The following is a 57,671-nucleotide window of genomic DNA, read 5'->3' on the forward strand; positions in this document are numbered from 1 at the left end:
TTTTTCAACACAATCGGCCATCTGCGGACATTCGCTGGCTTGTTACATCGGCGAAATGAGCGTCAGCCCCCCGCTGAAAACCGACGTTCGGAAAAGCAAGGTGAGCTTCCCGTTGATGGCGGCCGGCACCTCATAGCCTTTCCCCATGAGGACATTCGACAATATATTGCAGGAGACCCTAGTATCATCCACGGCGAGTATTTTGCCTTTGTTTGTCATTGCGTAATCCTTAGGGCTCGTCGGTAAATAACTTGTACACTTCTATTTGTCAAAATGACCATGCGACAGGGATAGAAAGGACTTAAATAAGTAAGTTATTACATAACTGACGCTTAGTCAGTCCTCAGCGCCTTCAGGATTGTAAGGTAATCAAAGTTTTCAGCAAGAGACATCAGAACTTTTTGAAGTTTTTGGTCATAGACTTCAACCTGATGAATGACAATTTCTATTCGCTCGCTTTCGAGGCTCTCAAGTGCATTCTTCAACTCGCTGCGCAATGCTTCCGGCAATGCTAACAGCATCTCGGGTGTCAACACACTAACATCCGTCGGTGGTTCGGCTGGGCCCGCGTAGACGAAACGAACGCCCAGCTGTTTGGCTAAACAATCGTAAATTTCATCGAAGTGATAAGGCTTGCGCACAAAATCGTCCATGCCAGCTTGGAGTAATTCGTCCCGCTGCTCTACAAAAACTGATGCCGTAACCGCGACGATTTTCACTGCCTCGCCGCCAGTTAACTTACGAATAATCCGTGTGGCCTCCTGTCCATCCATCACCGGCATCCGCCGGTCCATCAAGATGAGATGCGGCTGCCAGCTCTGAAACAGCTGCACCCCTTTCTCGCCATTTTCGGCCACCCTGTACTGTAGGCCGACATTCGCCATCAACTTGGATAGCAACAACTGATTTTCCAGTTGGTCTTCGACGATCAGAATCCGATAATCGGGCTGCCCCGGCTCCAGCCCCAGCACCTCGCCTTTCTCTATTGCTTGTGGCATGAGATTGTCGACCTCCTTTGCTTCCTTCAACGGTAAATCGACCGTAAACACCGAGCCCTCACCCAACGTGCTTTGTAGATTGATGTTTCCACCCATCAGACGCACAAATTGCCGGGTAATTGTCAGGCCCAGTCCCGTTCCTTTGCTGGCACCTTGCTCGCCCAATTGTTCGAAAGGCTCGAAGATGCGTTGTTGATCTTTAGGGTCGATGCCGGGACCGGAATCCTCAACTTCTATCAACAGGTGCGAAATGTGGTTCTCCTTGGTACCCAGCCGCAGGATAACTCCACCTTGTGCGGTAAACTTAACGGCATTGCCCACCAGATTGATCAGCACCTGGCGTAAACGGGCTTCGTCTCCGATGATGTAACGTGGGAATGCGGATGATTGGTCGATCAACAGGAGCAGACCTTTTTCCTTGGCGCGTATGCCCAACATCTCCGTCAAATCACGAATCATGCCGCCCAAGTCAAATGGAACATTTTCCAGCTGAGTGCGCCCGGCCTCGATCTTGGCCATTTCCAGAACATCGTTGATCAGGGTCAGCAGATGCCCGCCGCTGCGATTAATGATATCAAGGTTCTGGCGTTGGTCATCCGTCAACAACGAGTCTTTATGCATCATCCTGGAAAAACCCAGAATCGCATTCAGCGGTGTGCGTAATTCGTGGCTCATATTAGCCAGAAAGACGCTTTTTGCCTTATTGGCGGCTTCCGCGGCATTGCGTGCCAGCACCAGATCGGCGGTACGCTGTTGCACTTCTTCCTCCAGATGATCCTTATAGCGTCGCAGTTCTTCTTCGTTTTGCTTGCGTTCGGTGATATCGATGAAAATTTCCAGCAGGTCGTCACCCAGAACGACGCCGGCGACCTCCATGACACGAACATCGCCATTCTTGCAGGTCACTCGGTATTCGGTGGTCTGAATGTCTTGTCCTGTCTGAGTGGATGTTTGAAGAGCAGCCTCCCTCTTATCCAGTACCCAGCGGCGATAATCCGGGTCAGGATAGGCGAGCCGTTGCCAATTGTCCAGGGTCGGAATATCATCGTGCGTATAGCCGAAAACTCGCGCAAATCGGTAGTTAAACTCCTGGATAGTCCCGCCTTTTGTAACGTAGAGTATTGGGATTGGCTCGACCATGATAAGCCTGCGTAACCGCTCCTCGCTTTTCGATTTAGCCTTTTTTTCTGCCTCGATCGCATCCAACATTTGATACATATGGCGAGCCAGCACACCAATTTCATCCGAGCAGGCAATATCTTCGCGCTGGAATACACGCCCATGTTCGGCATCGATTGCAACGCTCACCAGATGATCCAAACCCTTTGCCAGTCGGCGCGCTAAACCTACAGCAGTCAAGCTAATAATAAATACCAAAGAAATGGCAATGCCGATACCGGCGATAGCTATCACTCGCAATTCCTTATTGGATGTGTCTCGAGTCAGTTCGACCCGCATCCAGCCAATCAAGAAATTGCCGGCCTTAATCGGGACGGCCACATCGATCACATTGGAACCATCCAGCAGGGTTTGCGGCTCAGGAGGAAGCCCAAGCAAGCGTTGGCTAATGGTGTCGCCAAAAAACTGACCGATATATTCGGGCTTGGTGGAAGCCAACACTTCACCTCTGGGTGAAAGCACGACGGCAAACTTGATGTCGGTGATATTCGTAGTACTTTTCAACACTTCCTGCAAGCCAGCGACATCATTGGCCAACACCCAGGACACACTGCTGAAGGAAAGTGCCCGCGCCAAATCAAATGCGTTCTTAGTACCTTCGGCGTACAGAAAATCACGCTGATAAGATATAAGCAAATAGCCAGTACCCAGCATGGTGACCAACGAAGCCAGGGAAAACGACCAGGCCAACTGGCGACGAATGGATTGTTCCCATAACTTGCGAAATCGCTCAGACAAATATCGGATTGGATTCATTAACGTATCCGGTTAATTACTCGATCGGACGCATCGTTTTGACAAATTTTTCCAAAAAATCGATGACCGGGCGATAGGTTTCATCATTTGCAGGCTCGAACCGAGAGACCGGCACCTGTGCCAGCATCATCCGACCTTGTTCGCTTTCCTGAAGGCTAAATAGCTGGTGCGCGAACTCATTGACGATCGGATCTGGAATATCCTTGTGCACGACCCAGCCATTGTTCAGCAATGGTTCGGTTTGCCATTTCACGACCAGTTCGCTGGCTAGCTCAGGGTTTTGGGCTGAAAAGGTTTTCCAAGGTACTGGCCAGGTGGCGCCGGCGGCCACATGCCCGCGCAATACGTTCATGATGGAGGATTCCTGCGACCCGACATAACGATTTTCGATGTCGCGGTTGATATCGATACCATGAGTGTGCAGGTAATACTGTGGCATCATAGTCGCCGCCAGCGCCGTTGCGGCCGGATAGGACACGGCTTTACCCTTGAGATCCGTTACTTCATTGATTCCGCTGTCCTTGCGTACCAGAATGATGCCGCGAAAATCGTCATCGTCACCCATCTTGCCAAAAACCCGGTAGCCATGCTTGAGAGACTGCACCGATTGATAGGGATTTGGCATCGCAAAGGCGAAGTGGCCGGCGTAGAGTTTTTTTTCATATTCCTCGTAATTGCGCGAGGCTTCCAATTTAAAACGGGCATCCGGAATATTTCCATTCATATACTCTATGATGGGCCCGTATACTTCCATAAGACGTTGCGGATTGTGCAAGGGATGGATGCCAACCACATACTCCGGTACCTTCTGAGTCTCCTGACCAGGACTAGGCTGGTAGGCGTTTTCGTCCGATTTGTCACAAGCACCTGCTAACAGCGACAGGCCCAGAATGACACCCCACCTCATGATTCTTTGAAAGATAGTATCCATAACGGTTTCCTGTCTCAATGTCGTTGAAGCGGCGAAGGAATCAAATCCGAATTATCCATAAAAAACTTGCGCGCTTTGTCATAGGATGCATCATCGGCCATCTTGAATTTTGTGGCGCTCATGGCTGATAGCAAAGCCTGCCCCGCGGCTGATGCGTGCAAATTGACCAGTAATTCCACAATGCGATCGCTCAAGTCCTTGGGAATATCATTACGCGCAATGATGGCATGATCCATGAGCGGCTCGGACCGCCATTTCAGCTCCAATGCCGATGCTTCCTGTGGGTGAGCTTTTTGAAAGGCGCTCCAGGAAAACTCTCGGGCTGTCCCGGCCGCCGTCTTGCCCAGATAGACATGCATGATCGATGATTCGTGGGAGCCAACATAAAGATTTTCGATGTCTTTAAAAACATCGATACCGTGTGATTTCAAAAACCACATCGGAAGGATAGTAGCTGCGACTCCATTGGGAGTCGGATAGCTGATTTTTTTACCCTTCAGGTCGCTCACATTGTTTATGCCGCTGTCTCGCCGCACTAAAATAATGCCATAGAACTGGTCGTCGTCCGCCTTTTTGGCGATCACATGGTAGCCATATTCGTTTGATTTGACAGTCTGGAAGGCATTTGTCATTGCGAACCCAAGCTCTCTACCAAGCAGGCCGGCTTCAAATTCCGCGTGATTTTTTGGCGCAACCAAGATTAGCTTGACACCTTCGATGTGGGCATTGAGATAGTCGACGACGGGGCCGTATACCTCCAAAACCCGCATCTGACTACCTTCTGGCACTGCGGAAAATTTGTATTCCCGCACCGAGGAAGGAGCGGGCTTAGCGGTAATTTCCGGCTGATAGGTTTCGGTAGGCGATGGGGAAGAGTCGCATCCGACAATCTGAAACAGCACGACGATGAATAATGCGAAACAATGTCTTGAAAACATGCGCTTACCCCCTGCTTTTGTTTAGCAATGATAGCCGCATGCTGCCAGTTTTTTGCTGGTTTAGCCAACAACATTTATGGGTGATAAGTGCCCTTCAACAATATGAGCTTGCACGTGACAAAGGCCTATACTGGGGGGAGAATTTTGTGTATATATTTATAAACGACAAACCCTGGCTGTCGGTTTTGCTGATATTGATGAAATATATTGACTGTTCGCTATAGACGTAGAACTGGACGGTCGACTATTGGGATGCCGAATGTCGCTTGTGGGTCGCTATGACCGATTCGCTATACCCCGAAGCCGACATTCATCTATGACAGAACTAAAATTTTATATCGCTTGGACCTTGGATAATATTTGATCTCACCACTTTGGCGGAAGATCGACAGGAGTCGCACGACCGGTGCGAACTTTAAAAATTGCCATCAGTGAAAAATCTCCGCACTAATTGCTAACGGTAAAAACAGAGAATCCAAAGCAAAACTGAATGGCAGGTCGGGAAACCCCGGGGTTAGGTTAGATACCGTACAGACCGATAGCTTTGAGGTGCATATGATTAAAAGCGGATGATTTGTATCGCAATTCGTGTTGCCGTTAATGACGGTCGGGTCGTAGCCAAACGAGAATTGTCATCAATATTCCAGAACATAAGTTTTTTGGAGATAGCCATGAAAAAATTAAGTCATTTAAAAGGTAAGGCTATGACTTTTAGCCACCAGGTAGAAGGAAGGGTACTACCACCGTTGATATTGTGGATGCTCGGAGTTCCAGGAGGGATTTGTGTGATTTTATGGTTTTTTTTCTTTAGAGATTAGTCAGCTTGTACCGTTTAAAAAGGGAATTAAAACGGGTATTGCGAGGCGTATCAGCAAAACCCGAACCGCCTGCTACGGTTGGATTGCAGGTGATCAAAATGGCGAACAATTCCTAGCGAATACTATTAATTCAGCCCATTTGCATGGATTCGTCGAACAATTCAGAAAAGGCGATTTTTCCGTGACTGAGCGCATGGATGGTTTTACCATGCATGGACTGACTCGATTAAAGTTGGCAAAACCGGACGAAATCAAATTGGAATATCGCGCTTTGGAAAATGGCGAGAGAATTCATTATTCCAGCGAATACCCTCAATTCGTTTCTGTGCTGCATGAATGGGTGGATACACAGGCGAACGAACACGGTAACGGCGACATTCCAGGCCATAAGCAGCACCATTTATCAAATTCGGAATAATATTGTCCAGCGACCGATCAAAATTGCCGACCCCGATTATTTTTGTTGCAAGCCCCGGCTTCTCAAGCGCCGATTTACCTGCCAATGGTAGATTTTCGCCAATAAAGGCCGGATCAACGGCAAACCGATCAGCCAAGCCAGCGGTTTTAGCGTCGGGACTTTATCCATCAGCAGAATGTAAGCATCTAGCTCTGAGACGATACGGCCATCCGCATCGCGCACGTGTAATTCCGATAAGGCTTTTTGGGGATCGATGCCGAGACCGCACAATTGGCTTTCCTGGCCAGTGATATCAAACCAGCATATTTGCTCTGCTGTAGTGCCGGACAGTTTTTCATAGGTATCTCTATCGCGGATGCATTTGGGACAGGCACCGTCGTAATAAACGGTCAATGTCGGGTGGTTTTGGAGTTCGGTATTGGCCGGCATGGCGATCTTCACGCTACGGACAAAAGCCGTTCGAATCCCGGCAGCCAGTCGGCGAAGTTAGCAATGTAGTTATAACCGCAGACTATTCGCAGAGATCTGGTGCTGACGATTTGGTAAATCCGTTGTGCTTGCTTTCGGGTTTCCGACTCCGGCCCGTACGGATTGAACTGCATGCCGGATGCGTTGAGAAACACGTAGTCGCAGATAAACAACACATCGCGATAGATGTAAAAGGTGAAGCCAGGGGTATGGCCGCCGATATGGTAGGCCTTGATGCCTTTATGACTGAAATCGTTTTCAAAGTGGCGGTCGATGTCAAATAAACTGACCAAGTGGTGTTTGGCGTCCTGCTCGTGCAGCCAGACCTCTGCGTGCCAAATTTGCCGATATTGGTTTGACGCGCCAAGGAAATGGTGGTGGGTAAACAGTATGCTTTGCACCGGCGCTAGATTGCGGTTGAATGCCGACGGCGAATCGATCCACACCGCTCCGTCCGCAGTTTCTATGCGGTAAGCGGCGTGCTCCAAGCCCAATTTGGGCACCGACAGTAATTGGCTGACCCCATCGGTTACAGTGCGTGTGGTCACGTGATAGGTCTTTTCGGCTGCATCCCAGGTCATGAATTGATCGTGCCGGGCGCCACAAAACGGGCACACGTCCGGCATCTCGCCGATCATGTTGTAACCGCATTGCAGGCACACCCATTGTTTAGAGTTTTCGGGGAAGTCTTGAGTCGTCATGTCGATCTCCTGCCGGTATAAAGCCCGAGCGCAGTGAGTATCAGGTCCGCCAGGGATGGGAAGGCAGATCGGACAGACCGATTACGTCGACCCCAGCCTTAGCCACTTGGTGGTCGTTTTCCACCGAACTGCCGCTGACGCCAATCGCACCGATCAACACCCCATCCTGATCGACAATGGGCACGCCACCGGGAAAGGTGATCAAGCCTTGATTGGAATGCTCGATCCCATACAAAGGCCCGCCAGGTTGCGACAGTTGGCCGATTTGTCCGGTATTCATGCCAAAAAACACGGCGGTCTTGGCTTTTTTGATGGCGATATCGATACTGCCAACCCAGGCGCCGTTCATCCGGGTAAAGGCTTTTAAATCGGCGCCGGAATCGACCACGGCAATACACATTTGCGTGCCCAGTTTTTGCGCTTCGGCAATGGCTGCGGCGATTGCGGTTTCGGCTTGTTCGGAATTAACGTGCATGGCGCGCTCCTTAGTGGTGTAATTATCGGGTTCAGATCATGCGCTCGGGACGAACAACGGCATCGAAGCCTTCGGCGCTGATTAAACCGCTGGCAATAGCCGCCTCGCGTAGCGTGCTGTGATTGGCCATCGCCGCTTTGGCGATGCACGCCGCATGGTCGTAGCCGATATGCGGCACCAACGCAGTCACCAACATCAGCGATTGCTGCATCAACTGCTCGATCCTTTCCGCGTTCGGCACAATGCCTACTAAACAATGATCGGTAAAGCTGGTCGTCGCGTCGGCGAGCAGCCTAACCGATTGCAACACGTTATAAATGATCACCGGCTTGAAGGCGTTAAGCTCCAGGTGCCCTTGCGCGCCGGCGAACGTCACCGTCGTGTGATTACCGATGACCTGCGCGCAGACCATGCTCAAGGCTTCGCATTGGGTAGGATTGACCTTGCCGGGCATCATCGACGAACCCGGCTCGTTTTCGGGGAGCATCAATTCGCCCAAGCCGCAACGCGGGCCGGATGCCAACAGGCGAATATCGTTGGCGATTTTATTCAGACTCACCGCGATGCAATTCAGTACCCCGGAGATTTCCACCAAGGCGTCGTGACTGGCCATCGCCTCAAACTTGTTTTCGGCAGAAACGAACGGCAATCCGGTAAAACTGGCCACCTGTTGGGCAAAGGCTGTGGCAAAACCCGGTTTGGCATTCAATCCGGTGCCGACTGCGGTACCGCCTTGGGCCAGCGGATACAAGCGTTTCAGACTGTCGTCGATGCGCTCGATACCCAGCCGGATTTGCGCGGCGTAACCGGAAAACTCCTGGCCCAAGCTCAGCGGCGTGGCATCCTGCAGATGCGTGCGTCCGATTTTGATGATGTTATCCCAAGCCTGGGACTTATCGAGCAAGACTTGATGCAGGTGATGTAGGGCCGATAGCAGCAGATGCTGCAATTGTTCGACGGTGGCGATGTGCATCGCGGTTGGAAACACATCGTTGGTCGATTGGCTGCGGTTGCAATGGTCGTTGGGATGCACCGGTATTTTCGAACCCAGCGCCCCACCAAGTCGCTCGCAAGCCAGATTGGCGATAACCTCGTTGGCATTCATATTGGACTGGGTGCCGGAACCGGTCTGCCAAATTACCAGCGGAAAGTGCTCGTCCAACTCGCCGTCTATAACTTTCTGCGCAGCCTCGGCAATGGCCTGGGCTATCGTCACGTCGAGATTGACGACTTCGACGTTAGCCAGCGCCGCGCAGCGCTTGACGATGCCTAGCGCTCGGATAAGCGGCCCGGGTAGTCGTTCGCCACCGATCTTGAAATGCTGCAACGACCGCTGGGTTTGTGCTCCCCAATATTTGTTGGCCGGTACGGCGATTTCGCCGAACGAGTCGGTCTCAATCCGTGTCTCGGAAGACTGATTGCTCATGTCTTGAACCGTCTATAAGTCGCCGGGCTTCAACAACATCTTCCGCACTTCGCCGAGGTGAGTTTCTTCCAATGCACACATGCGGCGCTCATATTCCTCCAACAGTACATTGCGACCATTCACCAAATCCAACAGACGGTGGTATTCGGCCAGGGCTTGAGTTTCGTGCTCCAGCGATTCGCACAGAATGTCGCCGATGTCGTGGCGGTGGGTTTCGAGTAGCGGGCCAATATCCAAAGACGGGTGGCCGCCCAAATGGGTAATCATCTCGCCGGCCTGGTTGGCATGTGCCAAGGACTCGGTCGCTTGAGCGCGCATCCACGAGACGATGGGAATCCGGTTATAGCCGAACACCATCAGGGCATAGTGTGTGTAGCGCACCACTCCCGCCAATTCGGCTTCCAGGATAGCATTCAACACACTTAAAACAGCATCTCGATTGATTTCGGTATTAGCCATAACGCCCCCTTTAAATTGTGGGATAAAGCCCTTCACACCGTTAAAATCATCGGACAACAGCGGCAACTATAAGTTTGATTTCATAAACAAACTTTTGGGTAGTAAGCGCGTTGCACGGTTAAATCGCCGGTCTACGCGAACTTAAAATACCTCGATGGGTCTTCCGCAATACAGCGTTATCGCGCCGGTGACGCTCCAAACCATGGGGGAAAAGATCATTGCAAATTTCGATCCTTTCGGTGTGATAAGGCCTTTAGGCCTGACATCGGTCACGCAGGCCAGCTATTTTTCCTTGCCCGATCTGCACATCGGCAACGGGATGGATATTCCCCGGCTGCCGTTCAGCATCAAGATTCTGCTGGAATCCGCGTTACGTAACTGCGACGGCTACCAAATCCGCGAGCAAGACGTAGCCAAAGTAGCCGGTTGGCACACGCATGGCCCGCGGCATGAGATACCCTTCAAACCGGCACGGGTAGTGTTACAGGATTTTACCGGCGTTCCCGCCTTGGTCGACTTGGCGGCAATGCGCGATGCGATCAGCGACTTGGGCGGCGACCCCGGCAAGGTCAACCCTTTGGTGCCCTGCGATCTGGTGATCGATCATTCGGTGCAGGTCGATTATTTCGGCAAAGCCAACGCTTTGGCGATGAACGAAACGCTGGAGTTTCAGCGAAACGCCGAACGCTACACCTTTCTGAAATGGGGCCAAGCCGCGTTTCGCAATCTGCGGGTCGTGCCGCCAGCCACCGGCATCGTGCATCAGGTCAATCTGGAATATCTGGCATCGGTCGTTTTCCATAATAAAGCAGCTAACGTCTGTTATCCCGATAGCTGTGTCGGCACCGATTCACATACCCCGATGGTCAACGGTCTGGGCGTGTTGGCCTGGGGCGTCGGCGGCATCGAAGCCGAGGCGGTGATGCTGGACCAACCGATCTATATGCTGCTCCCCGATGTGGTCGGCATAAAATTGACCGGCAGCCTGCCCCCTGGCGTTACCGCCACTGACTTGGTATTACGGCTCACCGAACTGTGCCGAGAGATTGGCGTGGTGGGAAAATTCGTCGAGTTTTTCGGCTCCGGCTTGTCGGCGTTAAGCGTCGCGGACCGGGCCACAATCGGCAATATGGCGCCGGAACAAGGCGCGACGGTGAGTTATTTTCCGATCGACACCGAAACCCTAAATTATTTACGCCTGACCGGCCGCAGTGACCAGCAAATCACGCTTGTCGAACATTACGCCAAACTGCAAGGCTTATTCCGCGACGACTCGACTTTGGAACCGGCGTTCAGCCAGATAGCCGAGGTCGATCTTGCCGACATCGAGCCGGCGGTCGCCGGCCCCAAACGCCCGCAAGACCGAATTGCGTTGAGCCAGTTGGGGCCTACTTACCGACACATGCTGAGCTCACCGGTTGGCAATCAGGGTATGGGGCTTACTGAAAGCGAACTGAATCGACATGCTGCGGTGACAATCCAAGGCAGTACCGAAACCATCAGCCACGGCGCCGTGGTGATTGCCGCCATCACCTCCTGCACCAATACCAGCAATCCGTCGGTCATGCTCGCCGCCGGCCTGTTGGCGAAAAAAGCGGTGGAAAAAGGCCTGAAAGTCAAAAATTACGTCAAAACCTCGTTGGCACCCGGCTCGCTGGTAGTAACGGACTATTTGCAAAAATCCGGCTTGCTGCCGTACTTGGAACGATTGGGGTTTTATCTGGTGGGATACGGCTGCACCACCTGCATCGGCAATTCCGGTCCATTGGACCCTGCCGTGGAAAAAGCCATCCTCGAGAAAAATTTGGTGGTTTCGGCGGTGTTGTCCGGCAACCGCAATTTCGAGGGCCGGGTACACCCGTTGACCAAGACTAATTACCTGGCCTCGCCGCCATTGGTGGTGGCTTATGCGTTGGCCGGGTCAACTGCGGTGGATATCAGTAGCGAGCCTATCGGTACCGGCAGCGATGGTCAGCCGGTCTATTTGCAAGACCTCTGGCCGAGCAACCGGGAAATCACCGACACCATTCGCCAATTCGTCACGCCGGCGATATTTAAACAACGATACGCCGACGTGTTTTCCGGCAGTCAGGCATGGCAACAAATTCCCATAGCCGCATCCGAACGCTACGCCTGGCAGATTGACTCCACCTACATTCGCAAACCGCCGTTCTTCAACGGTATGCCTGAGCAAACGCCAACGCCAGCACCGCTGGCCGGCTTGCGGGTATTGGCAATATTTGGCGACTCGGTGACGACCGATCATATTTCCCCTGCCGGACAAATAGCCGCCGACTCTCCGGCAGCGGCTTACCTGTCGGAACACGGCATAGCCCGTAACGACTGGAACAGTTACGGTTCGCGCCGCGGCAACGACGAAGTGATGAGCCGCGGCACTTTCGCCAATATCCGGGTGCGCAATCTGCTGGTGCAGGGCAGCGAAGGCAACTTGACCATCCACCATCCCAGCGGCGACCGGCTGAGCTTTTTCGACGCAGCGATGCGCTACAAACAAGCCGGTACGCCATTATGTATTCTGGCCGGCAAAGAGTACGGTTCCGGTTCGTCCCGCGACTGGGCGGCCAAAGGCCCATATTTGCTGGGGGTTAAAGTGGTGATCGCCCAAAGTTACGAAAGAATCCACCGCAGCAACCTGGTCGGTATGGGCATATTGCCGCTGCAGTTCCTGGCCGGCACGACGGTGGCCAGTCTTCAATTGAAGGGTAACGAAGAATTTTCTATCGCTTTAAGCAATGACGCCGACCAGCGCGAAGTGTCTGTCACGGCAACTGCGGCAGACGGCAGCGTCACTCACTTCATAACCCGAAGCCGTATTGATACGCCGGTTGAAGTCCAATATTTTTGGGACGGCGGCATTCTGCGCACGATTTTGAAAAAATTATTAGACAAGGCCTATATAGTTTCTGATTATCATCCCTGATCTCATATTTTGATTATTTTGGAGTTGAATCTACGTGGCTCATCGCATTCGTTAATTCTCAAAACCGGTGTACCAACGAAGGATGAAATTATGCAAAACTTACCAACCGCAAACATTCAGTGCCCGTACTGTTGGGAAACGATCGAAGTATTAGTAGATTGTTCGGTAGAGCATCAGGAGTATATTGAGGACTGTAGTGTGTGCTGCAGACCTATCACGATTATCGTTGAATCCTCTGATGGCGACGTAGTTAGCATTGAAAGCCGCGCCGAAGATGAGTAATTTCTAATTCAGAGCATGCCAATCCCCGATAATGTGGACGCTTTGAACTATCCATTGATATTAAAGATTGTCTGCGTCGCCCGTCCATTTCTCACCAAACTGGCCCAGAATATCGCCAACAATCACCGTGCCACGCAGTGCTGACCTGCGCTCTGAGCAACTGATGAGCGCACTGGACGACATTAACCGCAAGCATGGTAAGCGCAGTATGCAAGCGTTTAGCCGTTCCACCTGTGAAACATATTTTGCCGAAGGCATCCTGTAGTTTTTTGATCAGGAGTGGCTATGGCCGTTACAGCAAAATGGCGTCAGCATATTGAAGCATGGCAACGTAGTGGTTTATCGCAAGGCGACTATTGCATGCAACAGCAAATTAATGTTCGGACGTTCACGGCACGACTGAGCGACTATCGAAAATTGCCAGCGGCAGAGTCGGCTGCCTTGATACCGGCGCAGATTGAGCCACCGGCAACGGCGGCGATTGTTTTCAATCATGTCCAAGGCCATCGCTTGGATTTACCCATTTCGGTGTCAGCCAGCTGGGTGGCGGAATTGTTGCGATGCCTGGCTTGATCGAGAGTCCTGGGCAGATTTGGTTGGCGGTCGCGCCGGTCGATATGCGGCGCGGACTGGACGGCTTGTCGGCCATTGTCCAGCAAAGCCTTGGGCATTCGCCGTGTGCCGGATCGGCCTTTATCTTTCGTAACCGAGCCGGCAACCGCTTGCGGCTGTTGCTATGGGATGGTAACGGCGCCTGGTTATGTCAGCGCCGTTTGCATCGAGGCAGTTTTGTCTGGCCCAAGGCGACAGATGCCTGTTTTTCGGTGAGTCAGGCGCAATGGCAATGGTTGATCGCCGGGGTGGATTGGCAACGTTTGTCGACTGAGCCTCGCGCAGATTGGCAAGTCTGATTTCGGCCTTGTCCGGCCTTCATAATCAGCCTGTTAATCTGGCGAAAACCCAGTATTGATAAGGTTTCCAGGGCGATATGGCGGTATAATTACGCCATGAATCCACTTGCCAAACTCGATCAGTTGAACCTCAATCCCGCGGCCAAAAGCGAGGTGGCGGCACTGATTCAATCGCTCCTGGGTCAGGCAGATCGCGATGCGGCGCGCTTGCAATCACAAGACGCCGAGATCAAAGTAAAAGAGGCGACCATCCAAGCCAAAGACTTCAAAATCGAAGCCTTGACTCATGAGTTGGCCTATTACAAACGCATACGCTTCAGCGTCAAAAGCGAACGCTTAGCGCCGCTGCAACGCGATGTCTTCGAGGAAACCTGGAATACCGATTTGTCCGCCATTGAAGCGGAAGTCGAGCAGCTTCAAGATGACCAGCCTGACAATACGGTGGTAAAACCTAAACGTCCGCGCGCTGGCCGTCAACCCTTACCGGATCATCTGCCACGTATCGAACACCGCCACGAACCGGAAGTTTGCACTTGCAGTCACTGTGGCAAAGACCTGATGAAAATCGGCGAAGACATCACCGAACAACTGGATGTGGAGCCCGCTAAATTTTTTGTACATCGCCATTTATGCCCTGTGGGTACATTCGTCCGCAGTATGCCTGCCGCGCCTGCGAAACCATCACGGCCGCCCCAATTCCGCCGGCGGTAATTGATGGCGGCATGGCCGCCGTTGGCTTGCTGGTCTGGGTGATGATAGGCAAATATCAGGACCATTTGCCGCTCTATCGCCTGGAGCAAATCGCCGCTCGCGACATTGATTTCATTGCCCGCTCAAACTGGCTATGTTTTACCCCCAGATTTTCGAGTCAGTTTATTCAAAACATCAACAGAAAATCGTCACCGATGGTGGAAGCCATGCTCGGATTAAGCGGCACTATTGATTAAGAGAGGCAGCTAATGCTCATGAAATATCAACAGCAAACCTTGGCAATAGAACTGCTCAATCTCCATGCGAAAGTCAAAATCGCGCATCAAGCAACGGGAATTCCGGTCAAGCTATTGAGACAGACTTACCGTCAATTACATGGCCGATCGCCCAGCCGTGGATCAATCAAGTTTTCAACCCGAGGTTTGACCGGTAGTCACCGTAAGTATAAAGACGTAACCATATTCGCCGTGTGTTTTCAGGTTGCCACGACCAAATCGACAGAAAGCCAAATCCAGACACTAATTACCGCTTTTAATGCGTATAAAAAATCATATCCCTTGGGACAACTCGAGTTTTCCGATGCTTGGGTGGTGGCGCAGGACATCAATGATAAAAAAGTTCAACTTTCGAAATGTCCACAATGCCGATCTTGGGTTTTGTTAAAAGCCCGTGAAGATCTTTCTGATCGCTGCAGCGTCTGCAAAATACATTTATGAGAAGGTTAACCAAAAACATTTGAATCCTGAGTAAGAAAAAATGGCAGCTAATCCGGTCATTGCTTTATCTAAAACAAGGCCGGATCGAACCAGCGACCTATGAACCGCCCCGGAAATCTCGGAGGCCTTGGGTTGTGAGTCATGCTGCCTTAGCAGACTCGGATAGTTGTTGAAAATACAGGGCCTCTGCTTCTGCGGGTGGGATATTACCAATAGGCCCTAGCAAACGTCGATGATTAAACCAATCAACCCAGGTCAAGGTGGCCAGTTCGACGGCTTCTCGGTTTTTCCAGGATTGCCTGTGAATCACCTCGGCTTTATATAGACCATTGATGGTTTCGGCCAGGGCATTGTCATAAGAGTCTCCCACGCTGCCCACGGAAGCCTCAACGCCAGCCTCGGCCAATCGCTCGCTATAACGGATCGAGACGTACTGCACGCCCCGATCGCTATGGTGAATCAAGCCGCCGTCCCTCCTTGGCTGGCGGTCATGTAAAGCCTGTTCCAGTGCATCCAGCACAAAGTCGGTGTGTGTAGAAGACGACACTTTCCAGCCGACGATGTAGCGGGCAAACACATCGATGACAAACGCCACGTAGACAAAGCCCTGCCAGGTTTTGACATAGGTAAAATCCGCCACCCACAAGGCATTCGGCCGCTCGGCGCTGAACTGCCGATTCACGCGATCCAAGGAGCAAGCCGCATCGGCGTCGCTGATCGTGGTCTTGATGGTTTTACCGCGCATGACGCCTTTCAGCCCCAGGCTTCGCATGAGACGTTCCACGGTACAACGGGCCACAACCAATCCTTCGCGCCGCAACTGAAGCCAGACTTTACGAGCGCCGTAGTTTTGGAAGTTTTCATCCCAGACGCGCTGAATCTGCTGGCTCAAGGCCTCATCCTGCTTGGCTCGGGCAGAGCGTAGCTCGGGATTGGCTTTGCGCGCCGCATGCAGGTAGTACGTCGACGGGGCAATCGGCAATACCTTGCAGATCGGCTCGACCCCATAGACGACACGATGATCGTCTATGAACGCTTTCATCGTTTGGACGGGCGGTCGAGCTCCGCCTGTGCAAAATACGCCGACGCCTTACGCAGAATCTCGTTGGCCTGGCGTAACTCGCGGACTTCTCGTTCCAACCCCTTGATCCGCTCCGCATCACCTTCGGACGGCTGTTTCGGTTTTACGCTGGCCGTTTGTGATAGCCGAAGCCAGCGACGTAACGTCTCAGCCGTGCAGCCAAACTTGGCCGAAATCGATTGAATTGCCGCCCACTCCGATGAGTATTCGTCTTGATGCTCTCGCACCATGCGAATCGCTCGGTCTCGAATTTCTGATGAATAATGCTGGGTGGTTTTCTCTTTCATGGCTCCATTCTCTCAAAAGTTGGAACCTCCGAGAAAACCGGGGTGGTTCACTATCTATTGATAGACAACAAATACATGAGTAACGCCCATAAACGTCAGTCGGTATTGAGACCCATCATGATTGATCTTGAGGTGGTTTCGGAAGTCACAGGGCTTTCTGAATCTACCATCCAATCATTGATTCGTGCCGATGAGTTCCCTAAGCCTCGTAAAGCATCTGCACGCCGTTCGTGCTGGTTACTACGTGAAATTGAAGAATGGGCTGAATCGCGTCCTGTTTCCGATTTATTGCCCCCCCTAATACGGCAATAGGCGGACGCAACGGCAAACCTAAATCTCGAAACGCTTTGCCAATGACTCAAGATGCTCTGACAGATTAAATAGCCATAGGCGTTTTTCATCGTCATATTGATGCCGATTATAAGTTCCCACCACACCGGGTAACATATGACCGAGAATCGTTTCACCTACGGAATCTGGACATCCTAATTTTGCGAGCAAGGTGCGTGATGTCCGTCGCAAATCATGCGGTGCCCAATGAGTCACGGTTAATCGAGGCCTCACCTGCTCAGGGCGTATCTGACTATAGGGTTGTCTATAAAATACCTGTTCAGTGACGTATTTTTGTTCGATGTGCCCCACTTTATGACGCGATGGAAATAGAAAACCGTCTCCATATAATTTTTTCCGCCGTAACACCACTGTCAAACCTCTACCGAATAAGGGCACCCTTTGATCTGTAGCAGTTTCATGTCGGGCATTTTTCGTTCTAATTTTCGGTATCGTCCACCAAACTTAACCGCCCTCTTCGCTAATTTCAGTTCCTGACATGCCGACAATTTCTGAGCCGCGAGTTCCCGTCCAAAGATATAACGTTAGCACGTCGGCAATTATCGGTGCGAAATTTGGGAGCCAAGCAATCAATTCACCGATTTCGTCTTCGGTGAGCACGCGCTTAACCACGCCGATGTTCTTACCTTCTATGGTCTTTCCTTTTGATCTAATTTTTCCACGTAAAATTAAGCGCCACCAATTCACTGCTTCTTCAGGTAATCTACCAGCGTCCATTGCATAATCCCATGCAGCACCTAACTCGCAGCGTAACTTACCAGCCTGCACAGGTGAAGTTGCGGCGTACTTTTGGATCAAATTGAAAGCCATTGCTCGGGTGATTTCAGTGGATGATAAATCGGCTATGTCACCAAGCATCGTATTAAACATCCTGGTAATTTCAGTTGAGCCTTTTTTAGCTCTGTGACGACAGACGTGTCCAGCCAAATACTCATCGCATAACACGCTTACCGTGTAGGCGTTTTCAGTTTTCTCTGTTTCTTGCTTATTTAATAAAGCTTTTGCCTCTAATTTTGCTTGCTTTGCAGCTAATGCAGGATCACTACCAGAATCACGCTGGTTTTTCAAAGCCTCCCAAGCGACAATAGCGGCTGGAAATGACATAGACGGCCAATGACCAATTGACACTTGCCGAAGGCGTCCATCAACAGTGCTTCTATATCGATAAAACCAAGTTCTCACCTTTGCCATAGCAGAAAAACGCAGTCCAGGGTAACCATTAAAAGCTATATGCTGCCCTAGTAGCAGTAAAGCTTCAGCGATGCGAGCATTAAATTGCATTTTAGTATAGGTTTTTTATGTTGATCGATGACATGGGTATAACTCGAAAAAACCTATACTAACGGCAAAGTGCAGGGAAGTTTTGAATAGTGTAGCTGGAGTGAATCCGGCTCACAACATAGAACAATTATCTGTTATTTCATCAATTTACGAATGAATCTCCAAACAAAGCAAGACAGCAAGCAAGGCAACGAAACACCGCACACCCCGATGATGCAACAATATTTCCGCATCAAGGCCCAGCACCCCGAAACCCTGCTGTTCTACCGGATGGGCGATTTTTACGAGCTGTTTTTCGACGACGCCAAGAAGGCGGCGCAACTGCTCGACATCACGCTGACCGCGCGCGGCCATTCCGGCGGGACACCGATTCCGATGGCAGGCATTCCCTATCATGCAGCAGAAAACTACATCGCCCGATTGCTGAAGCAAGGCGAGTCGATCGCGATTTGCGAACAGATCGGCGATCCGGCCAAATCCAAAGGCCCGGTGGAACGCAAGGTGGTGCGCATCGTCACGCCGGGCACGGTCACCGACGAAGCATTGCTGGAAGACCGCAAGGATAATCTGCTGGTGGCCTTGGCCGTATTCGACAAGTTCTTCGGACTGGCCTGTCTGGACTTAGGTAGCGGCAAATTCACGCTGCAACAATTGGACAACGAAACCCAGCTGCTGAGCGAAATCGAGCGCTTGAATCCGGCGGAATTACTGTATAGCGAAGATATTAAACTACCGTCCGCCATCAAGGAACGCCGGGGCTTGTGCAAACGCCCGCCCTGGCATTTTGATTTGGATAGTTGCCGGCTGTTGATTTTAAAGCAGTTCAATAGCCACGACTTGAAAGGTTACGGTTGCGAGCATTTGCCGGCGGCGATTTGCGCGGCGGGTTGTTTGCTGCAATACGTACGCGACACTCAGCAAAGCGCCCTGCCCCATATTCAAGGCATTCGGGTCGAAAACTGCGACGACAGCATCAGCCTGGACGCGGCCAGCCGCCGCAATCTGGAGCTGGACAGCCATCCCAGCGGCCAGATGCAATACACCTTGCTGGGCGTCTTGGACAAGAACGCCACCGCTATGGGCAGCCGCTGCCTGCGGCGTTGGATACACCGGCCGTTACGGGATCATGCTGTTGTAAATGGCCGCTATGCCTGCGTCGCCAGTTTGTTGGTAAGTCAGTTATATAAAGATCTGCAAGTCAGCCTGCGTCAGGTCGGCGATATAGAAAGGATCAGCTCGCGGATCGCTTTGAAGTCGGCGCGGCCGCGCGATCTGCTGGTTTTGCGGCACACCTTGGCGGTTTTGCCGCAGCTGCAAACCCAGCTGGCGGATAGCGACAATTCGCACCTGGAACATCTGCGCTCACAATTGCGCGAACAGCCGGAAATACTGGCACTGCTGCTACGCGCGCTTATCGATAATCCGCCAGTGCTGATTCGCGACGGCGGCGTGATCGCCCCCGGTTATCACCCGGAGCTGGACGAGCTGCGTAACCTCAGTCAGAACGCCGACCAATTCCTGATCGACATGGAACAGCGCGAACGGGCCGCTACCGGCATCGCTACGCTGAAGGTGAATTACAACCGGGTACACGGATACTACATCGAGATTTCCAATGCTCAGGCCGACAAGGTGCCGGTGCATTACACCCGCAAGCAAACCCTGAAAGGTGCGGAGCGCTATATAACGCCGGAACTTAAGTCGTTTGAGGATAAGGTGCTAAGCGCCCGCGAAAAATCACTATCTTTCGAAAAAGCCTTATACGACCAATTGCTGGATACGCTGGGCGAGGCATTGCTGGATCTACAGCATTGCGCCAACGCCTTAGCGGAACTTGATGTGTTAGTGAATTTCGCCGAACGCGCCGAAACCTTAAACTTATCGCAACCGGTTTTGAATCAACAGCCGGGTATCGACATCGTCGCCGGCCGGCATCTAGTGGTGGAAGCACTGTCCAGCATTCCTTTTGTCCCCAACGACCTTAATTTCTCCACAGAGCGGCGGATGCTGGTGATCACCGGCCCGAACATGGGCGGTAAATCGACGTATATGCGCCAAGCGGCGTTGATTGTGCTGATGGCACACATCGGTTGCTACGTGCCTGCGCAATCGTTGCGCTGCGGACCGATAGACAAGATATTCACCCGCATCGGCGCCTCCGACGATCTGGCCAGCGGCCGTTCGACCTTTATGGTGGAAATGTCGGAAACCGCCAATATTCTGCATAACGCCACCAGCAATAGCCTGATCCTGATGGATGAAATCGGCCGCGGCACCAGCACTTTCGACGGCTTGTCGCTGGCCTGGGCCTGCGCGGATTATCTGGCCCGCCACACCCAGGCGTTCACGCTGTTTGCTACCCATTATTTTGAATTAACTACGCTAGCCGAAGAACAAGGCAATATCCACAACATCCATTTGGATGCGATGGAGCACGGCGACAAGATCGTGTTTTTACACGCCGTGAAGGACGGCCCGGCCAGTCAAAGCTATGGTTTACAAGTTGCGGCACTGGCCGGCGTGCCGCAAAGTGTGATTGCCAACGCCAAAAACAAACTTGCGCAATTGGAAAACACCGCTTACATCGAGCTGCAAAATCATAGCGAAATCAACCAATTCGACTTATTCACCAGCCAGGAATGCCACCCGGCTGTCGTGCTGCTGGAAGAACTCGATCCCGATCATTTAAGTCCGCGACAAGCGTTAGATGCCTTATATCGCTTGAAAGCGTTGCTAAAAGCCAACAAGCGTTGATAGCGACACGCAGCATCATTCAGACAACTTAGCTCGTGCAGCCGGGCAGTTAACGGCGGAAAACCTTGTTTTGCATTAACTAATTGCGATTGCAACTAGTATACTTTCCCAAGTATTTCCACTTTGCACAGTAAATTCCATGGCGACACGCCACTTCGAAAAATCATTGATCGTCACGCTGCTGATCGTGCTCACGGTCGGCTTAAGCTACACGGATGCTCTGTGGCGCTTTGATCGCTGGATTTACGATGCCCAACTTAAGCTGCTGGCCACGCCGGCCTCAAAAGATATTGTCATTATCGAGGTCGATCAGAAAAGTCTGCAAAAATTGGGTCGCTGGCCCTGGCCTAGAGATATTCACGCCCGCCTGCTGGAGACGCTGGCACCGACAAAACCGAAGGCCATTGGGCTGGATTTTATTTTTTCCGAAGCGGATCGGCAGCATCCGGAACTGGACGCACGCTTAAGCCGTGCTCTAGCCGGTAATGGACAGGTCGTACTGCCGGTTATTATCGAACACAACGGCAATAAGATAGTGGAAACGCTGCCCTTGCCGGACTATGCCAAACATTCTGTGCTTGGGCATGCCAACGTCGATTTGGACAAGGACGGGATCAGTAGGAGCGTTTTATTGCAATTGTCCTTGGGCGACTCGCAGTGGTCGGCGATGCCGCTGGCAATTTATGCTCTGAGCCATCCGGAAATACTTACCGATTTACCGGGCTTACGGACCGAACCGTCTCAAGAAGGCGTACATGGCGACTATCGGGTGTGGTTACCGTTCTTTGCTCCGGGCAGCGATTTTGTCAGGGTTTCTTATCTGGATGTGTTGTCGGGCGCGGTGTCAGGACAAATCTTCACCGATAAATACGTATTGGTCGGCCTGACCGCCAGCGGCATAGAACGCGATCTACCGGCCCCGTTGGCTGTCGGTGATCGGCCCATGAGCGGTGTCGATTTCGTCGCAGCCGGCTTGGATGGCCTGATAAAACAAACCCTTTGGCAACCTCTGCCGGGCCATTGGCAATTCCTGTTAAGTCTGGCGATAGCCGGTGTCGCCATCAAGATCAGCACCTGTTTTTCTCTGCGCTGGCTGGCACTGGCTGTCTCTGTGCTATCCATGGCAATTTTATTGTTTTGCTTGGCCTTGCTGCATACCAGTCATTACTGGTTTGCACCGTCCGTGGCATTACTGGTGTTAATACTCAGCTATCCGCTACGCAGCTGGCGGCATTTTGAGAAACTGATCCAGTCCTTATTCGCGGAACGAAAACGCGCCTATATCACCTTGAATGCTATCGTTGATGGTGTAATAGCCACGGACAGCAAAGGCTCAATCGAATACATGAATGCCGCCGCTCTGGATATCATCGGCAGCAAACGTCCCAAGACCGCCAGCCAAAATATCGACGACATTTTTAGCCTGGAAATAGACGGCAAACCGCATCGAATCGCTGAATTGATCCAACAAAGCGTCATCAATCAGGGACCATTGAAAATCAGCAATACTCGCCTATCCATTTCCGACCACTACGCGATGAACGCCAATCTGACTATCGCCCCTTTGATAGGCAGTCGGGGCACACTGATGGGTACAGTGTTGACGATCAACGATATTGGCGAGCGGATGCTTATGGCGAAAATGCTGCTGAAAAAAGCCGAAGAACAAACCGTAATGCGAGAATTGATTAACCGGACAGAACAAGTCAGCTTGGCCAAAAGCCAATTTCTGTCGCAAATGAGCCATGAATTGCGCACGCCGCTGAATGCCATTATTGGTTTTGCGCAGCTGATGCAAATGGACGATCCTGAGCATCCTTTGGCCGAAACCCACCTGGACTCGGTCAATGAAATATTGAAGGCCGGTCTGCACTTACTGGGGCTGATTAACGAGCTTTTGGACCTGGCTAAAATCGAATCCGGCAAAATCAGCGTGAATATCGGCAGTATCCACTTGGCGGAGCTGATCAAAGATTGCCAAACTCTGATCACACCCTTGGTGCAAAACAAAGGCCTGGAACTAATTGTCGATAATCCCTTGCCAGAAGACATTGAGCTAAAAGCAGACCCGAAACGCGCCAAGCAAATTTTATTGAATTTTCTGTCCAACGCCGTGAAATATAACCGCCCCAACGGTTCCATCAACCTAAGCAGCAGACAGGTAGACGATAGCCGGGTGAGAATTTCTATTACCGATACCGGCAATGGTCTGGCGGAGCAACAACAGCAATTGTTATTCCAATCATTTCAACGCCTGGGTGCGGACAATAACGACATAGAGGGCACCGGGATCGGACTGGCAATAACCAAACAACTGGCCGAATTGATGCACGGCAATGTCGGAGTAAGCAGCACACCGGGTGTAGGCAGCACGTTTTGGGTGGAGTTGTTGATCCGTTAAGTCGGTTACTTTTATCCGGAAGGGGTGTCACCTTGATAACCGGTGATTTCTAAGATTGGGCAAGCCCACGAAGCCGAATCTAACGCGAACTTGGCGTTTATTTATGCTGTTAACCTGGCCCTTAAATTCCCTGGATTCGTCATTCCCGTGAAAGCGAGAGTCGTTAGGCCGCACAGCGAATCCAGTATAGCCAATGCACTGGCTCCTACCTTCGCGGGAGCGACGATATTTAATGGCCGGGTTACTAATTGGTTGCTATCAAGCCTTAAAACCAAACAGCTCTCGATTCTGACAACAATTAAATCCTGTCTATACTTACACGCTAAATTTCAATACTGCCCGTACGGCTATTGATGTCCCAAAACACCGTTTGTCGAGGCCATTATGAAACATCTTTTCGCCTGCTGGAGCTTGGGTTTAGCCCTTTGCATACCCGGCGCTGTATCGGCCGATGACGCAGTCATCGGTTACATCAAAACCATCACCGATCAAACGACTATCGGCGATAGCAACGGCCCGATCAAAGCGAGTCTTGGTTCGCCAATACATGTCGGCAACGTCATCAAAACCGACGAGAACGGTGCAGCAGGAGTAACGCTAAAAGACAATACCATTCTGTCTATCGGCCCGAATACCGAATTTAAAATAGAGGCGTATCAATTCGAACCACAGCAGGACAAATTGCAATTGAACGCCAGTTTATTAAAAGGCACGCTGCACTATATTTCCGGCGTTATCGCCAAGCTCAAGCCGGAAGCGGTGACGGTAAAAACTCCTACCGGTGTGATTGCGGTAAGAGGCACACGTTTTTTAGTCAAAATTGAAGAATAAGCCGAGTGTTTGCCATGACGACAATTACCTTACCCAAAACCCTGACATTTGCCGTTGCACTAGCGTTAACCGGTTGCGCCAAGTCTTATTTGGTATTGCTGGAAGATCACGACGGCTCAACCGGAAAAGTTATCTTCAGCGGCGCCGGCAGCGAAACTGTGGTCGAACAAGCCGGTTATGGTGCGGCGCTGGACAACTCCAAAACCGTATTCAAAGTCGAACAAGAAAAGATCAATAAAGACTTTGGCAGAGCCTTGGCTTCCGAGCCGGTATTGCCGGAGATATTTTTATTGTATTTTGAAACCGGCGGCACCAAGCTGACCGCCGAATCGGCGGCGTTGATTCCCAAGATCATCGAAACCGCCGGCAAACATCCGGCCGCCGATATTTCGGTGATCGGTCACACCGACACAGTGGGCGATGCGGGCAAAAACGAAAAATTGGCGAATGAGCGCGCCGTTCAGGTTAGCAAGTTATTCGATGCTAGCAAGATGGACGTCAAAGAAGTCGCAGTGACATCGCACGGCGAAAAGAATTTGTTGATCAAGACCGGCGATGAAACGTCCGAACCGCGAAACCGTCGTGTAGAAGTGACGATTCGATAATTTTCTAGCACATAAAACCGCCGGCGCGGAAGCTGGCGGTTTTGTCGTATTTTCTTATTCGCTGGCCAGCACTTTTGCCAATTGCGCGGCGGGTACATAGCCGGGCAGGATATTGCCTTTTTGCGTGACTATCATCGGTGTGCCGTTCATACCGAACGCTTCGCCCAAGGCCATGTGTTCGTCCACTGGGTTTTCGCAGGTTTTTGCATCCAGATGCTCGCCTTTCTTCGCGGTGGTTAGCGCTTTATTTTTGTCGGCAGCACACCAGACTGACACGGCTTTTTTGTAAGAATCCGACCCTTTGCCGGCTCTAGGAAAAAACATGTAGCGTATCGTAATGCCCTGCGCCATGTATTGATCGATTTCAGAGTGCAACTTACGGCAATAACCGCAATCGATGTCGGTAAAGATAGACACGACATGTTTGCTGGTTTCCGGTTTGAAAATAATCATTTTTTGTTCGCCGACTTTATCCAGCGAGGCTTTACGCACGTCAGCCAGCTTGGATTCGGTGATGTTTTTCTTTGCTTCGGCGTCGAAGAGCTGCCCTTGCAATAAATATTTACCGTCTTCGGATGCATAAAAGATATTGCCGCCCATAGACACTTCGTACAGCCCTTTGACTTCCGATGGTTTCACCGAGTCAACCTGCCCTCCCGGCATAAACTCACTCAAGGCTTTTTTAATGGCGGCTTCGTCGGCAAATAATGCTGGGCTAGTCAAAGCCAGTAGCGTCAAAGCCAGAATGTGTGTGATTTTTTTCATGTAATTACCAGGGAAGATTAGAAAGGAATGTGGTTGACCACAACGCTGATGCTTTGTTCAGCGTTATTGAAATAATCTGCCTATATCGAGAAACATCGCCAAGCCCATCAGCAGCATCAATAGCAGCATGCCGGCTTGTTGAAAATACAGTTGCATTCTTTCCGGAAGCGGACTTCCTTTGATGGCCTCAACCACGAAAAACAGCAAATGACCGCCGTCCAGCACCGGCACCGGCAGTAAATTCAACACACCGAGACTGACGCTGACCAAACCCAGAAACTTCAGAAACGCAGTAAATCCCATTTCAGCCGATTGACCGGCGTATTGCGCAATGCTGATGGGGCCACTCAAATTCTCGACTGAAGCGGAACCCACCACCATTTTTCCCATCATTTTTAAAGTGGTCACCGCATAAAACCAAACCCGCTTTCCGGCAACCGGCACAGCATCCCACGGCGATAAGGCATGTGTCACCATCATGGAGTCCAGCAATTCTTTCGGCGCGTCGACGCCGGCGCCGATTTTACCGACTGCCTTACCCTCGCCCTGCTGCTCGCTACGCGGCGTGATGCTTAATGGCAATTGCGCGCCGCTGCGCTCCAGCAATAATTTAATTTCGACATTCGGCCGGGCCTGCACATAATCCACCCATTGTTGCCAGTCGGTAATGGCGGTGCCGTCCGCGCTGAGAATTAAATCCCCGCTTTGTAAACCGGCTTGCTTGGCAACCCCATCGTCAAGCAGCTTGCCGATAACCGGCTTTATAGTCGGCACCAAAGGCTTCAAACCCAAACGCTTATGTAGCGTTTCCGGAGTTTGTACATCTTGTTCAGTTAGGTGAATCAAGCGAACTTGTTGACTATCGTCTATCGCTTTAGTCAGCACGCTGATCTCGGTTTTACCGTCAATCGCCAAGGTCAACAAGGTATCCAGGGCTTCTATCCAGGTCGGCGTGGGGGTGTCGTCGATACTGACTATTTCGTCGCCTGTCGCAAAACCTGCTTGCTCGGCCAAAGACCCGACTTCCACTCCACCGATGACAGGTCTGACCCCAGCTTCACCGATTACCAACACCAACCAAAATAAAAACACGGCCAGCACTAAATTGGCGATCGGTCCGGCAGCGACCACGGCGGTTCTGGCCAACAACGGCTGCCGATTGAAGGCATAAGGCAAATCCTCGGCTTTAACCGCTTCTTCGCGTTCGTCGACCATTTTTACATAGCCGCCCAACGGAATGGCAGCGACAACGAATTGGGTATCGTCGGGGCTTTTTTGCCAGGTAATCAGCGGCTTGCCGAAACCGATGGAAAAACGAATGACTTTGATGCCTACCTTGCGTGCCGCCCAAAAATGGCCGTATTCATGAAACGCCACCAGTACTGCAATGGCGACGATGAAATAAAACAGGGTATGCAAAGTATCCATTAACTAGTGTTTGAGTTCGGCGATCATTGCATTAGCAACGTCCCTGGCCTGCCGGTCGGCTGCCAGGACATGTTCGAGCGTATCGGCACAATCGGCTTTAAATTGGGCCATGCTCCGCTCTATGATGCGCGCAATATCGGTAAAGCGCACCTGCTCGTTCAAAAAGGCTTCCACGGCAATTTCATTGGCTGCATTCAAAACAGTCGGCATGATACCGCCGGCTTTGATAGCCTCGTAAGCCAATCTCAAACAAGGAAAACGCTGCAAATCGGGCTGTTCGAAATCCATGTGTTTGACTTCGAAAATATTCAGCGGTGCGACACCGGAATCAAAGCGTTCCGGCCAAGCCATCGCGTAAGCGATGGGTGTGCGCATGTCGGGATTGCCCATTTGCGCCAACACTGAGCCATCGACATAATCGACCATGGAATGAATGATGCTTTGCGGGTGAATCACCACTTGGATCGCATCCGGGTCCATATTGAACAACAGACAGGCTTCGATCAGCTCCAGGCCTTTGTTCATCATCGTCGCGGAATCGACCGAAATTTTTCGGCCCATATCCCATTTCGGATGCGCTACCGCTTGCTCGGGCGTAACGGTATCCAAATCGGCTATCGGCGTTTGCCGAAAAGGACCGCCGGATGCGGTCAACAATATGCGTCTGGCTTGTTTGGCAGTATGCCCGGTGGTATAACCGGCCGGCATGCATTGAAAAATCGCGTTGTGTTCGCTGTCTATCGGTAGCAGCGTGGCGCCGTTTTCGGCAACCGCTTGCATAAAAATTTGCCCGGACATGACCAAAGCTTCCTTATTCGCCAATAGCACCGTTTTGCCGGCTTTCGTAGCCGCCAAAGTCGGCAATAAGCCAGCTGCACCGACGATAGCGGCCATTACCGCGTCGACATTGTCCAGGGTTGCAACCTGGGTCAAAGCCTCCGCACCGGACAATACGTTCATCCCGGCGACCGGCGAACCGGCAATTTTGTCTTTGAATGCCTGGGCGTTGTCCGGGTTGGCGACTACCGCATATTCGGGGCGATGTGCCAGACATTGTTCGAACAAGGCGTCGATATTCCCGTTGGCGGTTAATGCCACCACTTTGTATTGATCGGGATGGCGAGCTACGACATCGAGTGTGCTGACACCAATCGAACCGGTGGCGCCAAGGATGCAAATACCTTTCATGCAAATACGCTCCGTCCGATCAAAATGATACCGGCATAAAAGAACGGCGCTGCGGCAATAATGCTATCGACTCTATCCAGAATACCGCCATGCCCCGGCAGCAATGTGCCGCTATCTTTGACGCCTTTTTTGCGCTTGATCAGGCTAAAAAACAAATCGCCGTATATGGAAATCAACACGGTAAGTATCGACAGGATTGCCAAATCGATAGTCATCAAGACGGCTAATTCGGGTTGCTCGCCTTGAAAAGCGTCAAAACCGTAATACACCCTCAAACCGATCGAGCAGATTAGCGCGGATGCCAATGCACCGTACATGCCCTGCACGGTTTTGCCGGGACTAATTTCCGCTGCTAATTTGTCCTTACCCCATTTTTTACCGGCAAAAAATGCCGAAATATCAGCCGCCCAAATCAATATCAAGAAATACAACACCATCCCTGGACCGTAATAGGCTCTTAATTTGCTGAGAAACATCCAGGCAGAAAGCAATACCAACCAACCGCTAAAAGTCTTGAGCCGCGACTTAAATTCGATGTTTAACAATTGCGGACCGGCTTTTCTGATCAAAACCATGGTTAATACCCAGAACAGCACCGGAGCGATCACAAACCATTCCAAAGCGTCCGAATAGTCTTTGATTTCCGGCCATTCCAGCGCCTCGCTCAGCAATTCCAACAAGACCGTCCAATAGGTGACACCCAGCATCGGCATGATCAGGAAGGTTACGAAAAGAATTTTCCGAGTAAGCGTATTTACATCGGTCAAGGCCATCCATTCGAAGGCGGCTATCAGCGTAATGACGGCGATAAATAAGGAAAAATAAAGGGTTGGCAGTAGCAGGACTGCTGTGACGACCACGGTAGCCAGCACTAGCGCGGTTAAGATGCGTTTTAATAACATGTGTGTGGTTTTTTAATTATTATGGTTATAGAAAAATCCCTAGAGAACTCTGTTATCGATGACTTGTTCGCCGGTGTGCCCAAAACGCCTTTGCCGGCCTTTGAAGCTGCCGATAGCTTTTTCCAATGCTTGCTGATCGAAATCCGGCCAAAGCGCATCGGTAAAATAAAATTCCGTATAAGCCAGTTGCCACAACAGAAAATTACTGATGCGTTCCTCGCCGCCCGAGCGGATAAACAAATCAGGCTCAGGTAACTCAGCGGTGACCAGATATTGATTGATTAGTTGTTCGGAAATAGCTTGTTCGTCGATCTCGCCCGATTTCACCCCGGCGACGATTTGCCGCAAAGCTTGGGTTATATCCCAACGTCCACCATAGTTGGCAGCGATCAGCAATGTCAATCCGTCGTTTTGTGCAGTTTGCCCTTCGGCAGTGGCGATTTTTTCCCGCAGTTTTTCCGGAAACGCGCTTTTATCGCCGATGATTTTCAGCCTGATGTTGTTTTTATCGAGCTTATCGACCTCAGATTGCAGCGTGTTCATGAACAGTTCCATCAACAAACTCACTTCGTCCTGCGGCCTGCGCCAGTTTTCGCTGCTAAAAGCGAACAGCGACAGCACTTCGATGTTTTGCTTGGCACAATATTCCACGATCTTCCTGACCGCCTTGACGCCGGCATAGTGCCCCATGATCCTGGGCATCAAGCGCTTTTGCGCCCAGCGGCCGTTGCCATCCATGATGATGGCAATATGCCGTGGATTGCCGTTATTTATCGCCGGTTTATCGTTGTCAGCAACAGTCATCTCGCCTCTCGATTACATGGAAAGCAAATCGGCTTCTTTTTCTTCAAGATGCTTCTCTACTTCCTTGATGTATTGATCGGTGAGCTTTTGGATCTTTTCTTCGCCCTGCCGCGCGTCGTCCTCGGAAATTAATTTCTCTTTCAACGCATCTTTGATGGCGGCATTGGCGTCGCGGCGAATATTACGAATCGCCACCCGGCCTTGTTCCGCTTCGTTTTTTACGATTTTAACCAAATCGCGGCGGCGCTCTTCAGTCAGTGCCGGCAAGGGTAAGCGAATCACCGTGCCTTGCGTGGCAGGATTTAAACCTAAACCGGAAGACATAATGGCTTTCTCAATAGCCTGGATCATGCTCTTTTCCCAAGGCACGACTTTCAACGTGCGCGCGTCCTCGACGGACACGTTGGCAACCTGCGACAACGGCGATTCGTTGCCGTAATACGTCACGCTGATTTGATCCAGCAAACTGGGATGCGCGCGCCCGGTTCTGATTTTGGTAAATGCTTTTTGCAAGGACTCGATGCTTTTCACCATACGTGATGCGGCATCTTGTTGAATATCGCTGATCATTTTGTTAGTTCCTCTCGATTAGGGAGCCTATATCTTCGCCGCGCATCAAGCGCATAATCGCTCCCGGCTCAAATACATTCATCACCCGCATAGGCAGGTTGTTATCCCGGCACAAGACCAAGGCGGTAGTATCCATGACATTCAAACGCTGGTCGATGGCTTCGTCATAGGTCAGACGAGGATAGAACACTGCATCCGCGACTTTATTCGGGTCCGCCGAATAAACGCCTTTGACTTTGGTCGCCTTAATCATCAACTCGGCGTCTATCTCTATGGCGCGTAAACTGGCGGCGGTATCAGTAGTAAAAAACGGATTACCCGTGCCGGCAGCGAAAATAGCCACTCTGCCTTTTTCCAAATGCCTGACTGCCCGACGACGGATATAGTCTTCGCACACCTGATTGATTTTCAGGGCAGTCATTACCCGAACAGGCTGCCCGAGATACTCCAGTGCATCCTGCATGGCCAAGGCATTAATTACCGTTGCCAACATACCCATTTGATCGCCGGTGACCCGATTCAGACCTTCCGATGCTTTCTCACCGCCGCGCAAAATATTGCCGCCACCGATGACCAAGCCGACCTGGATACCTGCATCGCACAAGTCTTTCACTTCTTGAGCCAAGCGTTGCACTATATCCGGATCGATACTGCCGCCGCGTTCGCTCGCCAGTGCTTCGCCGCTCAATTTAAGTAAAATTCTCTGACAAATCAATTGACTCATAATCAAATATCCACCGTAAACATGGGTTAAAAGCAACGAACTGATATAAATAAACCCGGCGAACCGGGTTTATTAGGAGGCGTTTAGCCTCTAACTTGTGCCATTACTTCGGCGGCAAAATCTTCTTCTTTTTTCTCGATGCCTTCGCCCACTTCGAAACGAGCAAAACGCACGACAGCATTGCCTTTGGATGTCAGCAATTTGCCGACGGTAACGCTGTCGTCCTTGATGAAAGGCTGACCCAACAACGTGACTTCCGCCAGGAATTTATTGATACGACCGCCAATCATTTTTTCAACGATCTCGGCAGGCTTACCACTTTCCAATGCTTGTGCAGCAAAAATTTCTTTTTCCTTGGCAATCACATCGGCCGATACTTGGTCGTCCGATACATATTCAGGTTTAGCCGCGGCAACATGCATCGCCACGTCTTTACCCAATGCGGGATCGTTTTTAGTCAATTCGACGATAACGCCAATTTTACTACCGTGCAGATAAGCTGCTTGGCCGCCATCGGTGGTGGTGAATTTAACGAAACGGCGCACGGTAATGTTTTCGCCGATTTTAGCAATCAGAGCACGACGGGTGTCGTCTACGCTGACACCAGTGCTCAATACCATTGCTTGTAACTCTTCGTCGCTGTTGACATTCGCGCTCAACAAGCTGTTGACGACATCATTAGCAAAACCAATAAAATCATCGCCTTTGGCGACGAAATCGGTTTCGCAGTTAACGTCTACCATAACAACGGTTTTAGCATCATCGGAAACCTTCACGCCGATGATTCCTTCCGCCGCGATACGGCCGGATTTTTTATCGGCTTTTGCCAGACCGGCTTTACGCATGTTTTCAATGGCCAGTTCCATGTCGCCATTGGCTTCAACCAGGGCTTTTTTACACTCCATCATGCCTGAGCCGGTACGCTCACGCAATTCCTTGACCATCGCCGCACTAATACTCATCATTTTTTCCTCAAATTTTATTAACTAAAAAAACGCCTCACAAAGGAGGCGTTTAAAAGACAGTCTGTTCTGAATACCAGATTCAGCGGCGCTCAACCGCTTCGGCCGAGCGCGTTTAAAACTTACGCTTCCGTTACGACTTCTTCTACAAAATCGTCGGCTTTGGCTGAAGCATCCATACGCAACGCTTTCGCTTCCAGCACGGAGGCTGAAGCACTTTGGCAATACAAAGTCACTGCGCGGATAGAATCGTCATTACCTGGGATGACGTAATCAATTTTTTCGGGCGAGTTATTGGAGTCAACCACGCCGACCACTGGAATACCTAATTTTTTGGCTTCCATAATGGCATTTTTCTCATAACCTACGTCCAGAACGAAAATAGCGTCGGGGGTACCGCGCATATCTTTGATACCGCCCAGGCTGCGCTCAAGCTTTTCCAACTCGCGCTCCATGCCCAAAGCTTCTTTTTTGCTGAAACGTTGGTACAAGGTGCCATCGGCTTTCATCGCTTCCAGTTCTTTCAAACGGTTGATGGATTTTTTGATGGTTTTGAAGTTGGTCAACATACCGCCCAACCAACGATGGTTGACGTAGGGCATACCACAACGTTTTGCTTCTTCGGCCACAACTTTACGCGCCGCTTTTTTAGTACCGACAAACAGAATCGTACCTTTGTTAGCGGTCATTTGGCCTAGATAGTTCATGGCATCGTTAAACAATGGAAGCGTTTGTTCCAAGTCGATGATATGAATTTTGTTACGAGCTCCGAACAGGTATGAAGCCATTTTCGGGTTCCAGTAACGGGTTTGATGTCCAAAGTGAACACCCGCTTCCAGCATTTGACGCATTGACACTGCTGCCATTTACTTCTCCTAAAATTGCCGAATAATTCGGCGTTGGGTTACGCCTCCACCCGCCCCGATCAGTGACCGAAAATCTAAAATAGACTTTCAGCACCCCACCGACCGTGTCGACAAGTGTGAGTATTAGTTACATAGTGAACTTGCCTTTATACCATGATTAGAATTTCACAACAACTTCAAGTCTGATAGACTCCTATCGGCGTTTGCCTGAGAGAGCATCTTGATTACACAGCAAAAACGGGCTCGCACTCGCTTTTATCCCAATAATTAGCCACCTGCCGATGACTATTACCATAAAAACCGCCGAAGAAATCGACAAGATGCGCGTTGCCGGAAAACTGGCCGCCGAAGTCCTTGAAATGATCGCCCCCCACGTCGCTGCCGGCATATCTACCGAAGAACTTGACCAAATCTGTCACGATTACATCGTCGATGTGCAGCAAGCTATTCCCGCACCCTTGAATTATCGCGGCTTCCCTAAATCGATTTGCACATCCATCAATCAACAGATTTGCCACGGCATTCCCAGCGAGAAAAAACTAAAAAACGGCGACATCGTCAATATCGATATCACGGTGATTAAAGACGGTTACCACGGCGACACTAGCAAAATGTTTTGCATCGGCGACGTCAGCCCGCACGCCAAACGCTTGGTCGACATCACCCGCGAATGCCTGTTTTTGGGTATAGAGGAAGTCAAACCCGGCGCCCGCCTCGGCGATATAGGCCATGCCATACAGAAGCACGCGGAAAACAATCGTTATTCCATCGTCAGAGAGTTCTGCGGCCACGGCATAGGCAAAAAATTTCACGAAGATCCGCATGTGATGCATTTCGGCAAACGCGGTGAAGGCGAGACACTCGAGCCCGGCATGATTTTTACGATAGAGCCCATGCTCAATCAAGGCAAACGCCATATGAAAATCCTCGCCGACGGATGGACCGCGGTAACCAAGGACCGCAGCCTGTCCGCGCAATGGGAGCATACGATTTTGGTGACCGACACCGGCTACGAAATTTTGACGCTGAGACAGGAAGAGTTGTGAGCCAGGCGCTGTTCACCGAAAACGATTTTCTCGACTGTTTCGCGGGCGACAATCCGGTCGCCAAATTCAAAAATGCGATTAACGAAGAAAATGCGCAGTTAAAAATGCGCTTTAACCCTGACCAGGCGACCGTCGGCCTGCTGACCGAGAAAGCTCGCTTTATCGACAATCTATTGACCGCCTGCTGGCTGCATTTCCTCGACGCAGCCGCCAGCCGTCACAGCCTGATCGCGACCGGCGGGTACGGCAGAGGCGAATTGTTTCCTTATTCGGATATCGATATTCTGGTGCTGCTCGGCGCCGCCAACCCGATAGACTATCAACAGCAAGTATCCGGCTTCTGCAATTTTCTATGGGATATCGGTTTAAAACCGGGACTGAGCACGCGTAGCGTACCAGAGTGCCTAGCTGTTGCTGAGGACGACCAGACCGTATTTACCAACCTGCTGGAAATGCGCTTGATTACCGGCAACGCCGAACTATTTAGCGATCTAAAACACCAGGTAAATTCCGAAACACTCTGGCCATCGGAACAATTTTTTCCAGCCAAAATGGCTGAACAACAAAAGCGCTACAGCAAGTTCCACGACACGGCTTACAACCTGGAACCGAATATCAAGGAAGGTCCGGGCGGACTCCGCGACCTGCAAGTAATCAGTTGGGTATTCAAACACCACTACAACGCATCCTCTCTCAGAGAGCTGATCAAATACGGTTTTTTACCCAAGTCGGAATACGACAATCTGATTACGGCTCGCGACATTCTCTGGCGCCTGCGCTTTGCGCTGCACAATCTGACCAGCCGCTGCGAAGACAGATTGGTATTCGATTACCAACGCGAACTCGCTAGCCAGTTTGGGTACATCGACAGAAACGAACAACCTGACGTCGAGCAGTTCATGCAGTTTTACTTCAAAACTGTCGTGGACATTGAGCGTCTGAACGAAATGCTGTTGCAACTGCTGAACGAGAGACTGATCAGCAACAAGGAAAGCCTGGCACCTATCCCTATCACCGCCAATTTTTCATCCATAGACGGCTACCTGGAAGTCAGCAACAAAGATGTTTTTCAAAAACAACCACTGGCTTTGCTGGAAATTTTTTTAATCTTGCAACAATCACCGTCTTTGAAGGGGATTCGAGCCAGCACCATCCGCTTGATCCGCAAAAATCTGCACCTGATCAATGCCGAGTTCCGCACCAACAAACAGGCTAACCGCCTGTTCATGGATATTCTTAGACAACCGCGCGGCATTACCAGCCAGCTCAAGCGGATGAACCGCTACGGCGTACTGGCCGCTTATTTGCCGGATTTCGCCAATATCGTGGCGCGCATGCAGTACGACCTGTTCCACATCTATACCGTGGACGAACACACTTTGTTTGTTATCCGTAATTTGCGGCGCTTCTCGCTGGCCAAACACAACAAGGAATTGCCGTTTTGCAATAATATTTTTCTACTGATCTCAAAACCCGACATTCTCTATATTGCTGCCATGTTTCACGACATAGCTAAAGGCAGAGGCGGTGATCATTCCACGCTCGGCGAAACCATAGCCAACAACTTTTGCCAGCAGCACGACCTATCCAGCCATGACACCAAGCTGATCACCTGGCTGGTTCGCCAGCATTTGTTGATGTCGATGACCGCACAACGCAAGGACATCAGCAATCCGGACGTCATCCACACTTTCGCGCTGGAAGTCGGCAGTATTGAGCGGTTGAATTATTTATATTTGCTGACAGTGGCGGACATTCGCGCAACGAATCCCAGCTTGTGGAACGCCTGGAAAGACGTATTATTGAAAGACTTGTATATTTCCACCCACCAAGCCTTGCATCGCGGCCTGCAAAATCCGGTGGCCCGCTCGGAACGGGTACAAGAAAACAAAAAAGAAGCGCGCGACGAGCTTTTGAAACTGGGCATATCCAAAACCAATATCACGCAGTCCTGGCAGCATCTCAGCGACGACTATTTTCTGCGCTATTCGGCGGACGAAATCGCCTGGCACACTATTGCCATCGCTGCCTGCCAGGAAAGCGAACTGCCGTTGGTATTACTGCGCCCGCAAACCCAGCGCGGCAGCGCGGAGATTTTCGTCTACACCCGTAACGAAGCGCAAATTTTTTCAATTTCGACCGCAACCCTGGACCACCTGGGCTTGACGATTCTGGATGCCAGAATCATCACAACTGCCGATCAGTACGTACTAAACAGCTTTCAAGTGCTGGAACAATCCGGCGAAGCTATTAACGACTTGTATCGGGAAGTGCATATCTGCACCTCGCTACGTCAAGGCTTGATCGCCAAAAAGGTTAAAGCCTCAAAGAATATCCACAAGCAATCCCGTCAGGCCCGGCACTTTCCGATTGAAACCAGCATCACCTTTCTGGAAGATCCGTCGCATAAACACACCGTCATCGAATTAGTTACCACGGATCGCGCCGGCCTGCTGTCTACCATAGGCAAGGCGTTTACGGAGCTGGACATCCAACTGCACGATGCAAAAATCACCACGATAGGCAGTCGCGCGGAAGACATGTTCTACATCAGCGACCAGCAGTCAATGCCGATCACCGACGAGGATAAGAAAGCTCAAATACGCACCACGATGTTGCGATATTTGAGCCTGAAAAGCTAAAAGTTTATCTGACCAGCAAACGTTCGCCGCGCGCCAATTTCGGCAGGCGGCCTTCCAGCCCCATCGCCGCCTTCATTGCTTTATTGCGCGCAGGGGTGATGCGTTGAGCCAAACCCAGACCAAGATTTCTTAACAGTTTAATCGGCAAAATGTCGTTACTGAAGGACCGATAAAACACATCCATCAAGGTCATCATTTTCAGATTCTCATTGCGGCGCATCGCTTCGTAACGCTGCAACACCGCCAGATCTGCAATGTCTTTGCCGCGTTTACGGGCATCGACCAGTATTTCCGCCAGCGCCGCAGCATCCAGCAAGCCGATATTGACGCCCTGCCCGGCTAAGGGATTGATCATGTGTGCAGCATCCCCCACCAAAGCAACCCCTTGTTTAACATAACGCTGAGCATGTTGTCGCTTGAGCGGGAAACTCGCCACACCCAACACTTGCTTCACCTCACCCAGGCAATCGGGGAAAGCCGCTACCAGCTCGACCTGCAATTGCTCGTAAGACAAGGCCTGTAAACGCCGGACTTCATCGGGCGATTGATACCAAACAATGGAAGCATAATTGCCTGTCAACGGTAAAAATGCTTGCGGACCGCTGGACACAAAACGTTGCCAGGTAATGTCCTGCTGTGGATAGGCGGTTTCTATGTAAATCACTAAAGCGTGCTGGTTGTAATCCCAACTGGTCACACCCAAGCCTACCGCCTGCCGGACTCGCGACTGACCGCCATCTGCCGCAACCAGCAACTTTGCCTGAAGCACGCGACCGTCCACCAAAACCAACTCCGATTCCTGACCGTCGTAATTTATCTTGGTGATGGTTTGCGGCATCAGCAATTCGATATTGGCGAAACTTGGCAATTTATCCAGCAAGGCCAGCTGGGTGATGCGATTTTCGACGATATAGCCCAGCTCGGGATAGCGAATGTCATCACTGTTAAAGGTGGTATCGCCGGCCGTTTCCCAAACCCGCATGCGCTTGAAGGGGCAATAGCGCCGTGACCTCACACCTTCCCAAGCGCCGACGGCTTCCAGAATGTTTTTCGAGGCGATACTTAAGGCCGAAACCCTTAAATCATGCGGCTGTTCGCTGGAAAAAGCTTCTGGAACCTGTGCTTCTATCACAGCTACTTTTAACTCGCTACCGCCCAGGCAACAAGCCACGGCGGCACCCACCATCCCCCCGCCGACTATCACCACATCAAATTGTTCTTTCATATTTCTTCACAAAGTTTTAAAACTAAAGGCCAGACGAGAGAACAACGACGCCATCGGCTTTACGGAATGACAGAGGCGGCGCCACATGGTATGATTACAAAGTTTCGCCAACTGAAATTCCGAAGTTAATTAGGGGTTCTCGCCGCATGGGACGACTCTAACACGCAGCAGGCAGAAAAACCATAAACGGCACTATCGGTAAGGAAAATACCGGCTAGCGCATTTAATCAGTAAGAGAGGATCTGGATAGCAATGATTAAAAACGCCCAGAAAATTAACGCAATACACATGCTTTACGACGCTGATCTTTCCCAGGACAGCTGCGGTGTCGGATTTATCACCCGCAAGGACAGCAAACAGACTCACGAGCTCCTAGTCAAGTCGCATGAAGCCTTGTGTACCATTCCGCATCGCGGCGGCATGAGCGCTGAAGGAATAGGCGACGGCGCCGGCGTTAATATCGATTTGTCTTTGGCGTTTTTCCGCAAGGTCACTGGGAACAATGGCCTGGAGCTGGGGCAATTCGGCGTAGCCAATTTTTTCTTCCCGGAAGACCACGCGCATTACGATTCAGAAGCACAGAAGCTGGTCGAAGAGCAGCTTCTGGAATTCGATCTGCCCATCATCAAATGGCGGGAAGTCCCAGTTGATAGCTCCGCACTCAATGCGGCAGCCTTGAAAGCGCAATTACCGATCAAACAACTCATCTTCGGTCGTCCAAAATCCCTGAAAGACGCCAGTCACGAGGCTTTTGAAAGACATATTCAGTCCGCGCTGCTAACGATAGAAGCCAACGGCTTTACTCGCCCCGAACTGAAAGGCTTTTATCCGTTGTCGATGAGTTCCCGCACCCAGGTTTATAAAGGCCGCCTGAACTCGTTCGAAGTAATCCCATATTTTGTCGACTTATACGACGCCGATCACGAAATCAGCACGCTATTTTTCCACACTCGCTTTTCGACAAATACCGCGCCAGCGACGATGATGGCGCAGCCGTTTCGTTACATGGCGCACAACGGTGAGCTGAACACCGACAAGAAAAACCGCCTCAGCGAAAACGCGATTGCTCGGCAAAACAACAAACATGTCGTGTTTCCCTGCGGCCAATCGGATTCCGGCCGCCTGGATCAAACCCTGACCCGCCGTATCAACGAAGATCAGCTGGATATCGTCACCGCCATTTTGGCAATGATGCCGCCAGCCTGGGAAAACGATACCACCCTGTCGGAAGACGTACGCGCCATGCTGGAATATTTCAGCCTATACGAAGAGAAAAACGACGGCCCGGCCGCGCTGATCTTCAATGACGGTATTCGCGTCGGCGCCCGCCTCGACCGCCTGGGCTTACGGCCATTACGTTCCGTGGAAACCGCAGAATATTTGGCAGTCATGTCGGAAGCAGGTCAGATCGATTTCCCACCTGAAAAAGTGCTGAGACGCGGCCGTATCGAAGCCGGTGGCATGCTGTATTTCGATCATAACACCGGGAAGTCATACGACAGCCATCAAGTGATGGAGCGCTTAGCCAAGGAAAGAGACTATAAAGCGCTGCTGAAACAAAGTTGCATTCATATCAGCGAATTACCCAAAGTGGAGCTCGCGGAACTTAGCAACGAGCATGAGCTGAATATCGATCAACGCCATACAGCTTATTCGCTGAACCAGGAAAGCTTTAAATTTTTGCTGGACCCCATCCTGCAAACCGGCTTGGAAAAAGTCTCGGCGATGGGTTACGGCCTGACACCGAACGCCTTGAGTGCCTCTGAAGGCGGTATGTCGCGTTATTTCAGCCAACGCTTTGCTCAAGTTACCAATCCGCCATTGGACTCCCTGCGCGAAAGCGACGGCATGACCTTGCGCGTAGCCTTGGGTGCTAAGCCAACTTTTGCGCCGCAGAACAGCAAACAACTAATGATAGAATCGCCGATTCTGCAACGCACTCAGCTGGAGCAGATTCGCAGGCAAAGCCAGGTAAAAACCGCGACCATAGCGGCGCTTTACAGCCCTAATTTTGAAAATGCCGCGCAAAACGAACTGGCTTTGGAACAAGCCTTGCAGTCCGTCTGCGCACAAGTTGAACAAGCCGCGCGCAACAATACCGGCATCATTATTTTGAGCGACGCCAATATCAGCAAAGCCCAAGCCGCTATCCCGGCGCTGCTGACTATTGCCGCAGCCAACCAACATTTGGTCAAACATGGCTTGCGCTTTAACAGTTCCCTGATCATGGAAACCGGTCAGGCTGCCAGCCCGCACGACGTTGCTACCATTCTGGGTTTCGGCGCCTCAGCGATCTGTCCACTCAGCGTACATAACCGCGTGATCACCGAATACGCCGATCCTGCCGCGCAGCAAAAAGCGCTGTACAGTTTTCAAAAAGGCGTCGAAAAATCGCTGATGAAAACCATGGGAAAGTTTGGCCTGTGTACCGCGGAAAGCTATATCGGTGGCGAGTTTTTTGAATCCAACTACCTGGATACCGACGAACCGAAACTAAAACCGTATTTCCCCAACATCAATGCCTCGGTGGGCGGCGTGCGTTATTCCGACATCGCCGCCAGCGCAACCGAATGGCACCACAAAGCGCTATCCGTAACCAGCGAAAGCGACATTCCATTTCTTGGATTATTTAAAGAGCGGAATGAAGGTGCCGGTCACACCTTCGGCAATACGGCCGTGCGTGAATACATCAACATGACCGATGAAGCGATTCTCTACATACCGACCTCCACGGACGGAGGAAGTGCGGCAAATGGTCTGGAACCATTGCCGCCTCAGCAGCAAGCTGCCGAGGCTAGTGATACTGCCTATCTGGATTTCGGCTACGAAAAACGCACGCCGGCGCAAATCGATGCTTTCGGCATCACCCCGGCTTATCGCAGCTTTACCCACAATTTGGCTCAAGAACGCGCTAACCGTCCCGCCGCACTGCGCGATGTAATGGAGTTTCCGGCCGATGTCAGCAACGCTAACAGCAAAGCCGATTTTGATCGTTTATTAGGCAGCCAGGATTTGTACGGTAACAATAACTACCTGATCCGCGGCCTGCATGTCGAGAAAACCAATGGTGTGGTTTTCAATATTCGGTTTACCTATAATTCAAGCAAAGCGCGTCTGGAACAACTAGCCGAACATCTGAAAGGTCGCTTTGCCGGCAACGATTTCGGCTTGACGGTTGAGGCCGACAGTTTGAATCTACGGGCGAACGACAGCGACAGCCTGATTTACAACTATCTCAGCAACGTCCGCCCTGCCCGCTCGCGGATAGCGCTGGATCAAGTTCAACCCGCCCATGAAATCACCCCGACTTTCGCGTCCGGCGCGATGAGTCATGGCGCGCTGCTAGCCGAAGCCCACGAAGCCGTGGCGCAAGGCACCAACATTGCCGGCGGCATGAGTAACTCCGGCGAAGGCGGCGAGCACTCCAGCCGTTTCGGCACCATTCGTTCCAGCAAAATCAAGCAGTTTGCTTCCGGTCGCTTTGGCGTTTGGGCCGGCTATTTAGCTGATCCGAATCTGGAGGAAATCGAAATTAAAATCGGCCAAGGCGCCAAGCCTGGCGAAGGTGGTCAATTACCGGCACCTAAAGTGTCTGTTGAAATCGCCGCGTTGCGTGGCGGCACACCCAAAGTAGAACTAGTCAGTCCGCCTCCACATCACGATACTTATTCCATAGAAGACTTGGGCCAATTGATTCATGACGCCAAGGCCGCCCGCGTGCGGGTGGTAGTCAAACTAGTCTCGTCCGAAGGCATAGGCACCATCGCCGTCGGCGTTGCCAAAGCCGGTGCCGATGTCATCAACGTGGCCGGCAACACCGGCGGCACCGGCGCAGCAGCCGTCACCAGTTTGAAAAACACCGGCCGCTCGCCGGAAATCGGAATCGCCGAAGTACATCAAGCACTGGCGGCTAACGGTTTGCGCGATAAAGTCATTCTGCGATGCAGCGCCGCCCACCAAAACGGCGCCGACGTGGTGAAATCTGCCATTCTGGGCGGCGACTCCTTTGAATTCGGCACTACCGCCCTGATGATGCTGCGCTGCGTGATGGCAAAAAACTGCAACATCCGCTGCCCGGCCGGTCTGACCACCGCCCACGAGGAATTCAAAGGCGACCCGCGTGTGTTGGCCCAGTTCTTTATGAACTTGGCCCACGAAGTGCGGGAGATCCTGGCTGACCTGGGTTACACCAGCTTGCAGGACATTCGCGGCAAAACCGAGTTGCTGCATCTGATCGACCACCCCAGCATGGTCGGCCAAATTCACCTGCAAAAACTGCTGGCTGAAGTGCCGGTGATTAAAATCGAGAAACCGATTTATCTGGAAAAAGATTTCGCGATCGACGATTTGATCTTCGCCCGCGTCAAATCGGCCTTGTTCGAAAACGGTCAAAAACAGGTGATCGTCGAAGGCGACGAGTTCAAACTCAACAACCGTAATAAAACCGTCGGTGGTCAAACCGCTATCGATCTGGAACGTTTGCTAGCCTATGACCTGAGTGCAGAACAAGTAGAGAAATCGAATATCGTCTATACCAACCAACATGGCCGCCGCTATCTGGCCGACGATACCATTATCGTCCGCACCCATGGTTCGGCTGGTCAAAGTTATGCCGCATTCAACAACGACGGCATGCGTATGGAACATACCGGCACCTGCAACGACGGCGTTGGTAAAACCGCTTGCGGCGGCACCATCGTCATCAAATCACCGGGCGGCGGCTCCAAGTTGCCAGGCGAAAACGTGTTGATCGGTAACTTTGCGCTATTCGGTGCATCCGGCGGCAAAACCTTTATCAATGGCGAAGCCGGAGACCGTTTTGCCGTACGTAATTCAGGGGCAATGGCCGTTGTGGAAGGCGTCGGTGACTTCGCTTGCGAGTACATGATTAACGGCGCGGTATTGAATCTAGGCGGTTTTGGCAAAGGCTTCTGCACCGGCATGTCCGGCGGCAACGCCTATCAATACGATCCAAACAACCGCTTGCAGGACTTGTACGACGAGACCTCGGTGACGATACACAGCCTCGCCGACGGTAGCGAAGTCGCCGACAGTCATGAGCAGTTCATTTTGTACATGTTGGAGCAACATGTTGAACACACTGATTCGGAAAAAGCCAAGGCTATCCTGGCGAACTGGGCCAACGAGCGTCAGCACTTCAAATTTGCCTTGCCGCTTTGGCTGAACCGCACGCAAACCGCGGAATATTTGAGTAAAGCACTGGATCGCAAAGCCATGATAGAAGAGTTATCTGTCGCATTTGCACAAAAGCAAATCGAGCAGATCAAGCAGGCTTACAAAAACAACACACCACTGTTCGACGGTGCGATACCCGGTTACGGCGAAACCGACACCGATTTGACATTGAAACTGATCAACAGCTATGCGGTGATCGATAAAGCCCAGCAAATAGCCCGCGATCAGCTGAATAAAGCTGGCCAACCGGCTACCGAAGCCTTAGTCGACAAACATGCCTACAAATTAGTCATGGAACGGCCGCGCAAACTGCAAGACGCGCTGATTAAAAATATCCGCGAAGCTTACAGCCAATACGATGACGGCCAACTGGCGGCGTTGATGGCGGAAAAACGCCTGAACGACTACAAAACCACGCTAATGCTGCGCGACGTGCAAAGCATCTACTCGATAGGCTCCACGGCCTGGATCATCGAACAGGATAGATTCAACCGTGTGGCTTTGGCCGGCCTGCCGTCCATCGATAAAAATCTGGCGAGCTTGGAAAGTCTGTCTATCGTAAAAGACATGCTGGAAAGCGCGTCTGCCTGAGCCAATGGAGGGTGCATGCCACGCACCCTCCACACCGCGATTGGCAAGAACCAAATACAGTGACTGGACAGCCTGACACCTGTCCACAGATGGTAATGAAATGAAAGCACCTTTTATCCCTCAAAACGCTCCTTACAGTGACACCCAACGCGCCTGGCTAGGCGGCTTTTTCGCCGGCATGCACAGCCACATGCTGCATAGCGCCGGCAGCGTCAATCAAGCCGACGCCCGCACCTTGCACATCCTCTACGGCACCCAGACCGGTAACTCCGAGTCGCTGGCCAACGACGCGGCCAACGCGGCTAAAAAACATGGTTTGCAACCTGTCGTTGAAAGCATGGATGAAGTTGAGATTGGGCAATTGCCGCAAATGCAGTACTTACTGATCATTACCAGCACATACGGTGAAGGCGCGATGCCGGACAATGCCGAGATGCTTTGGGAAGCGGCCAATAGCGAGGCGGCCCCGCGCCTGGACAACGTCAATTATTCAGTATTGGCCTTGGGCGACACCAGTTACGACTTGTTCTGCCAGGCCGGTATAGACTGGGATAATAAGCTGGCGGCCTTAGGCGCCAAACGTCTGTTCGACCGCGTCGATTGCGACGTCGATTTCGAAACCCCGGCGGAAAAATGGCTTAGCGAAGTCATTCCTTTGATGGCCGAAGGTGCCAGTACGGTCGCGGTCGTCGATACCGAAACACCAAGCACCAAATCGGCGTACAACCGCAAAAACCCCTTCCCGGCGAAAATGCGCGTCAACCGCATTGTCACGGCATTGGACTCATCGAAAGAAACCCGGCATTACGAAATTTCCATCGATGGCTCCGGCCTCAGTTACGAAGCCGGCGATGCCTTGTGTGTAATCCCGACCAACTGCCCGGACTTAGTCGCGCAAATCATTAAAGCCATCGGCTGCACCGGTGCAGAGGACGAACCGGTCAATGGTGAATTGATGAAGTTGTCGGATGCGTTGCGCACGCATTTCGAGATCAAATTGCCTGGCAAGGAACTGATTGAAGAAATCGCCAGCCGCTCCGGCGATCAAGAGCTGAACGCCTTATTGTTATCCGGCGACAAGGAAAAACTGTCCGATTATTTGTGGGGCCGCGACATACTCGATCTGTTGTTGCAATTCCCCGGCGTGGAGTTTTCCGCCGCCGAATTTTTGCGCTTATTAAAACCGCTGCAACACCGCGCCTACTCCATCTCGTCCAGCGGCAAGAAACATCCGGACAGCGTACATTTGACCGTCGCCAGCGTGCGTTACGACGCGCATGGCCGCCAACACAAAGGCGTCTGCTCCACCTATTTAGCGGATTTAGTTAACGAAGAAACCGATGTACGGATATTCTTCACTCCCAACAATAACTTCCGCGTGCCGGCCGATGATAGTCTGCCGATGATCATGGTTGGACCGGGCACCGGTATCGCGCCGTTCCGCGCTTTTCTGCAAGAACGCGAATTCCGTAAAGCCCCTGGCAAAAATTGGCTGTTTTTCGGCGACCGCAATGCTTCCACCGATTTCATTTATCGCGACGAAATCGAAGCGATGCAAGCCAACGGCCTGCTAACCAAGCTGGATTTGGCTTTCTCGCGAGATCAAGCGGAAAAAATCTATGTTCAGGATCGCATGAAAGAGCATGGCGCCGAACTCTACGCCTGGCTGGAGCAAGGCGGCTACTTTTTCGTTTGCGGCGACGCCTACCGGATGGCCAAAGACGTCGATCAAGCCCTGCACGATGTGATCCGCGAGCACGGCAAAAAAACCTTGGTCGAGGCGGTTGAGTACGTCAACCAACTGAAAAAAGATAAACGCTACGTCAGAGACGTTTATTGATCTGAAATACTCACGGGTACACTAATATGTGTGTGTACCCGTGAAAAAGCCCAACATCTCATCCCCGCAGCCGCAGATCCTGCGGTTGGGCTCGGTGAACTAAGCGGTTCTTAATCGATAGTCATCCGTTGCCCGCTTTTTTTCAGCTTTTTCGCCAAATTTAGCGTCAATATGCCGTTTTCGTAACGGGCCTTGCTGGCCTCTTCATCAATCTCGGCCGATAGCTGAAAACTGCGCGACACTTCCCCGAAATAGCGCTCGCTACGCAGCAATTTATCGTCTTTGTTTTCGGTATCCAACTGGCTGATTTGCGCACGGATGGCGACCACATTGCCGTCGATATCCACATGGATATTCTCTTTACCGGCACCCGGAATTTCGGCTTGGACGATAAATTCGCCGGGGTTTTCTTTTACATCAACTTTGATCTGCGCCGGTAAACCATCCCCATGCAGCGGCTTGATGTAATAACCTGGATTAACATCGCGAAACAGTTCGTCAAACAGACCGCGACTAACAAATGGACTTAAGTTACTCATGTCGATTCTCCTCTTTGTTGCATGTAAAAACCTGAATGCTTTGATAGTAATATGGTGTTAGGCCATAAAAAATTCAAGAGGAGACCACTTCAAAAATCACCTGCAATCGGCGGCAAAATGCAATCAGAGGGTAATCGGCGCATTCGGTATTTCGTTTGGATTGTCTAAGGCCGACGCCGGAAAATGCTGTTGCAGCTGAGCGGTAATTTGGGCGATCCCCTCGACTACGCCTTGTTCGAATCGACCAGCCTTAAACTGCACTTCCATGCCCATACAAATCCGGGTCCAGACCGCTTCGCCGACCCTGGCATTTATACCGCGATCAGCAACTATCTCCACATCGCGATCAGCCAGCAGCAAATAAATCAGCACGCCGGTATTACGCTCGGTATCCCAAATTCGGCATTGCGAAAACACTTCAAGCGCGCGTTGTCTCGGCGTAACACCTTGCAGCAACTCGCCTATCTCCAACGCGCTCTCCACGACAAACCGGATCTCGCCTAAGTGCGATGTTTCGCTAGCGGCAATCTCGGTTTCAATAGCTTGCAAACTGTGCTTTGGAAACGCCAAGCGCACGCGCCAGGGACCGCTGAAAATATGTTTGATAAATCTAAAAACTTGCATGGTTTACCATCTCCCCGACGCACCGCCGCCGCCAAAACCGCCGCCGCCACCGGAGAACCCGCCGCCTCCAAAACCACCTCCACCAAAGCCGCCGCCTCTGCCGCCACGAAAACCGCGACCATTACTTTGCGTCATTAGGAAGGCCACGAACGCCAATAGCAATGCGAACAATACGCCGCCACCCAAAAACCACACCAAGACACCCACTACGCCGCCATTAATCAAACCACCTAGAAACCTGCCCAACACCGCGCGTAAAATGCCGCCGCCGGCGATCGCCAGCAAAAATAAAAAGGGAAAGTATTGATTCAACGGGCCATCCATAGCCCGTGACGCAGCAGGAGCCGGCAAAGGTTCGCCTTGAATCAAGCCGATTAAGCTATCCACGCCGGCATTTATCCCTGCTGCATAGTCGCCCTGCCGAAAATACGGGATCATGATGTCATCGATAATCCGCTTGGCCAACACATCCGGCACTACGCCTTCCAAACCGTAACCTACCTCAATGCGCGTTGCGCGGTCATCCTTGGCCAGCAACAACAGTATGCCGTCATCGACGCTCTTGCGACCCAGGCGCCATTGTTCGACCACGCGAATGGAATATTGCGCAATGTCTTCCGGCTGGGTACTGGCGACGATCAATACCGCGATCTGACTGCCTTTTTGTTGCTCAAAGGCCTGTAAGCGTTGTTCCAGGGCTGTTCTTTGCTGAGCGGATAAGGTGCCGGTCAAATCAGTCACACGCTGCTCAAGACTCGGCACCGCTTGCTCGGCACTTACAGCCTTCGCAAACAGGCAAGCGACCAACAAAAAGGCGACCACAAATCCCGGAAACCCGGCAGGCTTCCGCATGTTATTTACCAAAATCGACCACCGGCGCGGTGGATATGGCCTTTTCGTTTTCAACGGTAAACGAGGGCTTGGTTTTATAGCCAAACAGCATCGCCGTCAGATTGCTGGGGAACGAGCGCACGGTGATGTTGTAATCCTTGATCGCGGCGATATAACGATTGCGCGCCACGGTAATGCGGTTCTCGGTACCTTCCAATTGCGCTTGCAGATCGCGGAAATTGGCGTCGGCCTTTAGTTGCGGATAATTCTCGGACACCACCATCAAGCGCGATAAGGCCGAACTCAATTCGCCCTGCGCCGCTTGAAACTTGGCAAACGCCTGTTCGTCGTTCACCAGCTCCGGCGTCGCTTGAATACTACCCACCTTGGCGCGCGAGGCCGTCACCGCTTCCAGTACTTCTTTCTCATGGCCGGCGTAACCTTTCACCGTATTCACCAGATTCGGCACCAAATCGGCGCGGCGCTGATATTGATTCAGTACTTCCGCCCAACCGGCATTGATTTGTTCGTCTTGGGTTTGAAAGGTGTTGTAACCGCAACCGGGTAGCATCAGTGTCGCGATTAAAAGAAAAACCGTTATTATTTTTTGCATAGTCCACTCCGTGAATAGGGAAATTTTAATTGATGGCAGGAGCATAGCACGTGGCTATCTTCGTAACGTAGCGTGAAAACAAAGGTCCTTATGCCCTCTTCCGCAAAACCAATAGCCGGTTATTGGCGGGCATGGCATTGTCGGCCTGCAACTCCAGACCACTTTTGGTGGCCAAAACCATGATCTCTTCAAAATGCTTTATGCCGCTCTGTGGATCCCGTTCCTTAAGCCACAGGTCGAAACCGGCGTTGCTTTCGCTGGTATACGCACCAGCGTAATTGAAGGGGCCATAAATACAGACCGTCGCATCGGCTGCCAGATAGACCGCCAGCCGCTCAAATAACAGCCTTACTTCGTCGCCACTCATGATATGCAAAGTATTCGCGGTAAACACCGCATCGATTCGTTCGCACGGCCATAGCAAATCCGCTACATCCAAGCTTAGCGGCGGCAGTAGATTAGCCAGTTGCGCCTCGTCCCGCCATAAATGGATCCCTGCCAGATGCTCGGGCCTATCAGAAGGCTGCCATTCCAAATGCGGCAGATTCTCGGCAAAATGGCAGGCGTGCTGCCCGGTGCCGCTCCCTATTTCCCAAACCGTGGTCGGTTGGCTAAAGACCGTTTTGATGATCTGTAAAATCGCTTCCTTGTTGTTCTCGCAAGCCTGGGAAAAGGGCTTCTGTATCGTCATGAGCAATGGTTTGATGGTATTTTGATGGTTTAACTCTACTGTGATTAAAAATGGAAGTAAAACAAATCGACAGCATGGCGCAAATCGACGCCGTCGCATGGAATCAGCTGTGCGGACTCGACTACCCATTTTTACGCCACGAGTTTTTATGCGCCCTGGAACAAAGCGCCGCAGTTTGCCCGCAGACCGGTTGGGAAACCGCGCATTTACTGGTTATGGACAAGCAGAAATTGCTGGCAGCATTGCCGCTGTATTTGAAAACTCATTCCTGGGGCGAGTATGTGTTCGATCAACAATGGGCCCAAGCTTACCAGCAGCATGGCCTGGTCTATTACCCGAAATTAGTCAGCGCGATTCCGTTTACCCCTTGCCAAGGACAGAGATTGATATTTTCGCAGGACGTGGATCAAACCGTAGTCTGCGCCATATTGTTCAGTTTTATCCAACAGCTCGACATTTCCTCCTGGCATTGTTTGTTTCCCGAGCATTCCCAACTTGAGCTGCTGCAATCCTTAGGTTTAAGCGTCCGCGAAGGGGTGCAGTTTCAATGGTTTAATCGCAACTACACTACGTTTTCGGATTTTTTACAGACCCTGAGCGCCGATAAGCGCAAGATGATCAAGCGTGAGCGGCGTCGGGTGGTGGAGCAAGGCATTCAGATACAACGCATCGCTGGGCCCGATGTCACCGATGCCCAATGGCAAGTATTTTTCCGGTTTTACGCGTTGACCTACTTAAAACGCAGTTCCGAACCTTATCTGAATCTGGCATTTTTTAAACAAATCGCGCGAACCATGCCCGAGCAGTTGTTGCTGGTTCTGGCAATTAAAGACGACACTTACGTCGGCGCGGCCTTGAGCTTTATCGGTACGGACACACTATACGGCCGCTATTGGGGATGCCAGGCGGAATACAATGCCCTGCATTTCGAGGCCTGTTATTACCAGGGCTTGGACTATTGCATAGAACACGGCTTGGCCCGTTTCGATTCCGGCGCGCAAGGCGAGCATAAAATCTCCCGTGGCTTCGAGCCGGTCACCACCTATTCTGCACATTGGCTAAAGGATGCCGGCTTTGCCAAGGCCGTCGCGCAATTCGTAGATCGGGAGAAAAAAGCGATTCAGCATTACAAACAGGACGCAGCGAATTATCTGCCGTTTAAACGCGCTCAATAAAATAGCGCTACATCAGCCTTTTTCCAGCTCGGTTTGACAAGGCAAACAATACTTACAGGCAATCGCCTGACGCCGTGCTTCCGGGATCGGCTCGCCGCATTCCTCACAATGGGTAGCGGATTCACCGGTATAGATGGCTTTTCGCGTCTCGGCGACAAAAAGCTCGGTCATCTTGTCCATTCTTTCCAAAATCGCGTCGGTACCACCCGCCCATGCTGTGGACATTATTGCCGCTCCTGAATATTGAAATCTTTAAGCTTAACGATTGGTTTCCAGCCACACACCAAAATCCTCGAACGGCATCGGCTTGCTAAACAAGTAACCCTGCGCCAGATCGCACTTATAACTGCTGAGTTTATCCATGATTTCCTGAGTTTCCACCCCTTCGGCGGTGACCTGCAACCCCAGGTTGTGTGCCAAGTTGATGGTGGCTTTGACGATCACCGCATCGTTTTCGCTATGCAACAAATCGACGACAAACGATTTATCGATTTTTAATTCCGTCAACGGCATACGTTTTAAGTAGGCCAGCGAGGAATAACCGGTGCCAAAGTCGTCGATCGACAATTTATAGCCCATTTCATTCAGGCGCTGAATCACCTCCATCGCCCGTTCCGGATCGGTCATGATGGAGCTCTCGGTAATCTCCAGCATCATCCAGCCGGGTTTGATATTCGCTGCCGCCGCGACGCCGGCCATCACATCCGGTAGTTCCGGATCGTGCAAATCCTTGGCGGACAGATTCACCGAAATAATCAATTCCCAGCCGCGCTTGCGCCATTCGGCGCAATGCTTAAACGACTGTTTCAATACCCAGGAGGTAAGGTGCTTGATAACTCTGGTTCTTTCCGCCATCGGAATAAATTCATCCGGCGAAATAAAGCCGTGCTTGGGGTGCTGCCAACGCACCAAGGCTTCCGCGCCGTATACGTGTCCTGTCGCCACTGACACTTTGGGCTGGTAATAAATATGTAATTGCTCTTTTTCGATGGCCTGGCGCAGTTCGCTCATCAAGGTTAGGCGGCGCGGACTGTGATCGTCGTAAGACGGCGCGTAAGTGGTGTAACCTTCGTGGGATTGGCCGGCAACAAATAGTGCCACGCCGGCTTTTTGCACCAGCGTATCGACATCGTCGCCATGCTCTGGAAAGTTAACGATACCAATATTGCTGTGAATCACCAGACTCAGACGTTCGACCTTAAACGCCGGGTCCAGGGCCGCCTGAATGTTTTTTGCTAATGTCAGGCCGGCGGTTTCGTTGTCGACCGCGGACAGCAACACGCTGAAAATATTGCCGTCAATGCGGGCAACGCTATCGGTACCCAAGACCACGCTTTGCAAGCGCGTGGCGATCTGCTTCAAGATCAGATCGCTGCTGTTGCGGCCCAGCGTATCGTAAACTTCCTTAAAGTTGGCCACTTCCACCAGCAATATAGACAACATTTTGTTCTGATTGCCGGCAGCCAAAATAGCCTGTTCCACCCTGTCATAGAACAAAACCCGATTCGGCAAGTCCGTTACCGAATCATGGGTGGTGGAATAACTGACTTGTTTTTCCAGCGATTCGGCGCGGGAGCGCAACTCCTGGGTCTGATCGAGAATCATAGCTCCGGCTTGATAAGCGATTACTGAGCTGGAATATTGACCCCAAAACCCGAAAATAAACGGTAGCGCTTCAAGCATCCACAGGCCATAGTTTTCGGTTTGCGCTTTGATGATGCCGTTTAAGGAGATTTCGCCGACGTAGTAATAACTCAATGCCAGCAACGCGCTGATAATGCTGGCAAGCGCGATAGCCACGCCTTGATAAGTGGTTTTGGATACCTCGCTTTTCAGCACGCGAACATTTTCGTTCAGTATATTTTTGGCGGGTATCATCTGTTTCCCAGCATCTGTTTAATAATCCGCTATCGTCGTTTAGTTTGCACGGACCAAGCTTTGCAAGCTATGGCCCCACAAAATTCACTAAATATAGTTAGCCAAAGCGTTAATTACAAACCCAAGCCCATCAAATTACCATCTCGGCCTGAAGCAATTTAATCTGGTCTCTAACACGTGCCGCATCTTCAAATTCCAGGTTCTTGGCATGCTGATACATTTTTTCTTCCAGTTGTTTCAAGGCTTTCGCGGCCTGTTTCGGTGTCATCGCCTTGTAATTCCCAGCCGGCTCAGCGACTTTGGCTCTGGCATTGGAAATCGAGCCGCCGGAACCGGGAATGGCTAGTTCCAATATATCGGTCACCGATTTGAAAATGGTTTTAGGCTCGATATTATGTTCTTTATTGAACGCTATCTGTTTATTCCGGCGGCGCTCCGTTTCGTCGATAGCCAATTGCATCGAGCGCGTGATTTTATCGCCGTACAATATCGCCTTGCCGTTGGCATTACGCGCCGCCCGACCTATGGTTTGTACCAGCGACACCAACGAGCGCAGGAAACCTTCCTTATCCGCGTCCAGAATCGCTACCAGCGACACTTCCGGTATATCCAGGCCTTCTCGTAACAAGTTGATACCGACCAGCACATCGAACACGCCCAAGCGCAAGTCGCGGATAATTTCCACCCTTTCCACCGTTTCGATGTCCGAATGCAGATAACGTACCTTGACGCCATGCTCCATCAAATAATCGGTCAAATCTTCCGACATGCGTTTGGTTAAGGTGGTAACCAGCACCCGTTCTTGCACCACAGTGCGTTTGGTGATTTCCGACAACAGATCATCGACCTGACTGGTCGCCGGGCGAACTTCAACAATAGGATCGACCAAGCCGGTCGGGCGCACCACCTGTTCCACCACCGCCCCGGAATGTTCTTTCTCGTAAGTACTTGGCGTGGCGGAAACATAGATACGCTGGCCGCAGATTTGCTCGAATTCCTCGAATCTGAGCGGCCGGTTGTCCAAGGCCGAGGGCAATCGAAAGCCGTATTCCACCAAGGTTTCCTTGCGTGAACGGTCGCCCTTGTACATTGCGCCGATCTGCGGCACCGTGACATGGCTTTCGTCGATGATCACCAGCGCATCGTTGGGCAGATAATCGAACATCGTCGGCGGCGATTCGCCGTCCGCGCGATTGGACAGATGCCGGGAATAATTTTCGATGCCCGAGCAATAGCCCACTTCCATGATCATTTCGATGTCGAACAGGGTGCGCTGCTCCAGGCGTTGCGCTTCCACCAACTTATGATTGTCGCGCAATTGTTCCAGACGTTCGGCCAATTCGATTTTGATTTTTTCCACCGCACTGAGTAATTGATCGCGCGGCGTCACATAATGGCTTTTTGGATAAAGCGTGAAACGAGCCAAGCGCTGGGTGACTTCGCCGGTGAGCGGATCGAACATCGACAGCCGTTCAATTTCGTCGTCGAACAACTCAATCCGCAAGGCCTGTTCTTCCGATTCGGCCGGAAACACATCGATCACCTCGCCGCGCACTCGATAGGTCGCTCGCCGCAACTCGGTGTCGTTGCGGGTGTATTGCATTTCCGCCAAGCGCCGCAAAATATCGCGTTGCTTGATCATGTCACCGCGAACCAGATGCAGGACCATCTGGAAGTACGATTCCGGCTCGCCCAAGCCGTAAATCGCCGAAACAGTGGCGACCACGATGGTGTCTCGGCGCTCCAGTAAGGCTTTGGTAGCCGACAGTCGCATTTGCTCGATATGTTCGTTTAGCGAGGCATCCTTATCAATGAAGGTATCGGAGGCCGGGATGTAGGCCTCGGGCTGATAATAGTCGTAATAGGAAACGAAATACTCGACGCTGTTTTCCGGAAAAAACTCCTTCATCTCGCCGTACAACTGCGCCGCCAACGTCTTGTTGGGTGCCATGATCATCGCCGGCCGCTGGGTTTGCTGGATCACATTGGCGACGGTAAAGGTCTTGCCCGAGCCGGTCACCCCTAGCAAGGTTTGATGCAATTCACCATCGTTAATACCCTCCACCAGCTCCGCAATGGCGGTGGGCTGGTCGCCGGCCGGTTGATAACGGCTTTGAATTTTGAACGGTTTATGCGCCGGCCCGGACTTTTGCGGACGCGCCTCTTCCACGCCAAGAATGCCGCTGATCGCCGACTGGCTGATCTCCATACGCCGTTTATCACTCATTCCTGTCCTCTGTGGTTTTCGTCGACACCGGCTTATTTACAAGCCGTTTCCGGCTGGTCGTAGCCCAAAGTATCCAATTCGGTTTTGGGATGCAAAAAGCCCTCCACCGGCGCCACGCCCACTAATGATCGCGGGGCGGCCAACAATACCGGTTGCCGCAATTGCCCGTCCCAGGGGCGAAACGACAAAGGCATGCCTTTATAACCCTGTAGCGCAAACGGCTCGGAAAACACATAATCCTTGATCGCCTGGGTTTGATTGGACTTGCTGCGGACGCTGGCTTCACCTATCGCCCGCACCGCCAGATAGGCCGCGTAATCTTCTTCTTCCATCCAGCGACCGGCGGTGTCCTTGAAGCGATTTTGCAATTGCACCGCGCCCCATTGCTCGTGGGTTCTGTGCCAGGCGGTGGCGATCAAACCCTGGGTACCGATCACCGGGCGTGGTTTCCAGGTGCGGTAATCCAGGTATTCTCCGAACAGGCCCCGCTCGTCGGCCACAACCAACACGTCGTAGTCATCGACTTGGGTAAATACCGGCACGTCGGATTGGGCAGTGCGGCGAGCATCATAGTCGTTGGTCCAGGCTTTTTCCGCAACCAGTTTGGTGCCGAACTTCTTAGCCGCGCGTTTAATAGCTGCTGCGTATAACTTGTCTTCCGGGGTTGGACCAGTCACCAAAAACCAGTTTTGCCAGCGCTTTTTTAGCATGTATTGCGCCAGCGCATCGGCGCGCATGGCCCGGCTGGGCAATATGTGCAAAACCTGATGGCGGCATTCCGTATTACGTAATTCGTCGTCGCTGGTAGCGGCATCAAACAACAATTTGTTTTTGGCGGCCGGCAAGTCGGCCAGCTTATTTAATTGGTCAGCTGGCACGTTCAACACCACCAGGCCTATATCGTCGCCCAGTTGCTTGAAAGCCTGCTGCAAATCGCCGCCAACCGGCACCACGACTTTTCTTAATTCGTAATGCTGACCGGTAAATTGGCCGGTGGTATTGTTATCGGCAATCGCCAGTTCGGCACCGATCTGGCCTTTGTTCTGAATAAAGGGATCTAGGTTGGATAAGGCAGCCGGCGCTGCCCGCTCCTGACTGAAATAGCCGATTTTGACCAGCTGTTTGGCAGGTTCCGCAGGCTTGGTAATCTGAGGCTTGGTCGGTGCCGCTTTCTTGGCAGGCGCGGCAATTGCATCGCTGAGTAGCAACGCTACGATCCAACAAAAACAAAATGAAATAATCGCACTTTTTTTCATAATCCGATACGGAACGACACAAAAGGGCTATTTTAACGGATTCGGTTCGGCCGGGCTCGGTCAATAATCGTCAAGCTCTATTGAATTTTAATGGTTTAACATCAATACTTAGCCACCTTTACATTCGCCGCGTTCGCCATGTCTGAGCCAGATTTCTCTTTAGATTTTCTCGATCAAGAGGTTACGATTGATAGCTCATGGTCTAACAAGCGCAGTGCGGTTCGCTATCTACGCAACGACATCCGTGCCGCCGTTAAAGTCAAAAGTATCTGGTTTCCGCGCTTGTTCCCGGTCGTGTTGCGGGATGTGAGTAGCCGCGGCGCGGCGATAATCAGCGAAAAAAAACTCGGCAAGAATACGCGTATATGCCTGTATCTGCTATTTAACGACGGCACGCGTTTCGATATAGCGGCTCTCGTGGTACATTGCGACCGCGAAAACCGCCGTTACGGCATCAAGTTCGACAACATTGAAAAACATTTAGCAGAGCATTTACTGCATACCCAAACCGATCTGCTATTCAGCTAACAGCAAAATAACATGCCGATACTCAGTGAAATTTATATATACCCGGTCAAATCGCTGGCCGGAATTCGGGTGGAACACTGGCCGGTTGATCACAAGGGCTTGCTGTACGACAGAAAATGGATGCTGATAGACGGCGATAGACAGTTCCTCAGCCAACGCCGTTTACCAAAAATGGCGTTGATCAAAACCCGCATTGAAGACCAACAGTTGATTTTGTCGGCACCAAACCAAGCGGATTTAGCCCTGCCCTTACAAGCGCAAGACGGCGACGATATTGAAGTGGTGGTCTGGCACGACCAATGTATTGCCAAGACCTGCGGCGATAACGCCGATGCTTGGTTAAGCGATTTTTTACAAACCGATTGCCGGCTGGTCTACCAAACCGATGACGATATTCGCAAGGTCGATCCTAACTATGCGTTGGAAAGCGACCAAACCTCTTTTTCCGACGGCTTTCCGTTTTTGATCGCGTCGGAGAACTCTCTAAAAGCCCTCAACCTAGCCATGCCGTTGGCAATTGACATGATTCGCTTTCGGCCGAATTTAGTCGTCGCCGATTGCGACAGCTATGCCGAAGATACTTGGCGACGGCTTACCATCAACGATATTGGTTTTAGATTGCCCAAACCCTGCTCGCGCTGTTCTGTACCCACCATAGACCCGCTAACCGCCGAAACCGGTAAAGAACCCTTGACGACCCTGAATCGTCTGCGCAAATGGCAAAACAAAGTCTATTTTGGGCAAAACGCCTTGCACGACAAACCCGGCAGCTTGTCGGTGGGCCAGACAGTGCTGATCGACGAAATCGGCGAACCGCAGCCGCCGCTATCCTCAACTTAAAAACCTGCCAACTCCGGTGCGCATTTGACGTTTTCAGAATACCTGAATCTCCCAAACTATCATTGGATAGCACGCAAATCTAAAGGCTTTGCTGTCTATTAGTCCGGACCTAAAATACTCCCGCGCAGGTGGTAGCCCACTGGCTACAATGGATTGCCGCTTTCGCGGCAATTACTTCAATAGAGAGTTTAAGGGCCTGATTAATAAGCGTCGCTTGCCCTGCTGCTAAATGTCTTTTAGCAGCAGATTGCTCTCCGACGCTTCGATCATGCTTTTGAAGCTTTCGACCGCATCGATCAACAGTGGCTCCTGATTACTTTCCGGCAACTGGTTTTGCCCACATTGCTCCAGCGCGTTGATCACAAAGCTGATGGTCAAGATATGAATATCTACCGCCGGCAAATAGACCTCGTCGCTGTTGTCCGGTTCTTTTAGTTCGGCAATAAGGCGGCTGAGCAATAATTTCGCCAGCACCTCCTGCACAATCGCGATGGGTATGGCCAACTTGCCGGCAATCTCGGCGGCGCTTAAAGGCGCCTGCAACTGGCCAAAGTTTTTGACTATCAGATGCATGACTTGCAGGGCCACCAGCTTTTTCAACGCAAAACTTAAGTGGGCAAAGCGGTTATTGTTGCGATAGGTTTGATAGTTTTGGGTAAAAAACGCCATCTCGCAACCGAATAACACGATCATCCAACAGCTTTGCAGCCAAACCACAAACAAGGGTAACGCCGCAAAACTGCCGTAAATGGCGTTATAACTCGACACGCCTATCTGCAAACTCAAATACGCCCATTGCAACAGATGATAGCTAACGCCAGTCACCACGCCGGCGAGAATGCCGGCGTGAAAGTTTATTTTATGGTTAGGCATAAAAATAAACGTAAAGGAAAACAAGGCGGTCATCAGCAAGACCGGCGACAAACTCAGCGCCTTAACCACCAACCAGCCGGCGAACGCCGGCAATTGAATGACGGTAATAAACCAGGTGATCTGCGTAC

Annotated in this window: 51 protein-coding genes and 1 other annotated feature (1 of these 52 running past the window's edge); of the genes, 21 read left to right on the forward strand and 30 right to left on the reverse strand. The window is 51.5% G+C overall.

What is annotated here, in order from left to right:
* Window positions 1–332 precede the first annotated feature (332 nt).
* The 3 genes from A1332_RS22530 to A1332_RS22540 all read right to left on the reverse strand — a co-directional run bounded on the left by A1332_RS22530 (window position 333) and on the right by A1332_RS22540 (window position 4,802).
* Window positions 333–2,831 carry an ATP-binding protein gene (locus A1332_RS22530; protein ID WP_231890397.1) on the reverse strand — a complete coding sequence of 833 codons (2,499 nt, stop codon included), beginning with the start codon at window positions 2,829–2,831 and terminating at the stop codon, window positions 333–335.
* Between the two features lie 118 nt (window positions 2,832–2,949).
* Window positions 2,950–3,864 (reverse strand): phosphate/phosphite/phosphonate ABC transporter substrate-binding protein, encoded by a 915-nt coding sequence (locus A1332_RS22535; RefSeq protein WP_197491540.1) that lies wholly within the window; start codon window positions 3,862–3,864, stop codon window positions 2,950–2,952.
* A 14-nt stretch (window positions 3,865–3,878) separates the two neighbouring features.
* Window positions 3,879–4,802, reverse strand: a complete 924-nt coding sequence (locus A1332_RS22540; RefSeq protein WP_064010651.1) for a phosphate/phosphite/phosphonate ABC transporter substrate-binding protein — start codon at window positions 4,800–4,802, stop codon at window positions 3,879–3,881.
* A 671-nt stretch (window positions 4,803–5,473) separates the two neighbouring features.
* On the opposite strand from A1332_RS22540, the gene A1332_RS25495 reads away from it, so the two are divergent.
* Both A1332_RS25495 and A1332_RS22550 read left to right on the forward strand, forming a co-directional pair.
* A complete protein-coding gene (locus tag A1332_RS25495; protein ID WP_157204088.1) occupies window positions 5,474–5,620 on the forward strand; it encodes a hypothetical protein in 147 nt (48 codons plus the stop codon).
* 181 nt (window positions 5,621–5,801) lie between these two features.
* Complete coding sequence (locus tag A1332_RS22550; protein ID WP_157204089.1) at window positions 5,802–6,038, forward strand: hypothetical protein; 237 nt, start codon at window positions 5,802–5,804, stop codon at window positions 6,036–6,038.
* Window positions 6,039–6,074: 36 nt separating this feature from the next.
* Here the strand turns inward: A1332_RS22550 and A1332_RS22555 are convergent, their stop codons facing one another.
* Genes A1332_RS22555 through A1332_RS22575 form a run of 5 tightly spaced genes read right to left on the reverse strand, consistent with a single transcriptional unit; the run spans window position 6,075 to window position 9,567 of the window.
* Window positions 6,075–6,467 carry a thiol-disulfide oxidoreductase DCC family protein gene (locus A1332_RS22555; protein ID WP_064010700.1) on the reverse strand — a complete coding sequence of 131 codons (393 nt, stop codon included), beginning with the start codon at window positions 6,465–6,467 and terminating at the stop codon, window positions 6,075–6,077.
* Between the two features lie 8 nt (window positions 6,468–6,475).
* Entirely contained in the window at window positions 6,476–7,207 is a 732-nt protein-coding gene (locus A1332_RS22560; RefSeq protein WP_064010654.1) for an MBL fold metallo-hydrolase, read from the reverse strand.
* A gap of 40 nt (window positions 7,208–7,247) precedes the next feature.
* Complete coding sequence (locus tag A1332_RS22565) at window positions 7,248–7,682, reverse strand: GlcG/HbpS family heme-binding protein (RefSeq protein WP_064010655.1); 435 nt, start codon at window positions 7,680–7,682, stop codon at window positions 7,248–7,250.
* 31 nt (window positions 7,683–7,713) lie between these two features.
* Complete coding sequence (gene fumC, locus A1332_RS22570; protein WP_064010656.1) at window positions 7,714–9,108, reverse strand: class II fumarate hydratase; 1,395 nt, start codon at window positions 9,106–9,108, stop codon at window positions 7,714–7,716.
* A 12-nt stretch (window positions 9,109–9,120) separates the two neighbouring features.
* Window positions 9,121–9,567: a ferritin-like domain-containing protein gene (locus tag A1332_RS22575; RefSeq protein ID WP_064010701.1), complete on the reverse strand. Its 447-nt coding sequence runs from the start codon at window positions 9,565–9,567 to the stop codon at window positions 9,121–9,123.
* Window positions 9,568–9,721: 154 nt separating this feature from the next.
* On the opposite strand from A1332_RS22575, the gene acnA reads away from it, so the two are divergent.
* The 7 genes from acnA to A1332_RS22600 all read left to right on the forward strand — a co-directional run bounded on the left by acnA (window position 9,722) and on the right by A1332_RS22600 (window position 15,128).
* On the forward strand, window positions 9,722–12,508 hold the full coding sequence (gene acnA / locus A1332_RS22580; protein ID WP_231890393.1) for an aconitate hydratase AcnA: 2,787 nt from the start codon (window positions 9,722–9,724) through the stop codon (window positions 12,506–12,508).
* Between the two features lie 90 nt (window positions 12,509–12,598).
* Entirely contained in the window at window positions 12,599–12,790 is a 192-nt protein-coding gene (locus A1332_RS25120) for a CPXCG motif-containing cysteine-rich protein (protein WP_082879838.1), read from the forward strand.
* Between the two features lie 285 nt (window positions 12,791–13,075).
* Complete coding sequence (gene tnpA, locus A1332_RS22585) at window positions 13,076–13,363, forward strand: IS66 family insertion sequence element accessory protein TnpA (RefSeq protein WP_064010657.1); 288 nt, start codon at window positions 13,076–13,078, stop codon at window positions 13,361–13,363.
* Entirely contained in the window at window positions 13,351–13,701 is a 351-nt protein-coding gene (gene tnpB, locus A1332_RS22590) for an IS66 family insertion sequence element accessory protein TnpB (protein ID WP_064010658.1), read from the forward strand. The genes tnpA and tnpB overlap by 13 nt, the downstream gene beginning before the upstream one ends.
* A 96-nt stretch (window positions 13,702–13,797) precedes the next feature.
* Window positions 13,798–14,412 carry an IS66 family transposase zinc-finger binding domain-containing protein gene (locus tag A1332_RS22595; protein WP_419866004.1) on the forward strand — a complete coding sequence of 205 codons (615 nt, stop codon included), beginning with the start codon at window positions 13,798–13,800 and terminating at the stop codon, window positions 14,410–14,412.
* 11 nt (window positions 14,413–14,423) lie between these two features.
* Complete coding sequence (locus tag A1332_RS26600) at window positions 14,424–14,648, forward strand: IS66 family transposase (protein ID WP_419866005.1); 225 nt, start codon at window positions 14,424–14,426, stop codon at window positions 14,646–14,648.
* Window positions 14,649–14,666: 18 nt separating this feature from the next.
* The gene (locus tag A1332_RS22600) at window positions 14,667–15,128 is read left to right on the forward strand and encodes a FlhC family transcriptional regulator (RefSeq protein ID WP_231890394.1); all 462 of its coding nucleotides are present in this window, start codon (window positions 14,667–14,669) and stop codon (window positions 15,126–15,128) included.
* A gap of 139 nt (window positions 15,129–15,267) precedes the next feature.
* Here the strand turns inward: A1332_RS22600 and A1332_RS22605 are convergent.
* Window positions 15,268–16,496 (reverse strand): IS3 family transposase gene (locus tag A1332_RS22605; protein WP_157204090.1). Its coding sequence is split into 2 segments (ribosomal slippage): window positions 15,268–16,205 and window positions 16,205–16,496, totalling 1,230 coding nucleotides; the frame shifts between segments, so codons are not numbered across the junction.
* Window positions 16,096–16,212 (reverse strand) — a sequence feature (AL1L pseudoknot). Its footprint overlaps the gene before it by 117 nt.
* Window positions 16,497–16,613: 117 nt before the next feature.
* Here A1332_RS22605 and A1332_RS26605 point away from each other — a divergent pair.
* Window positions 16,614–16,808, forward strand: coding sequence for an AlpA family phage regulatory protein (locus A1332_RS26605; protein WP_197491541.1), 195 nt, complete (start codon window positions 16,614–16,616; stop codon window positions 16,806–16,808).
* A gap of 483 nt (window positions 16,809–17,291) precedes the next feature.
* Here A1332_RS26605 and A1332_RS25795 read toward each other — a convergent pair whose 3' ends face one another.
* Window positions 17,292–18,128, reverse strand: coding sequence for an integrase arm-type DNA-binding domain-containing protein (locus A1332_RS25795; RefSeq protein WP_197491542.1), 837 nt, complete (start codon window positions 18,126–18,128; stop codon window positions 17,292–17,294).
* A gap of 153 nt (window positions 18,129–18,281) precedes the next feature.
* Here A1332_RS25795 and mutS point away from each other — a divergent pair, with 153 nt between their 5' ends.
* The 4 genes from mutS to A1332_RS22635 all read left to right on the forward strand — a co-directional run bounded on the left by mutS (window position 18,282) and on the right by A1332_RS22635 (window position 24,719).
* Window positions 18,282–20,882 (forward strand): DNA mismatch repair protein MutS, encoded by a 2,601-nt coding sequence (gene mutS / locus A1332_RS22620; protein WP_064010662.1) that lies wholly within the window; start codon window positions 18,282–18,284, stop codon window positions 20,880–20,882.
* Between the two features lie 139 nt (window positions 20,883–21,021).
* Window positions 21,022–23,283, forward strand: a complete 2,262-nt coding sequence (locus A1332_RS22625) for a CHASE2 domain-containing protein (RefSeq protein WP_064010663.1) — start codon at window positions 21,022–21,024, stop codon at window positions 23,281–23,283.
* A 384-nt stretch (window positions 23,284–23,667) separates the two neighbouring features.
* Window positions 23,668–24,114 carry a FecR family protein gene (locus tag A1332_RS22630; RefSeq protein WP_064010664.1) on the forward strand — a complete coding sequence of 149 codons (447 nt, stop codon included), beginning with the start codon at window positions 23,668–23,670 and terminating at the stop codon, window positions 24,112–24,114.
* A gap of 14 nt (window positions 24,115–24,128) precedes the next feature.
* Window positions 24,129–24,719, forward strand: a complete 591-nt coding sequence (locus tag A1332_RS22635; protein ID WP_064010665.1) for an OmpA family protein — start codon at window positions 24,129–24,131, stop codon at window positions 24,717–24,719.
* Window positions 24,720–24,773: 54 nt separating this feature from the next.
* Here A1332_RS22635 and A1332_RS22640 read toward each other — a convergent pair whose 3' ends face one another.
* The 9 genes from A1332_RS22640 to rpsB all read right to left on the reverse strand — a co-directional run bounded on the left by A1332_RS22640 (window position 24,774) and on the right by rpsB (window position 32,928).
* Window positions 24,774–25,484: a DsbC family protein gene (locus A1332_RS22640; protein ID WP_026600428.1), complete on the reverse strand. Its 711-nt coding sequence runs from the start codon at window positions 25,482–25,484 to the stop codon at window positions 24,774–24,776.
* 63 nt (window positions 25,485–25,547) lie between these two features.
* Window positions 25,548–26,912, reverse strand: a complete 1,365-nt coding sequence (gene rseP, locus A1332_RS22645) for an RIP metalloprotease RseP (RefSeq protein ID WP_064010666.1) — start codon at window positions 26,910–26,912, stop codon at window positions 25,548–25,550.
* A gap of 3 nt (window positions 26,913–26,915) precedes the next feature.
* Window positions 26,916–28,100, reverse strand: coding sequence for a 1-deoxy-D-xylulose-5-phosphate reductoisomerase (ispC, locus tag A1332_RS22650; protein WP_064010667.1), 1,185 nt, complete (start codon window positions 28,098–28,100; stop codon window positions 26,916–26,918).
* Window positions 28,097–29,002, reverse strand: a complete 906-nt coding sequence (locus tag A1332_RS22655; RefSeq protein ID WP_064010668.1) for a phosphatidate cytidylyltransferase — start codon at window positions 29,000–29,002, stop codon at window positions 28,097–28,099. The genes ispC and A1332_RS22655 overlap by 4 nt, the downstream gene beginning before the upstream one ends.
* A gap of 39 nt (window positions 29,003–29,041) precedes the next feature.
* Window positions 29,042–29,806, reverse strand: coding sequence for an isoprenyl transferase (locus A1332_RS22660; RefSeq protein ID WP_064010669.1), 765 nt, complete (start codon window positions 29,804–29,806; stop codon window positions 29,042–29,044).
* A 12-nt stretch (window positions 29,807–29,818) separates the two neighbouring features.
* Window positions 29,819–30,376, reverse strand: coding sequence for a ribosome recycling factor (gene frr, locus A1332_RS22665; protein WP_064010670.1), 558 nt, complete (start codon window positions 30,374–30,376; stop codon window positions 29,819–29,821).
* A gap of 4 nt (window positions 30,377–30,380) precedes the next feature.
* Window positions 30,381–31,100: a UMP kinase gene (gene pyrH, locus A1332_RS22670; RefSeq protein WP_020481856.1), complete on the reverse strand. Its 720-nt coding sequence runs from the start codon at window positions 31,098–31,100 to the stop codon at window positions 30,381–30,383.
* 83 nt (window positions 31,101–31,183) lie between these two features.
* Window positions 31,184–32,062: a translation elongation factor Ts gene (gene tsf, locus A1332_RS22675; RefSeq protein WP_064010671.1), complete on the reverse strand. Its 879-nt coding sequence runs from the start codon at window positions 32,060–32,062 to the stop codon at window positions 31,184–31,186.
* Window positions 32,063–32,184: 122 nt separating this feature from the next.
* Entirely contained in the window at window positions 32,185–32,928 is a 744-nt protein-coding gene (gene rpsB, locus A1332_RS22680) for a 30S ribosomal protein S2 (RefSeq protein WP_020481858.1), read from the reverse strand.
* A gap of 281 nt (window positions 32,929–33,209) precedes the next feature.
* On the opposite strand from rpsB, the gene map reads away from it, so the two are divergent.
* Both map and glnD read left to right on the forward strand, forming a co-directional pair.
* Window positions 33,210–33,974 carry a type I methionyl aminopeptidase gene (map, locus tag A1332_RS22685; protein WP_064010672.1) on the forward strand — a complete coding sequence of 255 codons (765 nt, stop codon included), beginning with the start codon at window positions 33,210–33,212 and terminating at the stop codon, window positions 33,972–33,974.
* Window positions 33,971–36,616: a [protein-PII] uridylyltransferase gene (gene glnD, locus A1332_RS22690; RefSeq protein WP_064010673.1), complete on the forward strand. Its 2,646-nt coding sequence runs from the start codon at window positions 33,971–33,973 to the stop codon at window positions 36,614–36,616. Before map ends, glnD begins: the two co-directional genes overlap by 4 nt.
* Before the next feature lie 4 nt (window positions 36,617–36,620).
* Here the strand turns inward: glnD and A1332_RS22695 are convergent, their stop codons facing one another.
* Window positions 36,621–37,841 (reverse strand): UbiH/UbiF/VisC/COQ6 family ubiquinone biosynthesis hydroxylase, encoded by a 1,221-nt coding sequence (locus A1332_RS22695; RefSeq protein WP_064010674.1) that lies wholly within the window; start codon window positions 37,839–37,841, stop codon window positions 36,621–36,623.
* A gap of 252 nt (window positions 37,842–38,093) precedes the next feature.
* On the opposite strand from A1332_RS22695, the gene A1332_RS22700 reads away from it, so the two are divergent.
* Both A1332_RS22700 and A1332_RS22705 read left to right on the forward strand, forming a co-directional pair.
* On the forward strand, window positions 38,094–43,628 hold the full coding sequence (locus tag A1332_RS22700; protein WP_064010675.1) for a glutamate synthase-related protein: 5,535 nt from the start codon (window positions 38,094–38,096) through the stop codon (window positions 43,626–43,628).
* Window positions 43,629–43,728: 100 nt separating this feature from the next.
* On the forward strand, window positions 43,729–45,468 hold the full coding sequence (locus A1332_RS22705) for a sulfite reductase subunit alpha (protein WP_064010676.1): 1,740 nt from the start codon (window positions 43,729–43,731) through the stop codon (window positions 45,466–45,468).
* 110 nt (window positions 45,469–45,578) lie between these two features.
* Here A1332_RS22705 and A1332_RS22710 read toward each other — a convergent pair whose 3' ends face one another.
* The 5 genes from A1332_RS22710 to A1332_RS22730 all read right to left on the reverse strand — a co-directional run bounded on the left by A1332_RS22710 (window position 45,579) and on the right by A1332_RS22730 (window position 48,766).
* Window positions 45,579–46,007, reverse strand: coding sequence for an Hsp20/alpha crystallin family protein (locus A1332_RS22710; RefSeq protein ID WP_064010677.1), 429 nt, complete (start codon window positions 46,005–46,007; stop codon window positions 45,579–45,581).
* Between the two features lie 123 nt (window positions 46,008–46,130).
* Window positions 46,131–46,631 carry a TPM domain-containing protein gene (locus tag A1332_RS22715; protein ID WP_064010678.1) on the reverse strand — a complete coding sequence of 167 codons (501 nt, stop codon included), beginning with the start codon at window positions 46,629–46,631 and terminating at the stop codon, window positions 46,131–46,133.
* 3 nt (window positions 46,632–46,634) lie between these two features.
* Window positions 46,635–47,483 (reverse strand): TPM domain-containing protein, encoded by an 849-nt coding sequence (locus tag A1332_RS26380; protein WP_064010679.1) that lies wholly within the window; start codon window positions 47,481–47,483, stop codon window positions 46,635–46,637.
* Between the two features lies 1 nt (window position 47,484).
* Window positions 47,485–48,075, reverse strand: coding sequence for a LemA family protein (locus A1332_RS22725; RefSeq protein WP_064010680.1), 591 nt, complete (start codon window positions 48,073–48,075; stop codon window positions 47,485–47,487).
* Between the two features lie 88 nt (window positions 48,076–48,163).
* Window positions 48,164–48,766, reverse strand: a complete 603-nt coding sequence (locus A1332_RS22730; RefSeq protein ID WP_064010681.1) for a DUF938 domain-containing protein — start codon at window positions 48,764–48,766, stop codon at window positions 48,164–48,166.
* Between the two features lie 50 nt (window positions 48,767–48,816).
* On the opposite strand from A1332_RS22730, the gene A1332_RS22735 reads away from it, so the two are divergent.
* Window positions 48,817–49,941, forward strand: a complete 1,125-nt coding sequence (locus A1332_RS22735; RefSeq protein ID WP_064010682.1) for a GNAT family N-acetyltransferase — start codon at window positions 48,817–48,819, stop codon at window positions 49,939–49,941.
* Window positions 49,942–49,953: 12 nt separating this feature from the next.
* Here A1332_RS22735 and A1332_RS22740 read toward each other — a convergent pair whose 3' ends face one another.
* From A1332_RS22740 to A1332_RS22755, 4 genes are all read right to left on the reverse strand, one after another.
* Window positions 49,954–50,166 carry a TraR/DksA C4-type zinc finger protein gene (locus tag A1332_RS22740; RefSeq protein WP_064010683.1) on the reverse strand — a complete coding sequence of 71 codons (213 nt, stop codon included), beginning with the start codon at window positions 50,164–50,166 and terminating at the stop codon, window positions 49,954–49,956.
* 33 nt (window positions 50,167–50,199) lie between these two features.
* On the reverse strand, window positions 50,200–51,819 hold the full coding sequence (locus A1332_RS22745; protein ID WP_064010684.1) for a putative bifunctional diguanylate cyclase/phosphodiesterase: 1,620 nt from the start codon (window positions 51,817–51,819) through the stop codon (window positions 50,200–50,202).
* Between the two features lie 130 nt (window positions 51,820–51,949).
* Entirely contained in the window at window positions 51,950–54,046 is a 2,097-nt protein-coding gene (uvrB, locus tag A1332_RS22750) for an excinuclease ABC subunit UvrB (protein ID WP_231890396.1), read from the reverse strand.
* Window positions 54,047–54,078: 32 nt separating this feature from the next.
* Window positions 54,079–55,302 (reverse strand): ABC transporter substrate-binding protein, encoded by a 1,224-nt coding sequence (locus tag A1332_RS22755; RefSeq protein ID WP_082879839.1) that lies wholly within the window; start codon window positions 55,300–55,302, stop codon window positions 54,079–54,081.
* Window positions 55,303–55,440: 138 nt separating this feature from the next.
* Here A1332_RS22755 and A1332_RS22760 point away from each other — a divergent pair, with 138 nt between their 5' ends.
* Together A1332_RS22760 and A1332_RS22765 are read left to right on the forward strand one after the other, a co-directional pair.
* A complete protein-coding gene (locus tag A1332_RS22760; protein ID WP_064010685.1) occupies window positions 55,441–55,830 on the forward strand; it encodes a PilZ domain-containing protein in 390 nt (129 codons plus the stop codon).
* 12 nt (window positions 55,831–55,842) lie between these two features.
* Window positions 55,843–56,670 (forward strand): MOSC domain-containing protein, encoded by an 828-nt coding sequence (locus A1332_RS22765; RefSeq protein ID WP_064010686.1) that lies wholly within the window; start codon window positions 55,843–55,845, stop codon window positions 56,668–56,670.
* 225 nt (window positions 56,671–56,895) lie between these two features.
* Here A1332_RS22765 and A1332_RS22770 read toward each other — a convergent pair whose 3' ends face one another.
* Window positions 56,896–57,671: the 3' portion of a YihY/virulence factor BrkB family protein gene (locus tag A1332_RS22770; protein ID WP_064010687.1), read on the reverse strand. It continues 538 nt past the right edge of the window; only the last 776 of its 1,314 coding nucleotides appear in the window; its start codon lies beyond the right edge, outside the window; it ends in the stop codon at window positions 56,896–56,898.

Origin of the sequence: Methylomonas methanica, assembly GCF_001644035.1 — a bacterium.
Lineage (GTDB): Bacteria > Pseudomonadota > Gammaproteobacteria > Methylococcales > Methylomonadaceae > Methylomonas > Methylomonas methanica_A.

Bases quoted from the DNA above. Each gene is read 5' to 3' on its own strand.
- A1332_RS22630 (WP_064010664.1), top strand. From the start codon at position 23,668: ATGAAACATCTTTTCGCCTGCTGGAGCTTGGGTTTAGCCCTTTGCATA.
- A1332_RS22600 (WP_231890394.1), top strand. From the start codon at position 14,667: ATGAAATATCAACAGCAAACCTTGGCAATAGAACTGCTCAATCTCCAT.
- A1332_RS22635 (WP_064010665.1), top strand. From the start codon at position 24,129: ATGACGACAATTACCTTACCCAAAACCCTGACATTTGCCGTTGCACTA.
- A1332_RS22755 (WP_082879839.1), bottom strand. From the start codon at position 55,302: ATGAAAAAAAGTGCGATTATTTCATTTTGTTTTTGTTGGATCGTAGCG.
- A1332_RS22705 (WP_064010676.1), top strand. From the start codon at position 43,729: ATGAAAGCACCTTTTATCCCTCAAAACGCTCCTTACAGTGACACCCAA.
- A1332_RS22730 (WP_064010681.1), bottom strand. From the start codon at position 48,766: ATGACGATACAGAAGCCCTTTTCCCAGGCTTGCGAGAACAACAAGGAA.
- A1332_RS22535 (WP_197491540.1), bottom strand. From the start codon at position 3,864: ATGGATACTATCTTTCAAAGAATCATGAGGTGGGGTGTCATTCTGGGC.
- A1332_RS22740 (WP_064010683.1), bottom strand. From the start codon at position 50,166: ATGTCCACAGCATGGGCGGGTGGTACCGACGCGATTTTGGAAAGAATG.
- A1332_RS22735 (WP_064010682.1), top strand. From the start codon at position 48,817: ATGGAAGTAAAACAAATCGACAGCATGGCGCAAATCGACGCCGTCGCA.
- A1332_RS22565 (WP_064010655.1), bottom strand. From the start codon at position 7,682: ATGCACGTTAATTCCGAACAAGCCGAAACCGCAATCGCCGCAGCCATT.
- tnpB (WP_064010658.1), top strand. From the start codon at position 13,351: ATGCCTGGCTTGATCGAGAGTCCTGGGCAGATTTGGTTGGCGGTCGCG.
- A1332_RS22660 (WP_064010669.1), bottom strand. From the start codon at position 29,806: ATGACTGTTGCTGACAACGATAAACCGGCGATAAATAACGGCAATCCA.
- A1332_RS26600 (WP_419866005.1), top strand. From the start codon at position 14,424: ATGGCCGCCGTTGGCTTGCTGGTCTGGGTGATGATAGGCAAATATCAG.
- A1332_RS22725 (WP_064010680.1), bottom strand. From the start codon at position 48,075: ATGCAAAAAATAATAACGGTTTTTCTTTTAATCGCGACACTGATGCTA.
- A1332_RS22560 (WP_064010654.1), bottom strand. From the start codon at position 7,207: ATGACGACTCAAGACTTCCCCGAAAACTCTAAACAATGGGTGTGCCTG.
- map (WP_064010672.1), top strand. From the start codon at position 33,210: ATGACTATTACCATAAAAACCGCCGAAGAAATCGACAAGATGCGCGTT.
- uvrB (WP_231890396.1), bottom strand. From the start codon at position 54,046: ATGAGTGATAAACGGCGTATGGAGATCAGCCAGTCGGCGATCAGCGGC.
- mutS (WP_064010662.1), top strand. From the start codon at position 18,282: ATGAATCTCCAAACAAAGCAAGACAGCAAGCAAGGCAACGAAACACCG.
- rseP (WP_064010666.1), bottom strand. From the start codon at position 26,912: ATGGATACTTTGCATACCCTGTTTTATTTCATCGTCGCCATTGCAGTA.
- acnA (WP_231890393.1), top strand. From the start codon at position 9,722: ATGGGTCTTCCGCAATACAGCGTTATCGCGCCGGTGACGCTCCAAACC.
- A1332_RS22695 (WP_064010674.1), bottom strand. From the start codon at position 37,841: ATGAAAGAACAATTTGATGTGGTGATAGTCGGCGGGGGGATGGTGGGT.
- A1332_RS25495 (WP_157204088.1), top strand. From the start codon at position 5,474: ATGAAAAAATTAAGTCATTTAAAAGGTAAGGCTATGACTTTTAGCCAC.
- A1332_RS22745 (WP_064010684.1), bottom strand. From the start codon at position 51,819: ATGATACCCGCCAAAAATATACTGAACGAAAATGTTCGCGTGCTGAAA.
- tsf (WP_064010671.1), bottom strand. From the start codon at position 32,062: ATGAGTATTAGTGCGGCGATGGTCAAGGAATTGCGTGAGCGTACCGGC.
- A1332_RS22530 (WP_231890397.1), bottom strand. From the start codon at position 2,831: ATGCTGGGTACTGGCTATTTGCTTATATCTTATCAGCGTGATTTTCTG.
- A1332_RS22710 (WP_064010677.1), bottom strand. From the start codon at position 46,007: ATGAGTAACTTAAGTCCATTTGTTAGTCGCGGTCTGTTTGACGAACTG.
- A1332_RS25120 (WP_082879838.1), top strand. From the start codon at position 12,599: ATGCAAAACTTACCAACCGCAAACATTCAGTGCCCGTACTGTTGGGAA.
- rpsB (WP_020481858.1), bottom strand. From the start codon at position 32,928: ATGGCAGCAGTGTCAATGCGTCAAATGCTGGAAGCGGGTGTTCACTTT.
- A1332_RS26605 (WP_197491541.1), top strand. From the start codon at position 16,614: ATGATTGATCTTGAGGTGGTTTCGGAAGTCACAGGGCTTTCTGAATCT.
- A1332_RS22760 (WP_064010685.1), top strand. From the start codon at position 55,441: ATGTCTGAGCCAGATTTCTCTTTAGATTTTCTCGATCAAGAGGTTACG.
- pyrH (WP_020481856.1), bottom strand. From the start codon at position 31,100: ATGAGTCAATTGATTTGTCAGAGAATTTTACTTAAATTGAGCGGCGAA.
- A1332_RS22595 (WP_419866004.1), top strand. From the start codon at position 13,798: ATGAATCCACTTGCCAAACTCGATCAGTTGAACCTCAATCCCGCGGCC.
- A1332_RS22715 (WP_064010678.1), bottom strand. From the start codon at position 46,631: ATGCAAGTTTTTAGATTTATCAAACATATTTTCAGCGGTCCCTGGCGC.
- A1332_RS22575 (WP_064010701.1), bottom strand. From the start codon at position 9,567: ATGGCTAATACCGAAATCAATCGAGATGCTGTTTTAAGTGTGTTGAAT.
- A1332_RS22765 (WP_064010686.1), top strand. From the start codon at position 55,843: ATGCCGATACTCAGTGAAATTTATATATACCCGGTCAAATCGCTGGCC.
- fumC (WP_064010656.1), bottom strand. From the start codon at position 9,108: ATGAGCAATCAGTCTTCCGAGACACGGATTGAGACCGACTCGTTCGGC.
- ispC (WP_064010667.1), bottom strand. From the start codon at position 28,100: ATGAAAGGTATTTGCATCCTTGGCGCCACCGGTTCGATTGGTGTCAGC.
- A1332_RS22655 (WP_064010668.1), bottom strand. From the start codon at position 29,002: ATGTTATTAAAACGCATCTTAACCGCGCTAGTGCTGGCTACCGTGGTC.
- A1332_RS26380 (WP_064010679.1), bottom strand. From the start codon at position 47,483: ATGCGGAAGCCTGCCGGGTTTCCGGGATTTGTGGTCGCCTTTTTGTTG.
- A1332_RS25795 (WP_197491542.1), bottom strand. From the start codon at position 18,128: ATGCAATTTAATGCTCGCATCGCTGAAGCTTTACTGCTACTAGGGCAG.
- frr (WP_064010670.1), bottom strand. From the start codon at position 30,376: ATGATCAGCGATATTCAACAAGATGCCGCATCACGTATGGTGAAAAGC.
- tnpA (WP_064010657.1), top strand. From the start codon at position 13,076: ATGGCCGTTACAGCAAAATGGCGTCAGCATATTGAAGCATGGCAACGT.
- A1332_RS22640 (WP_026600428.1), bottom strand. From the start codon at position 25,484: ATGAAAAAAATCACACACATTCTGGCTTTGACGCTACTGGCTTTGACT.
- A1332_RS22555 (WP_064010700.1), bottom strand. From the start codon at position 6,467: ATGCCGGCCAATACCGAACTCCAAAACCACCCGACATTGACCGTTTAT.
- A1332_RS22700 (WP_064010675.1), top strand. From the start codon at position 38,094: ATGATTAAAAACGCCCAGAAAATTAACGCAATACACATGCTTTACGAC.
- A1332_RS22540 (WP_064010651.1), bottom strand. From the start codon at position 4,802: ATGTTTTCAAGACATTGTTTCGCATTATTCATCGTCGTGCTGTTTCAG.
- A1332_RS22625 (WP_064010663.1), top strand. From the start codon at position 21,022: ATGGCGACACGCCACTTCGAAAAATCATTGATCGTCACGCTGCTGATC.